The following is a 55,248-nucleotide window of genomic DNA, read 5'->3' on the forward strand; positions in this document are numbered from 1 at the left end:
CCTACCCACCGAGTAGTACGGATGCAACGCCGACAGCGGATCCTGGAAGATCATCGCCATGTCCCGGCCCCGCAGCCGCCGCACCTCCTCCTCCGGCAGGCCGACCAACTGACGGCCGCCCACGGAGATCTCCCCGCTGATCGTGGCCCGCTTCGCGTTGTGCAAACCCAGGATCGCCAGCGACGTCACGCTCTTACCCGAACCCGACTCCCCCACAATGCCGAGGGTGCGACCCCGCTCCACCGAGAACGACACCCCATCGACAGCACGGACCACGCCGTCCTCGGTGTCGAACCGCACCCGCAGGTCCTTGACCCGCAGGTAGGGATCCTCGCCGGAGCGCTGCTCCGGCACCGCTGGGCGGTCCGGTTCCCCGGACGGCGCCGACTCCGACCTGCCCACGACCGCCTCCCCCTCAGTGACGAAGAGAACTTACAGCAAAGTTCTGGAGGCGAAAATAAGCTACAAAACGTGGGATGTCAGCGGCCTGAGCGTAACGAGTGGGTTTCGGGCTTGACCAGCCCCTCAGCAGGAGATTCACGTCCGCAACTCGATGTCTTCGTGCCGTGAGCGCACCGCAGGTGCGACGATGGATGCGCCAGCCACGTGAAGATTCCCGCCGGCATGAGGTGGAGGTGACCATGACCGCGGCGGTGTTCGACCACAACGGCCCGTGGACCGAAGAGGAGTACCTCGCCCTCGGCGAGACGCAGCAGCGCGTCGAACTCTTCGACGGGAGCCTTCACGTGACGCCAGCCCCCACGCCGCGGCATCAGCGGATCTCACGCAAGCTCGGCAACATTCTCGAGGCGGCCGCCGAAGCCGTAGGGCTGGAACTGCTGGAGGCGGTGAACGTGCGGCTCCGGCCCGGCCGCATCCCCATCCCCGACCTCGTCGTCACCGAGCCGGTTGACCTCGATGAGCTCATCATCGAGGCGGATGCGGTGCGGCTGGTCTGCGAGATCATCTCGCCGAGCAATGCGGCCACCGACAAGGTGCTCAAGATGCACTACTATGCCGCCGCCGGCATCGAGTGGTACCTACTGGTCGAGCAGGAGACTGGCAGCTTGCGCCTTTACCGTCGCCGGGGCGGCCACTACACCGAACAGTCCGTTGCCAAGCGGGGCGAGGTGCTGGAGCTGAGCGCCCCCGTGCGGGCGACGATCCGGCCCGAGGATCTCGTCTCCTGACGGATGTCGGTGCGCTCGCCTAGGGTCGGGCGCATGAGCGAGTTCGACGCGGCGAGCGCCGCCGTCCAGGCCGCCCTCGACGCGGGAGCCCGATACGCGGACGCCCGGGTGATGCACCGCCGCTACGAGTCGATGTCGGCCCGCAACGGCGACATCGAGGAGCTGACCCAGGACGAGAGCATCGGGCTGGGTGTCCGGGCGCTGGTCGGGTCGAGTTGGGGCTTCCACGCCGTACCCGATCTGTCGGACGCCGCGGCCCGCGATGCCGGGCGGCGCGCCGCGGCGATCGCCGCCGCGAGCGCGCGGGTCCCCGGCCCGCCGATCGACCTGGTCCCCGTCGCGGCCACCGTGGCGAGCTGGGCCTCCGGGTGCGAGGTGGACCCGCTCGGTGTCGCCCTCTCCGACAAGGGCGACCTGCTGGTCCGCGCCACGGAGACGATGCGCGCGCACGGCGCCGACCTGGCCGAGGGGCTCTACCAGATCTGGGACACCGCCAAGTGGTTCGTCTCCAGCGAGGGGCACCGGATCGACCAGCGCATCCGGGAGTGCGGCGGTGGCATCTCGGCGACCTCGATCGGCGACGGCGAGACCCAGCGGCGGTCCTATCCGAGTTACCGCGGGCAGTACGGCACCACCGGCTGGGAGCTGGTCACCTCGCTCGACCTGCCCGGGCACGCCGCCCGGATCGCCGAGGAGTCCCGGGAACTGCTCACCGCCCCCGAATGCCCGGCCGACGAGACCGACCTGATCCTCGGCGGCGAGCAGCTCGCCCTGCAGATCCACGAGTCGGTCGGCCACGCCATCGAATTGGACCGGATCCTCGGCTGGGAGGCCGCCTTCGCCGGGACGTCCTGGCTCGACCTGACCCGGCTCGGCGCGCTGCGCTACGGCTCCGAGCTGATGAACATCACCATCGACCCGACCATCCCCGGTGCGCTGGGCAGCTTCGGCTTCGACGACGAGGGCTCCCCGGCGGTCAAGCGGGACGCGGTCCGCGCCGGGCGCTGGGTGGGGGTGCTCGCCGGCCGCGACTCGGCCGCCGTCGCCGGTCTCGGCTACGGCGGCAGCGTACGGGCGGACGGCTGGGCGCGGCTGCCGATGGTGCGGATGACCAACGTGGGCCTCGAACCGGGCCCGCACACCCTCGACGAGATCATCGCGGCCACCGACGACGGGGTGCTGATGGACATCAACCGCTCCTGGTCGATCGACGACAAGCGACTGAACTTCCAGTTCGGTTGCGAGGTCGGCTGGGAGGTCAAGAAGGGCCGGCGGGGGCGGATGCTGCGCAACCCCACCTACACCGGGATCGGGCCGGTCTTCTGGCGCTCGATGGACATGCTCTCCTCGGAGATCGTCCCGTGGGGCACGCCGAACTGCGGCAAGGGCCAGCCCGGCCAGGTCGGGCACACCGGCCACCCGGCCGCACCGGCCCGCTTCCGAAACGTCCGGGTGGGGGTACGGGCATGACCGAGCTGGACATCGCCGGGCACGTGGTGGAGCTGGTCCGCCAGCTCGCCGGGCCGGACGCGCAGGCCGAGGTCACGGTGACCCGCGCCGACCTGGCGTTGACCCGGTTCGCGAACTCGTTCATCCACCAGAACGTCGCCGAGTCGGGCACGGCGGTGCGGCTGCGGCTACGCGTCGACGGGCGGACGGCCGCCGGCAGCGGCAGCCTGGTCGACACCGACGGGCTGACCGCCCTGGTCGAGCGGACCCTGGCGGCCGCCCGGCTCTGCCCACCCGACCCGGCCTGGCCCGGGCTGGCCCCGCCGTCGCCGGTCCCGACGGGCGCGGTCTTCGACGAGGCCACCGCGTTCGCGGAGCCCGATGAGCGAGCCGCCCGGGTACGCGCCTTCGTGGACGCGGTCGGCGGGCTGGAGGCGGCCGGCTACTGCCGGACGGCGTACCGGTCGGGGGCGTTCGCCAACTCGGCCGGCCACTCCGCGGCGGGTCGGATGGCGGAGGCGGCGATGGACGGCATCGCGCGTACCGGCGGAGCGGACGGGGTGGCCCGGCGCTGCGCCGACCGGCTCGCCGAGCTCGACGGCGCCGCGCTCGGCGGCCGGGCGGCGGCGAAGGCGCGGGCCGCGGCGGATCCGGTCGAGCTGCCCCCGGGGCGCTACGAGGTCGTGCTCGAACCGGCCGCCGTCGCCGACCTGCTGCAGAATCTCTCCTGGTTCGGCTTCAACGGCAAGCGGTACGCCGAGCGGCAGTCCTTCGCCGAACTGGGCGTTGCCCAGTTCGACCCGGCCGTGACCCTGGTGGACGATCCGCTGCACGGCTCGGCCCTGCCGTATGACCTGGAGGGCACCCCGCGACACGCACTGACCCTGGTCGACGCGGGCACCACCAGGGCGGTGACCCACGACCGGCGCAGCGGCGCCGAGGCGGGGGTGGCGTCCACCGGACACGGGATTCCTGGCGCCGCCACCTTCGGCCCGATTCCGACCAACCTCCGCCTGCTTCCCGCCGCCGCCCGCACGGCCGGTGGTGACAGCCCGGCCCCGGTCGGCGGACCGGCCGAGGGGATTGCGGCGGGCGGCCCGACCGCTGGCACCCCGGCGGGCGCGGTGGCCGATGCGGACACCGCGGCGCTGGTCGCCGGGGTGGAGCGCGGGCTGCTGGTCAGCGACTTCTGGTACACCCGGGTGCTGGACCCGAAACGCCTGGTCATCACCGGGTTGACCCGGAACGGGGTGTGGCTGGTCGAGGACGGGGTGCCGACCCGGGCGGTCCGCGACTTCCGCTTCACCGAGTCGTACCCCCGGGCCCTGGGGCCGGGCCGGGTGCTCGGCCTGGGCCGGCTGCCGCTCCGCCAGCCGGACCGGACGGACGGCGTCTGGTGGGAGGCGCCACCGCTACGGCTGGCGTCGTGGAACTTCACCGGCGGCGCGTCCGGGTGACCGGCGCCGCACGCCGGCACCCGACCCTGCCTCCTGCGGCGGACAGCCGCGCTACCCGCTACGGACTTGATGACGTGGACGACTCACCGTCTCCCTGATTCATTCTCGTCATCAAGTTCGTAGCGTCCGGAGAGACTTGCCGGGGCCGGTGACGGTATGCCGGAGGCAGCCGCTGGCCCGGTCCACGACAGCCGCTCGGATATTGATCATGGCTCGGGTCTTTCCAACCTGCGGGACACACGGGACACTGCGTTGCGCGGCCGGGCCGCGAAGATCGGCGTAACGTGTGTCATTTAGCTGCGCCGGTTCGCCGGCGCGGTCGTTGGTGTGCGCAAGACGTGGCAGTGGACGCGGTCTCGCCCGGTCCGCTGGCCGGTACGGAAGGTGATCCGCCGCCCCCGCGAGGGCGCCGTCAGGGAGACGACTCGAATGACATCAACGGCAACGAGGCCGCGAGGGGCGCGGGCACGCGCCGCGATCGCGGCGAAGACGTTGCGAACCGACCGCTGGTGGCTTGCGCCACTGATCACCGTCGTCGGGCTCAGCGCCTGGGTCATCTACGCGACGGTCCGGGTCTTCATGCACAAGTGGTACTGGGTCGACGAGTTCCACTACCTGACGCCGTTCTACTCCCCCTGCGTGACCGACCGGTGCGTCGAGGGCTCCGCCCACGTCGGCACCTTCCTGCCCGGCTGGTGGATCATCCCGGACGCGGCGCTGACCCTGCCGTTCCTGCTGCTGTTCCGGCTGACCTGCTACTACTACCGCAAGGCCTACTACCGGTCGTTCTGGTTCACGCCGCCGGCCTGCGCGGTCCCGGACGGGCACCAGGCGTACGGCGGGGAGACCCGATTCCCGCTGCTCGGGCAGAACCTGCACCGCTACTTCTTCTACGCCGCCGCCATCATCTCGATCATCAACACGTACGACGCGATCTACGCCTTCCACTCCCCCAAGGGCTTCGGCTTCGGGCTCGGCAACCTGGTCCTGATCGGCAACGTGGTGATGCTCTGGGCGTACACGATCTCCTGCCACTCCTGCCGGCACATCATCGGCGGCCGGCTCAAGCACTTCTCCAAGCACCCCTTGCGATACAAGGGCTGGACGTTCGTCTCGTGGCTCAACGTCCGGCACATGCAGCTCGCCTGGATCACCCTCGGCACGCTGGCGCTCACCGACTTCTACGTCATGGCGGTGGCGGCCGGCTGGTTCAACGACCTGCGGTTCATCAACTAGAGGCCCGGACATGACTGAGACACGAATCGAACGACACCACTACGACGTCGTCGTGATCGGCGCCGGCGGCGCCGGCCTGCGCGCGGCGATCGAGGCCCGGCTGACCGGCAAGAAGACCGCGATCATCTCGAAGTCGCTCTTCGGCAAGGCGCACACCGTGATGGCCGAGGGCGGCGCCGCCGCCGCGATGGGGAACGTGAACCCGCGCGACAACTGGCAGGTGCACTTCCGCGACACCATGCGCGGCGGCAAGTTCCTCAACAACTTCCGGATGGCCGAGCTGCACGCGAAGGAGTCGCCGCAGCGGATCTGGGAGCTGGAGACGTACGGTGCGCTCTTCGACCGGACGAAGGACGGGAAGATCTCCCAGCGCAACTTCGGCGGTCACGAGTACCCGCGGCTGGCGCACGTCGGCGACCGGACCGGCCTGGAGCTGATCCGGACCCTCCAGCAGAAGATCGTCTCCCTCCAGCAGGAGGACAAGCGGGAGTTCGGCGACTACGAGGCCCGGATCAAGGTCTTCGCCGAGACCACCATCACCGAGCTGCTGCTCGACGGCGACCGGGTCGCCGGCGCGTTCGGCTACTACCGGGAGTCCGGCGAGTTCATCCTCTTCGAGGCGCCGGCCGTGGTGCTGGCCACCGGCGGCGTGGGCCGCTCCTACAAGGTCACCTCGAACTCCTGGGAGTACACCGGGGACGGTCACGCGCTGGCGCTGCGCGCCGGGGCGACGCTGATCAACATGGAGTTCCTCCAGTTCCACCCGACCGGCATGGTCTGGCCGCCCTCGGTGAAGGGCATCCTGGTCACCGAGTCGGTCCGCGGCGACGGCGGGGTGCTGAAGAACTCCGAGGGCAAGCGGTTCATGTTCGACTACGTGCCGGACGTGTTCCGCAAGCAGTACGCCGACAACGAGGCGGAGGCGGACCGCTGGTACAAGGACCCGGACAACAACCGGCGTCCGCCCGAACTGCTTCCCCGCGACGAGGTGGCCCGCGCCATCAACAGCGAGGTCAAGGCCGGTCGGGGCACCCCGGCCGGCGGGGTCTACCTGGACATCGCCTCCCGGCTGCCGGCCGAGGAGATCCGCCGCCGCCTGCCGTCGATGTACCACCAGTTCAAGGAGCTGGCCGACGTCGACATCACCAAGGAGCCGATGGAGGTCGGCCCGACCTGCCACTACGTGATGGGCGGCGTCGAGGTGGACCCGGACTCCGGCGCGGCGGCGGGCAGCGTACGCGGGCTCTTCGCCGCCGGTGAGGTGTCCGGCGGCATGCACGGCTCCAACCGGCTCGGCGGCAACTCCCTCTCGGACCTGCTGGTCTTCGGCAAGCGGGCGGGCGGCCACGCCGCCTCGTACACCGATCAGCTGGCCGCGCGCCCCAAGGTCGCGGTCGCCGCCGTGGAGGCCGCGGTGGAGACGGCGCTGGCGCCGCTGCAGCGGGACACCGGGGAGAGCCCGTACGTCCTGCAGCAGGACCTCCAGGCGGTGATGGGGGAACTGGTCGGAATCATCCGGCGCGAGGGTGAGCTGGCCGACGCCCTGGGCAAGCTGGCGGCGCTGCGGGAGCGGGTGGCCAAGGTGAGCGCGGCCGGCGGCCGGCGCTACAACCCGGGCTGGCACCTGGCGCTGGACCTGCGCAACATGCTGGTGGTGTCGGAATGCACGGCGAAGGCCGCCCTGGAGCGGGCGGAGTCGCGCGGCGGGCACACCCGGGAGGACTTCCCGGCGATGGACCCGGCGTGGCGGCGGGTGAACCTGGTCTGCTCGCTGGACGGCGACGCGGTCCGGTTGGAGCGCAAGCCGCTGCCGAAGATGCGCCCGGAGCTGATCACCTTGTTCGACCGGGCGGAGCTGGCCAAGTACCTGACCGACGAGGAACTCGCCGAGTTCGACGCCCTCACCGAGGAGGCGGGCAAGTAATGGGGACCAAGCGACAGTTCCGCATCTGGCGGGGCGACGAGAGCGGCGGCGACCTCCAGGACTACGCCGTCGAGGTCAACGAGGGCGAGGTCGTCCTCGACGTGATCCACCGGCTGCAGGCCACCGACGCGCCGGACCTGGCGTGCCGGTGGAACTGCAAGGCCGGCAAGTGCGGCTCCTGCTCGATGGAGATCAACGGCAAGCCGCGGCTGAGCTGCATGACCCGGATGTCGACGTTCGAGGAAAACGAGACCGTTTCGGTCACGCCGCTGCGGACGTTCCCGATCATCCGGGATCTGGTCACCGACGTCTCGTTCAACTACGAGAAGGCCCGGGAGACCCCGGCGTTCGCGCCGCCGGCCGACCTGGCTCCCGGCGAGTACCGGATGCAGCAGGTCGACGTCGAGCGCTCGCAGGAGTTCCGCAAGTGCATCGAGTGCTACCTGTGCCAGAACGTCTGCCACGTCATCCGTGACCACGAGGAGAACAAGCAGGCGTTCTCCGGTCCCCGGTTCTTCATCCGGGCCGCCGAGCTGGACATGCACCCGCTCGACGCGAAGACCGACCGCAGGGAGTACGCGCAGTCCGAGATGGGACTCGGCTTCTGCAACATCACCAAGTGCTGCACCGAGGTCTGCCCCGAGCACATCAAGATCACGGACAACGGGATCATCCCCATGAAGGAGCGGGTCGTAGACCGCAGGTACGATCCCCTGGTGTGGCTTGGTAGCAAGATCTTCCGGAGGGGTCAGGTGCCTCAGACCAGCGTGACCAGCGAGCACCACAGCGGCGGCGCGGGCTCCGCGCAGAGCGGGGTGCACTCGCACGCCGGCGGCTCGCACGATGCGCGATCCGAGGCGCAGGCGCAGCAGGGCGTCAACTGGCACCGCCAGGTGCCGCACCCGACCACGCCCCCGCTCGACGCCAACGGCAAGCTGCCGCTGACCGAGCTGACCTTCGACAAGGCCGCCGCGCCGTCGCCGTTCGGTGACGACGTCACCTTCCCGCTGCCGCCGGAGCACCTCAACTTCGCGCACCCGCAGCAGGACCAGCCGAAGCACTGAGCAGCACGACAACGAAGACGGGGGCCGCGGCACACGCCGCCGGCCCCCGTCCCGTTTCCGCCCCCGCGTCCCCTTCCCCCGCTCAGGGGTTGGTGAGCAGGGGGCGCAGGGCGGCGACGATCGGCGCGTCGGCGGGGAGCCAGGCGACGGTGTCGAGTTCGGCGGCCGAGAGCCAGCGCAGCTCGGAGTGCTCCAGGGCCTTCGGCTGGTCGCCATGGAGGAGGCGGGCCACGTACACCCGGAGGACGGAACGGCCATGGGCCATCCGGACGTCCCGGCCGACCCGCGCGCCAAGCTCCACGCGTACGCCGAGTTCCTCGGCGCACTCGCGGACCAGCGCGGTCGTCTCGTCCTCCCCCGGCTCGACCTTGCCGCCGGGGAACTCCCAGCGGCCGGCCACCTCCGGAGGCGCGGACCGTTCGCAGGCCAGGACCCTGCCGTCCGCGATGATGGCCGCCCCGACGACCACCTTCGGCTCCCGCCCGCCCTGCCCGTTGCCGCTAACCCGTTCGGTCCGCACGGGCGTCCAGGGTGCCAGATCAATCGGCGGTTTGGGTAGCTGAGCATCGCCGTCAGGTCAGCAGAACACGGAAGTGTGGGCGTGGACACACGATCTGTGCGACGACAGACTAGAGGGCGTCGACTGGGACACGGGATGGCGACGATTTGGCCACAAGCCAGCAACGACGCCTGGGAGGTGCGGTGATGCGCGTGCTGTTCAGCGGCCGGGCGAAGCACGACTACCTCAGCGACGCGCTCGCCCTGCTGTCCGGGTGGACCCGGGAGGGTGAGGAGATCCGCCGGACGCTCGTCCTGGACGACACCCAGCACGCCGCGTTGACCGAGCGGGTCAAGGTGGTCGCCGACGCGCTGCGCCTGCGGCCCGAGATCAGCCGCCGCGCCGACCGTACGCAGATCCGGGTGGGCCACGGCGACAGCGAGCCGCTGACGGAGGGTGAGGTGCTGCTGGCGGCCCGCATCGAGGACGCCGTCCGTGCGGTCACCGCACCCTGAGCCGGCTGGCACGCGCCACCTACCGTCGGGGACATGACCACCCCGACGTACGACCGTAAGGAACAGTTCCAGCAGATCCAGAGCGGGCTCCTGGCCGGCGAGCAGATCATCGCCGTGTACGACGCGGTCGGCGCCGGCACCGGATTCATCGGCCTCACCGACCGCCGCGTGATCATTCAGGACCGGTCCTTCATCGGCAAGCGGTACGCCATCACCAGCATCCCGTACTCGAAGATCACCAGCGTCAGCGTGGTGAGCAATAAGTCATGGGGCGGCTCCTTCTTCTCCACCGGGGCGATCGCCATCCACGTCGGCGCGCACACCTACGAGGTCGAGTTCCGGGGCGCACAGAAGAGCCACCACGTGCACAACGTGATCCTCCACCACATCTCCTGACCCCTATCCTGATCCGTCATGGACCGACGGCTGGCGGCTCTCTACGACGTGGAGAACCCGTGGGGGCGCGACGACGAGTTCTTCCTCGGCGTGGTCGGCGCGGCTCCGGCGGCCCGCGTGCTCGACCTGGGCTGCGGGACCGGGCGACTCACCCTGGCGCTGGCCGCCGCCGGCCACACCGTCACCGGGATGGAGCCGCAGGCGGCGTCGCTGGCCGCGGCCCGCGTCAAGCCGGGCGCCGACCGGGTCACCTGGATCGAGGGCAGCTCCGCCGACCTGCCCGGCGCCGCGTACGAGGTGGCCCTGATGACCAGCCACGTGGCGCAGGAGATCCGGAGCGACGACGAGTGGGCGGGCACCCTCGCCGACCTGCGTCGGGCCGTGGTGGACGGCGGGGCGCTGGCGTTCGACTCGCGCGACCCGGCGGCCCGCCGCTGGGAGCGCTGGACCCCGAGCGCTTCCCGCCGCCGGCTCGCCCTGCCCGATGGCACGGTGGTGGACGCCTGGACCGAGCTGACCGAGGTCAGCGACGGCCTGGTCAGCTACGTCCACCACTACCGGTGGCCGGACGGCGCGGAGCTGAGCAGCCCGGGCACGCTGCGCTTCCGGGCCGAGGCGGAGCTGCGCGAGTCCCTCGCCGGCGCCGGCTTCACCGTCGAGCGGGTGTACGGCGGTTGGGCCGGCGAGCCGGTCGGCGCGAGCGACGACGGGGAACTGATCGTGGTCGCTCGGGCGGCCTGATCTCAGGCACTGTCCGGACATGCGCGCTGCCCCTGCGGACTCCGACGGCGTCAGCGGCGGTAGGTCAGCTCGAAGTCGAGCGTCCAGTCGACCCCGTCCGCCGACTTCTCCCAGCTCGCGTCGATGGTGTCGCCGTCGGCGCTCAACGTCCCGGTGAACCGCTGGTGGAAGCCGGCCGCGTCGCGCCACATCCGCCAGACGCCGTCGGCGAACGTCATCCGGTAGACCCGGTGCACGCCGCGCGCATCGGCGTACAGCACGGAAAACTGCTCGTCGGCGTCGTCGAGGCCGACCAGTTGGGTGGTGGGGAACGGCGCGTTGTCCCGCCACGCCTGCGGCGCCGTGTCCGGCACCGGCTCGGCGTCGGTGAACATCCGCAGGTACTGGCCGCCCTCCACCCAGGTGACGTCCGTCCACCCGGTGCCGAGTCCCTCGACCTTCGGCCGCACCGTCCACCGTCCGACGAGCACGTCCAGCCGTGCGAGCGCGGGATGGCGTTCCCTCATCTCGGACCTCCTCCTGCCAGCGTCGGACTCACGCTAAGGCCCGGGCCCGACATCGGGGTGCCCGGCACAGGAACCTGCCTGGGATACTCGTCCGCATGCGGGGGCGGTTCGGGGTCGTCAAACGGTGGTGGAACGTCCGCCGGGTCCGTTGGGCACTGCTCGCGGTCGGTGTCGTTGCGGTGCTGGCGACCGGCGGCAGCGTGGCCAGCGTGGCGTGGCTCCGCGGTGGCGCCGAGGGGCACATCTTCACCGAGGCCGACGTGCCGGAGGCGCCGATCGCCCTGGTCCTGGGCACCAAGGTGGAGGCGGACGGCAGCCCGTCGGCCTTCCTCACCGCCCGGCTGGAGCTCGCCGAGCGGCTGTTCACCGCCGGCAAGGTCCGGGCGATCCTGGTGTCCGGCGACAACATGAACGCCGACTACAACGAGCCTGAGGCGATGCGGCGCTGGCTGGTCGATCGGGGCGTGCCGACGGGCAAGGTGGTGCTGGACTTCGCCGGCTTCGACACGTACGACTCGTGCGCGCGGGCCAAGCGGATCTTCGGGGTGGACCGGATGACGGTGGTGACGCAGTCCTTCCACCTGCCCCGCGCCGTGGCGCTGTGCCGGCACTTCGGCATCGAGGCCAACGGTGTCGGCGACGACACCGTCCGGCCGTACTCCAAGTGGCGGATCGGCTCCGTTCGCGAGTACGGCGCCTCGGTGAAGGCGGCGGTGGACGTGCTCTCCGGCCGCGACCCCGTCCATCTCGGCCGCCGCGAGACCGGCGTCGACGACGCCCTCCGCGCCGGCTGACGGCGCTCAGCCTGACGGCCAGCCGCTCAACGCGGCAACTTCCCCGGAACTGCTGCCTCCCCCGGCCGAGTGCGTCCGGGGTGGGCTTCGCCACGTTCGGAGCGGCGGACACCCGGGCTCCGGTCACCTTGTCTTGTGCCCCGTGTCCGCCCCGCTTGGGATGGTGCAGGCCGCCGACAACGCGGCCAGCACACCAGCCGGATCATGCACGATGCGATGCCCGTCAATGATGACTCGGCGGGTGCCTGAGTCGACCGGGTCGGCGTCGGCCCAGCTCACCGGCACGACTCCCAGCTCGACCTCGAGCCCGGACGGACGTCGTACCCGGACCTCCCGCAGCGGCCCCCAGTCGGCCAACCGGACGACCTCACCACCGAGCAGACCCGCCCAGACGCCCGCCTCGGCGTGACCCGAATTGTCCGTCAGGACCACGATGTCGACGTCGGAATCCATCCGCGCGGCCCCGCGTGCCCAGGAGCCCACGACCACCACCCCGGCGACGTCCGCGCGCTCAGCCGCCCACCCCGTCACCAGATCAACCATCGAACTTACTTCCCGGGACCGCTCCTCCGTCACCATGCTGTGGAGTCTGGCACGCACCTCAAAGCCGCTGTGTGGATCTAGGCTGCCGATATGGACGGTCAGCCGGCGAAGACGACGTTCGACTTCGAGCGGTACGGGCGTCGCGTCCGGCTCGGTCCCTGCTTCGTCTGCGCCTTCGTGCGCGGTGACCCCGACTACCGGCACCACGTCGTCTACGAGGACGACGACACCATCGCCTTCCTCGCCCGCAACCCGACGCTGCTCGGCTACTGCCTCGTCGCGCCGAAGCAGCACATCGAGAGCTGGGTGCAGGACATGCGGCAGGACGAGTTCCAGCGTTTCCAGGGCGTCGTGCACGCGGTCGCCACGGCGCTCGCGGCGACCCTGCCGACCGAGCGGATGTACTCGATGAGCCTCGGCAGCCGGCAGGGCAACGCCCACCTCCACTGGCACCTCGCGCCGTTACCGCCCGGCGTGCCCTATCACCAGCAGCAGTTCCACGCACTCATGGCCGAGAACGGCGTTCTCGCGGTCGATGACGGCACCCAGTCAGCCCTGGCCCGGAAGATCCGCACCCACCTTCAGGTCTGAGGACCACGGACCAGGGTTGCCCGACTGGACGATCAGCTCCCGGTCCGCGGCGGATGCGGGCAGTACGTTGACCGTATGTATTCGACGCGCGTCTCTCAGCATGTCAAGGCCTCGCGCCCCGCCGTCTACGGGGCGCTGGTGGATGGCGATGCGATCGCCAGGTGGCGGGTCCCGTCCGGCATGAGGGGCCAGGTCCACCAGTTCGAAGCCCACGAAGGTGGCGCATTCCGCGTCTCGCTCACCTACGAGACGACGGGAGGCACCGGCAAGTCGACGTCCCGCACCGACACCTACCACGGCCGGTTCCTCAAGCTCGTGCCGAACGAGCAGGTGGTCGAGGTGTTCGAGTTCGAGACCGCGGATCCCGCGTTCGGCGGCACCATGACGATGACCACCACGCTCACCGACGCGGACGGCGGCACCGACGTCCTTGTCGTACACGAAGGGATCCCCGACAGCATCCCCGCTGCCGACAACGAGACCGGTACCCGCATGGCGCTGGCAAACCTCGCCCGGCTCGTCGAGTCCGGCGAGCCCTCCCGGTGACCGCGCGAAGTGTCTGTTGACCGCTCGGCATCGCCGTCGGTACGGTCATGACGCCATCTGCGGCGTCGCGAGGGAAACCGGTGGGAATCCGGTGCGGTCGCGCCACTGTGAGCGGCCTTCGTTTCGGTGATGGGGACGAGGCCGCGAGTCAGGACGCTCCTTCGTCGCAGTCCTTTCGTAGGGGACGCGTCATCCCCAGAGGAGGTCGACTCATCATGTCCAGTGCCACTCCGGCTCGCCCGCTGACTTCTCCGGCCGTCTCCCCCCGGATGGTGTGGGCGGTGCTGGCCATCGTCGCCGTCCTGCTGCTCCTGGCCTACCTCGTGGCGTTCGACCAGGGCGCCGTTTCTCGCAGTGGCATGTACCTGCACGAACTGATGCACGATGGCCGGCACCTGCTCGGCGTCCCGTGCCACTGAACGCCGGCGCGATGCCCACCTTCGCCTCCGTACTGCTGCGTGGTCTTCTTGCCGGGTTGATCGCCGGCCTGCTCGCCGGGGCCTTCGCCTATCTTGCCGGTGAACCCCGCGTCGAGGCTGCGATCGCTATCGAGGAACAGGCCGTTCACGCTGATCCGGCGGCCGGCGACGATCACCACGCCGACGAGTTGGTCAGCCGCGACGGCCAACGCGGCGGACTGTTCCTCGCCACCGGGTTGTTCGGCGTCGCCATGGGCGGCCTGTTGTCCACCGCGTACGCGCTGCTGCGGCGTCGGCTGCGAATCCGCCACGACGCCCACGCCGCTCTCGCTCTGGCCGGTGCGGCGCTGCTCGGTGCGGTCATCGTGCCGTTCGGCAAGTATCCGGCCAATCCGCCCGCGGTCGGTGACCCCGACACGATCAACCAGCGCACCGGCGGCTACCTGGCCATGGTGATCCTCGGTCTGGCCGCCGTGTGGGCCGGCGCTCTCGCCTACCGGTCCATCCGCGCCGGGGCACCACAGTGGTCACGCTGCGCCGTCGCCGTCGCCAGCTTTCTGGCCACCGTCGTCGTCGGCTACCTGGCGCTGCCGTCCTTCCAGGAGGTGCCTGCGGACTTCCCGGCGGGCCTGCTGTGGGACTTCCGTCTCGCCTCCCTCGGCACCCAACTGGTGCTGTGGGCCGGCATCGGGCTTGCCTTCGCCGCCCTGCTGCACCGTGGACCCGAGCGGCCCACCGGTAGCGAACCGTCAGCTGAGGCGATCGTTCCTGCCCGATCGTGACCACGGCCAGGCTTCAGCTGGTCGCCCACGCGCCCACCCGCGCCCTACGACTGGCGACCTTCGGTGGCGGAAACGTGGACCTGGACGAGGGTGGCCGACGGGCCGCCCTCGCCCTGGCCAACCAGGCCCCCGCGGGCGAGAGCTGCTGCCTGAGCAGTCCGGCCGAAGCGGCCGTGCAGACCGCGACGGCATGGGGATTGCGACCGACCATCGAACCCGCCGTCGCCGACTGCGACTACGGAGACTGGACCGGCCGTACCCTCGACGAGGTCGCCGCGGCAAACCCCGACGGCCTGCAGCGATGGCTCACCGACCCGGACGCCGCACCGCACGGCGGAGAAAGCCTCACCGCGCTCGTCGACCGCGTCGGCCGCTGGCTTCACGCGCAGGCCGTGCGGTCCGCGCGGATCACCGCCATCACGCACGCGGCAGTGATCCGAGCCGCGCTGGTCAACGTCCTGCGAGCGCCGTCTGCGGCCTTCTGGCAACTCGACGTCGCACCGCTGTCGGTCCTGCACCTACGAGCAGGCAACCGGGGCTGGCGAGTTCACCTGGAGCCGCCCGGACCAATGGATGCCGTCAGACGTTGAAGCGGAACATAGAGCCGCTGTCCCGCCACCAGCGTGGACGGCCGGCGACACCTGCTCACACGGCGTCTCGGGCTGCCATCGTTAGTGGCTGGTTGACGACGTTTGACAGTGTCTTGTGCCCCCTGTGTGCCCCACACTGCCAGGATCCGGCGAAGGAAGGGCAGCCTCGCCCCGGCGCTGCTCAACGGTTCCCCTGAGATACGCGATCGTCTCTCGACCGGGGCACCGGATCGGCTGGCGCGTCCTTATGCTGCGGCAGTGCACGCGCAGGCTCCAATCATCGGTTCATCCCGGACGGCTCTGGTCGGGCTTGTGCTCGCCGCCCTGACAATCACTGCCTGCGAGTCGCCGTCCCCGGCACCGGGCACCGGGTCCACCGCCACCGCCGGCTCAAAATGGCAGGATGTTTCAGGCACACCGGCTCCGGCCCATACGTCCGGCCCCGCCACCCTCTGCACCTGGGCTGGTCAGGCCGGCCAGTACGACCCCACCTACTGCCAGCGAGTAGTGGACGACGAGCTGAGCCGCAGCAAACTCAGCTCAAGGCAGCGAGCTGAGGCGGAGACCGCAGCCGAGGCCGTCCGCGCGGCGCTGGACCGGATGAGGTTTGACTGTGCCCGGCCGGTCACCGAGGAGTGCGTGGCGGAGCAGGCCCGCCGGCGGATGTTTCCGACCACGGACAGCCCGGAGCAGATGGCCGACCAGATCCGGCAGGCGCTTACCGCCGCCGGCTTCACCGACATAGTCGTACGACCAGCCGGGCCAGCGGATCCGGCACCCCGGCACGCCATCGTCTACGCCGTACCCGCAGGCGCCGGTTGCGTGGTGGGCTGGGGCGGGCAGCAGCAAGTGCTCGGTGCCTTGCCGGGCGGCCAGTGCCTCGCCTGAACAGCCGTTCAACGACGAGATGGCGCGCCCCTCGATCGGATACGCCCTCGGGCCTTGGTGGGAACGGCGGGATTCGAACCGACGACCCCTTGACCCCCAGGCAACCATCAGGGCTCGCTGACCTGCGCGGTCATCTGCATGTGCCTGCGGCAACCGTCCGGGATCGTCCGTGGACGTCCGCCGCCGCTCGTACCCGTCGTCACCCAGATAGTCACTCAGCCGAGGCACGGCAATAGGCCGACAGGTGTGACAGAACAAGCCATCGGGCGTCAATGTTGATATCCACCGGGCCATTGTTTGCCCTCAACGAGAGCGCCTCGCCCATGCGTTCGACATTGATGTCAAGCACAGCACGGGTCGTCCAACCGACTATGGCCAGGTGCAGCACATCCACCAGTGTGAGTTGGACTTGAACGACGTTGAAGCCCTGATCCGCCCACTTCTTCGGTGGCGACTTGGGGAACTGGGGAAGGTCGAAGCGCAACGTAGCGCGTGGCCCGTCGCGATGCAGGACGAGCTCATGGGATGTCAACCGACGTCAGCGCCGGCAGGTCCTCACCGTAAATCGCCCGGATGCCGTGCGACTCACTCAAGAGATCAACCCAGCCAGACATCCTGGTACCTCCCGTTGCCCGTCAGAACGAGGCCAATCCTGCCATCCCGTCCGCCGCCTACCCGCCCTCCTGGGGAGCGGGCTGCCGCCCGGCCCGCCACGTCAAGCGGGCCTTGACGCGCGGACAGCCCCTACCGGGACGGGCTGAGTCGGCTTTCGTGTCACGGACCGTGCCCCCGGCGGACACCGCCACAGTGGCGCATTTGACCTGACCTCGACCGGTACGGACCCGGCTCCCGGGGTCGGAGCTGGCCATCGGCGGCCACCCTCCCCCTCCCAGGCGAGCAGTTGACCTGACCGTGATGCGGCTGCGGAGCCGGCTCCTGGACGACCGGCATGCCCTCGGCGGACACCGCCCCCATGCTCGGGGCTTGCCGCGCGGACTCGACGGCGCGTCACCTGCGCCGCGCTGCTCAAGCGCGGCGCGGCCGGCTGCCGGCGACGGATCTCACCACTCTCCTCCGCTATCCCGTCTGCGGCGGCCCCTGGGCTTCCCGCTCTCCGCGCCAGCCGCCGGGCGTGTTGCGTGGCCGGAGTCGGAGCGCCAGCGGAGCGACGGACGCGCGCCCAGGCGGCGGCGCGTGCGGCCCGTTCAGGGCCGCCTTGAAGACGTACAGAAACTTTGAACGCATCGCCGGCAGCCAGCTTGTCCGACTCCGGTTGATGGTTGACACCGTGGCCTCGAATGATGCTTTACATGATCGCGGCGACCGCGCGACTCGCGGCAGAAGCGGATGTCGGCAGGACCACGATCTGCTCGTGCACGTGCGGCATGATGGGCGCTCATGGGCACCATCGACCCGTACACGACTATCGCGGAACCAACCTTCGTGGCACGGTTCCTTCTCAATCCCAGCACGGACACAGAGGAGTCCGTAGCCAATGTAGATGCCTTCGTCGATCTTCCTGACGGCTCCGGTTGGGCGTTGACCATCTTCACCGTCGAGGAGGTCCGCCGCCTGCTTACGAGATGGAAGGAGACCGGTGAAGTCGCGAACGGCAGTTACTTCTGGGCCGTTGACCAGCTGATCGTGCCGGAACCGGGCGTGCCAGCCATGACCACAGCGATCCGAGAACTCGTTCGCAGCGGGGAGATCGCAAGCGTCGGCGTCCGATGCGAGGGTCTGGACTGAAGCCCCCTGGAGTATGCACTAGGGATGATGGTTCAGGATGGGCGCCGCGCACGGGTGGCGGCAGATCCGGATACCGAATCGCGGGCAGTGGCCGTGGCATCAAGCGACGCAGAACTCGTTGCCCTCGGGGTCCTGCATGACGACTTGGTCGAGCACGTCGCCGTACCACTCCTCGCGGATCACCGTCGCGCCAGCGGCGACCAACTCGGGGACTTTCTGCCGGATCAGTCGGGCGCGCTCGACCATGTCCCAGGGGCCTGGACCGGCCACCCGGACATCGATATGCATGCGGTTCTTGCTGGACTTGCCCTCGACTTCATACTGGAATAATCGGACATCTTTCCCGAAGTGCATAGGGCAACCTCGACAAACCAAGAACCGAACCAGCTTCAAATTCCGGCCAACGTCAGCACGTGATCGAATCCGCGAAGCTGGGCTGGCGAACTCACCATCGGCAGTACCAGGGCCGGTATCCCGGCGGTCACGGAACCGCCGTCGCCGCTGGGATGGTCACCGACCATCAGCGTTCGATCTGGCTGTGCCGCCAGGGCGTCGAGTGCGGTGCGCCAGATCCGTACATCGGGTTTGACGAAGCCGACCTCGTAGGAAAGAACGAATGCATCGATGTAGCGGTCAAGCCCGTGCCTCGCAAAGCATTTGCGAATGTCCCAGCCGACGTTACTGACCACGCCAAGGCGAATATCGCGGGCACTCAGTGCGGCGAGAGTGGACGACGTGTCCGCGTACGGCTCGAGCGCTTCGGCGCGCGTTTCGTGCAGCGCTCGCGCAAACGGCAAGTCCACCCCACGGATTTGCTGCAGGACAGCCAGAATCGCCCGGTCCCACACCTGTGGGTCCAAGTCCCGGGCGATGTGAGCAGGGTCCGTAGCCGTCGTCCGCAACAACTCAGCGAAATCCGAGGCGATGCGCTGCGCCTCACCGACGGCCACCTCCCGGCCGACCAAGGCCGCCGCGCTGCCGATCCAGCGGTTGGGGTCTCTGGCGAACAGGGTCCAAGCGAAATCGAACAGGACGGTTGTCACGGGTTTCGAAGGCACCAGGTCACCCTAGATCAGCGGGACGATTGACGTGGATCATGATGCTCCTGACTGCGCTCGACGCAGAACAGGTTGCCCTCCGGGTCGGCCCTGGTCACCCAACCGGGGCCGTTGGGGCTTGCGATGATCCTCGTACTCGGGTCGCGCCCGAGCCCCTTCAGCCGCACGACCTCCTCATCGCGTGTCCCGTCGGTCGGCATGACATCGATATGCATTCGGCGACCGGTTCTTGGTTCAGCGGCTTTCCCCTCGGGCACCTTCAGGAAACTAATGGCGGGGCCCGGCCATCCGGGTCGACGATCGACGCGTTATCGGGCTCGTCGAAGCCAGATTCCTTGACACAGCCGAGGGCCAGCGCCCAGAAAGCGGCGATCCGCTGCGGATGGTCGGCATCGCATCCCAAGGTCCAAAAAGTCGCCATGACGCCAACGTACGGGGGCTGCGACCCGCTGTCATCGGCATGCCGTCCGCTCATCGGCATGTGAGGACGTACGACGCTCGTTCCAAGCGGGCTGTCACCACCGTCCGGGCGGTCGAGCCTAGCGGTGTCACCCACGTCCCGAGACTGATCTGTCACGCAGGTCCTGAGGCCCGACATCGCCGGGCCGGCCGCCGACTTGTCACGCCCTCCACGGCATCGCAGGTCTCGTTACCTGGTCGACGAGCTTTGCTGCTCTGTCTGGTGGCGTCTGCGAAGTGTCGATGGTGAGGTCCGCGGTCCTCGCAGCCGGGGTCTCGTCCCATGCCCTGAGTCGTTGCAGCGTGTCGCCGGTCGCTCGCCGGACTATTCGCTCTTGGGCAACGTCTCGCGGGCAGGTGAGAGCTACGACGGTCCAACGCGTTTCTGGGAAGGCTCGCCGTATAGCGTCAATCGCCTCCACCTGGCCGAGATGCACGACGGGGACGGCTTCGTCGAGCTGTTGGCGGAGCCCGGGGGCGTCCACGACGTACAACGCCCCATACCGCTGGTTTTCCCAGACCACGCTGCCGGATGCGCGCAGTGCCGCCAGTTGGGCCTCGCTGATCATTCGGTAGCCCTCGGTACGCCCTGGTCTGGCCTTCAGACGCCGAAACTGTTGGTAGCGGCTGTCGAGTTGGTGCAGGGCCGCCGTGATGGTGTCCTTGCCTGAGGCTGGCGGACCGTAGAGGATCACGCCCTGCATCAGTCCAGCTCCAGTCCCATCAGCGACTTGACCAGCACTTCGGCCTGTTCCTGCAACGGCTTGGCCGAGACGCAGTTGTTGATGACTGTGTGCTGCGCCGGCGGCCGAAAGCCCGTGTCGATGCGGCTGAGGTAGGCCGGCCAGTCAGCGAGCTTTGCCGCGTCTCGTGCAGCTCCACGCCTGCGGAGGTAGAGGTTCATCGTGTCCGCGTCGCAGTACACCCAGACGAGGCTCAATGAGGCGCCCATGCCTGTGAACCGCGCTCGCGTCCGATCCAGCCATTGCCGGTCCTGGAACTCGGCAATGAAAGGGGCGGTCACGATGACGCTGTTGCCGCACTGCACGTTCTCTTCTGCCGCAGCGCTGAGCGCTTCGTACTCCCGGGGTCGCACGAGCTTCAGGTAGGCGTCTGACTCCCGGTCATGGGGAGACTGGCCCAGGATCTCCAAGGCCGCTTCCACGATGGGTCGTGTCAGCGTGTCCTTGTCGAGCATCGGCCAACCGGTGGCACGCGCGAGCATCCGGCCTGGCGCGGTGGCGCGACGACTCCCGCCGCCAGCGTAAGCGCTCGTTCACGCGCAAGTCCGACGCTGACCGCTTCCTTTCCCAGGTCGAGGCCGACATCGTTCGCGGCCAGTACGTCGACCCGTCCGACAAGACGACCGTCGTCGAGTACGCCCGCCAGTGGGCCGCCAGCCGCGCTCACCGCCCCACCACCGCCCGTCGGGTCTCCAGCCTGATCGAAACGCACATCGCCGCTACTCCACTGGGCTCCCGACGCCTAGCGGCCATCGTGCCCTCCGAGGTGCAGGCGTGGGCCGCTGACCGTGCAAAGGTCCTGTCCCCGTCGACCGTGCGCAACCTCGTCGGGCTGCTGCGTTCGATCTACGCGGCGGCCGTGCGGATCGGCTCGTGGGCCGCTCCCCCGTGGTCCGGGTCAGCCTGCCGTCAGCCCACCGGGAGCGCATCGTTCCGCTCACCGTCGACCAGGTGCGCGCGCTCGCCGACGCGATCCCCGCCCGCAACCGCGCCATGGTCGTCACCCAGGCCGGGTTGGGTCTGCGCCTCGGCGAGCTGCTCGCGCTGCGCGTCCAGGACGTCGACTTCGCCTCGCGGCTGGTGCGGATCGAGTGGCAGTTCGCACCGCAGTCCAAGGTGCGGACGGAACCCAAGACGCCCCGATCGCGCCGGACGGTGCCGCTTCCCCAGGTCGTCGCCGACGCTGTCCGCGCACACATGACGCAGTTCTCGCCGGCTGATGACGGCACCATCTTCACTACCCGCTTCGCCGGCCCCTACCGGCATGACTACTACGGCACGCTCATTTTCGGCGCGGCCGTGCGGAAAGCGGGCCTGCCGCGAAGCATCACGACCCACGACCTGCGCCACCACTACGCCTCGGTCCTGCTGATGCAGGGCGAGTCGGTCATCACCGTCGCCGAACGCTTGGGGCACGAGAACGCGACCCTGGTCCTGTCGACGTACGGACACCTGATGCCGGACTCGGAGGAGCGCACCCGCCGGGCCGTCGATGAGGCGTGGGACTGTGCCCCCGGTGTGCCCCAGAGCGAGAGGACACCCTCCTGACCTGCGGAAACGGGCCGGATTCAGACGTTGAAGCGGAACTCCACGACGTCGCCGTCCTGCATGACGTACTCCTTGCCCTCGATCCGGACCTTGCCGGCGGCCTTCGCCGCCGCCATCGATCCGGCCGCGACCAGGTCGCCGTAGGAGACCACCTCGGCCTTGATGAAGCCGCGCTGGAAGTCGCTGTGGATGACCCCCGCGGCCTCCGGCGCGGTCGCGCCGACCGGGACGGTCCAGGCCCGCGCCTCCTTGGGGCCGGCCGTCAGGTACGTCTGGAGCCCGAGCGTCCGGAAGCCGACCCGGACGAGCTGGTCCAGGCCCGGCTCGGACTGCCCGATCGACTCCAGCAGCTCGCGGGCCTCCTCCTCGGGCAGGTCCACCAGCTCGGACTCGATCTTGGCGTCCATGAAGACCGCCTCGGCCGGGGCGACCAGGGCGCGCAGTTCGTCGAGGAACTCGGCGTTGCCCAGCTCGGCCTCGTCGACGTTGAAGACGTAGAGGAACGGCTTGGTGGTGAGCAGGTGCAGCTCGCGCAGGTGCTCCAGCTCGATCTTGGCGGCGGCCGCGCCCGCGTACAGGGTGACGCCGCTGTCCAGGAGGTCGACGGCCTTCTTAGCGGCCTCGACGGCGGCGGCCCGGTCCTTGCGGAGCTTGGCCTCCTTCTCCAGTCGGGGCAGCGCCTTCTCCAGGGTCTGCAGGTCGGCCAGGATCAGCTCGGTGTTGATCGTCTCGATGTCGTCGGCCGGGGAGACCTTGCCGTCGACGTGCACCACGTTCGGGTCGGAGAAGGCGCGCACCACCTGGCAGATCGCCGTGGCGTCGCGGATGTTCGCGAGGAACGCGTTGCCCCGGCCCTGGCCCTTGGAGGCACCCCGCACCAGGCCGGCGATGTCGACGAACGAGACCGGCGCCGGCAGCACTTTCTGCGACGAGAAGATCTCGGCGAGCTTGGTCAGCCGCTCGTCGGGCAGCCCGACCACGCCGACGTTCGGCTCGATGGTGGCGAAGGGGTAGTTCGCCGCGAGCACGTCGTTCTTGGTCAGCGCGTTGAACAGGGTGCTCTTGCCGACGTTGGGCAGGCCCACGATGCCGATGGTGAGACTCACGACGAGCCAGCTTACGCGGTTCGCCGCCCGTCCCGGACAGGCAGGCCCGCCGCCGAGCGAAAAGGGGCTCTGAGCGCGGCGGGGCCTGCCCAGCAGGCGGGGCTCAGGAGGGCTGAGCGGTCAGCAGCCGGGGCTCGATCCGGGTCTCCCGGACACTGCCGTCCGCTTCCCGGGTCACCTGGTACGCGGCGACGCCCTCCTTGTCCGCCACCGCCTCGGCCAGCCGGGTGCCCCGGTAGACCAGCCCGACCCCGTCGTCGGTGCAGTGGCTGGTCGGCAGCGTGCCGTCGCCGACCAGCTTGTGCATGAGCGGCCGGCGCTGCCCCTCGCTGTCGTAGTGCACCCCGTTGCCGTACGGGAGCCAGCCCAGGCCGTCGGTGAAGGGCCGCAGGGTCGGGCCGTAGCTGTCGGTGGCCCCGCCGAGGTGCCAGCAGATCGACCCGGCGGAGACGCCGCCCAGCACCACCCCGGCCTGCCAGCACTCGTGCAGGATGTCCTGGAGGCCGTGCACCCGCCAGACCGCGCAGAGGTTGGCGACGCTGCCGCCGCCGACCCAGATGAGGTCCTGGGCGAGCAGGTGGGCCCGGATGTCCTCGACGTTGGGCATCGGGAACAGGGCCAGGTGGGAGGGGCGGAACCGGGTGCCGGCGAACGCGCCGTAGAACACGCTGAACGAGGTGGGCTGGTCGCCGACGGCCTGGTTCAGGTAGCAGATCCGCGGCGCGGGGCCGGCCTCCGCCAGCTCGGCCATCAGCTCGAAGATCGGCCCGGGCTGCGCATCCCAGGGGCCGCGGCGGCGGCTGCTGAAGCCTGTGCTGGTGGCGACGATGGTCGGTTCGGCAGCCGGCATGAAGTCCTCCCGGTCGGTGGTGTGGCGATCTCCGATCATCCTGCGCCACCGGCCCCGGGCACCTGCAGCCCGCCCGGGTCAGCGACCCGTCTCGGCGGCGGCCAGCAGCGCGCGGAGCAGGTCGGCGAGGCGTTCCTGGTCGGCGGGCGGGAGGGCGTCCAGGAGGTGCCGCTGCACCTCCAGGCCGGCGTCGGCGGCCTCCTCAACGAGGCGACGGCCGGTGTCGGTGAGGGTGACCCGCAGGCCCCGCCGGTCCTCCGGGTCGGGTGATCGGCGGATCAGCCCGGCCCGCTCCAGCCGGTCGAGCCGCCCGGTCATCCCCCCGGAGGTCAGCATCAGCGAGGCGCTCAGGGCCTTCGGTGCCAGGGTGTACGGGTCGCCGGCCCGTCGCAGCGCGGCGAGTACGTCGAACTCGCCCCGGCTGATCCCCCAGCCCGCGTACACCTTCTCCTGACCGTCGCCGACCAGGCGGGCCAGCCGGTAGATGCGACCGAAGACCGCCATCGGCTCAGGCCGCATGCCGGCCCGCTCCCGGCGCCACTGCTCGACGATGACGTCCACGTCGTCCGCTGCCACGGAGGGATTGTGCCGCACCTCGCACTTCCTTCTTCACTCGACACTGATTAGCTTAGCTCTAAGCTACTTAGCAGCGAGGGAAGAGGTCGCAATGCACCGCCGCTGGACCGACGTCGCGCTCACCGCCGTCGCCCCGACCACGTGGGGCACCACCTACCTGGTCACCGCCGAGCTGCTGCCGGCCGACCGGCCGCTCTGGTCCGGCGCGTACCGGGCCCTGCCGGCCGGGCTGCTGCTGCTCGCCCTGACCCGCCACCGACCGCACGGCGCCTGGTGGTGGCGGGCCGCCCTGCTCGGCGCGCTGAACATCGGCGCCTTCTTCCCGCTGCTCTTCGTCGCCGCGTACCGGCTGCCCGGGGGCACCGCAGCGGTGCTGGGCGCGACCCAGCCCCTGCTGGTCGTCGCGCTCACGGTGGCCGCCCTCGGCACGCGGCCCGGCCGGCCGGCGCTGCTCGCCGCGCTGGCCGCGCCGCTGGGCGTCGCACTGGTGGTGCTGCGGCCCGGCGCCGGCCTGGACCTGCTCGGCGTGGCGGCCGGGCTCGCCGGCACCGCCGCGATGGCCACCGGGCTGGTGCTCACCCGCCGCTGGGGGCGGCCGGCCGGCGTCGGCACCCTCACCGCGACGAGCTGGCAGCTGGTCGCCGGCGGCCTGCTGATCCTGCCGGTCGCCGCCGCCGTCGAGGGCGCGCCGCCCGCGCCGGACCGGCCCGCCCTCCTCGGGTACGCCTGGCTCGGGCTGGTCGGCACCGCCCTGGCGTACGCGCTCTGGTTCCGCGGCGCGGCACGACTGCCCGTCACCCGGGTGTCGGTGCTGGGCGCGCTGAGCCCGCTGACCGCCGCCGCCCTCGGCTGGCTGGTGCTCGGGCAGGCACTCAGCCCGCTCCAGCTGGTCGGCTTCGCGGTGGCGGTCGCCGCGATGGTGCTCGGTCAGCTGCCGGGCCGGCCCCGCCCGGGCGAACCGTCGAACCGGCTCACGCCCGCCGCGCCCGGCTCCGGGTCCGCTGCGGAGACTGCGCCCACGTCCCCGGGGGCCGACCGGCCCGCGTCCGTCGCGGAGGCGAGCCGGCCCGCGCTCAGCCGGCGAGCAGACGGGGCCAGTCCGGCGCCTCGCCGCCCCGATCCGGCAGCGCCCCCGGCGGCAACTCGGCCGCGGCGGCGAGCGGCAGCGTGAACCGGTGCGCGGCGGCCGGGCCGGCCGCGTACGACTGGTCGAGCAGCCAGCGCACCTCGTCGACCGTCCAGCCCAGCCCGGCCCGGCCGGCGATCTCCCGGACCAGCCGCAGGCCCACCCGGGTGTCGTCGTCGTAGAAGCGCATGCACCAGTGGTGCGCCCACATGCCGAGCGCCCGCAGCCCCGCCGGGTCGAGCGATCCGACGAGCCGGCCGCAGGCGGTCTCGGCGAAGGCCCGCCCCGGGTCGTCCGCCCGGTCCCGTTCGATCGCGCCGTACGCGGCCGGCGCCACCACCCGCATCCGGTCGTAGAAGCCCTGCACCACCGCGCGATCCACCCGAATCCGCCCCGACCGCATCAGCGGGCACCTCGCCCGGCCACGCTCGCCATCTCCCCGCACCCTCTTCTTGAGTTGGTTGGCGGGACCGTACCGACCACTACCGACACTTTCGGCGCCGAAAACCGTTGCCGCGTCAGGGATAGCTGGACTGAGCTGGGGCGTCTGCATCACTGACAGACAAGCGCGGGAGGGTGCGTGGACGAGGACGACCGAGCCCGGCTGGCCGAGTGCGTGGCCAACCGTACGTCGGCATGATGCGGGTCGTCTCGTCGCCCAGCGGGCCCGGCCCGACCACCACCCTCGCCCCCTCACCCAGCGCTCCCACCCCGTCACCCAGCCCGCACCCCCCAACCTCTCCGCCACACCCCCGACGGCCACCCCCTGCCCGCCGCGCTCGCCGGCTGACGCACAGCCCTAGTTCGGCTCGGTCGATCATGAGGTTGACGGCGAAGTGGATCTCCCGGACCGCCGCCAACCTCATGATCGACAGGGCAGGCGCGGAAAGGGCGTGCCGGCTGTGGTCAGGCGGGCTGGCGGGGAGGGGGCCGGAGCGGGGGTACGGCCATGTCCGAATCCCGCCAGCCGGAGGCTGGACCTGCGAGGCAGGATCAATGGCGTGGAGTTGGACTTCGAACGGTGCTACCGGGCCGTCGACAGCCGTGACCAGCGCTTCGACGGCTGGTTCTACACCGGCGTGACGTCGACCGGGATCTACTGCCGGCCGTCCTGCCCGGCGATGACGCCGAAACGGCAGAACGTCCGGTTCTTCCCGTCCGCCGCCGCGGCGCAGGGCGCCGGCCTGCGGGCCTGCCGTCGCTGCCGCCCCGACGCCGCCCCCGGGTCACCGCAGTGGGACGTCCGGGCCGACGTGGTGGGGCGGGCGATGCGGCTGATCGCGGACGGGGTGGTCGACCGGGACGGCATACCGGGGCTGGCCGCCCGGCTCGGCTACACCGAGCGGCACCTGCACCGGATGCTCCGCGCCGAACTCGGCGCCGGGCCGCTCGCGCTGGCCCGGGCGCAGCGCGCCCAGACCGCCCGGATCCTCATCGAGACCACCGGGCTCGGCCTGGCCGAGGTCGCGTTCGCCGCCGGCTTCGGCAGCGTCCGGCAGTTCAACGACACGGTCCGGGAGGTGTACGGGGCGACGCCGTCCGAGCTGCGGGTCAGCCGAGCGGGACGGCCGGCAGCGGGTGGGGCGGGCACGATCACGCTGCGGCTGGCGTACCGTCCGCCGTTGCACGCGGCGGCGCTGCTGGACTTCCTCGCGCTGCGGGCGCTGCCCGGGGTGGAGGAGGTACGCGACGGGACGTACCACCGGGGGCTGCGGCTGCCGCACGGAGCCGGCACGGTCGCGCTGACCCCGGCCGACGGCCACGTGGCCGCGACGCTGCGCCTGGCCGACATGCGTGACCTGGCCCCGGCGGTGGCCCGCTGCCGCCGGCTGCTCGACCTGGACGCCGACCCGGTCGCGGTCGACAGCACCCTGGCCGAGGACCCCGCCCTCGCCCCGGCGGTCCGGGCGGAACCGGGCGTCCGCCTCCCGCACGCCGTCGACGGCTTCGAGATGGCCGTCCGTGCCATCACCACCCAGCAGATCTCCCTCCAGTCCGCCCGCACCACCCTCACCCACCTCCTCACCGCGACCGCCAGCTCGGTTGATCATGAGGTTGACGGCGAAGTGGATCTCCCGGACCGCCGCCAACCTCATGATCAGCTAAGGCTGCGGGCGTTTCCGGGGGCGGAGGAGGTGTTGGCGGTGGGGGACGAGGGGTTTCGGATGCCGGGGGCGCGGCGGGAGACGATCCGGGCGGTGGCGCGGGCCGTGGCGGACGGGTCGCTGGACCTGGCGCCGGGCGGGGACCGGGAGGAAGCCGTACGGCGGCTGACCGCCCTGCCCGGGATCGGCCCGTGGACGGCCGGCTACGTGGCGATGCGCGCCCTCGGCGACCCCGACGTCCTCCTCCCCACCGACCTGGGCGTACGCCGGGGCGCCGCCGCGCTCGGCCTGCCCGACGACCCGAAGAACCTCGACGCGTACGCGGACCGCTGGCGCCCCTGGCGGTCGTATGCGGTGATCCGACTCTGGAGAGCAGCATGACCACACTGGACAGCACCGTCATCGACACCCCCGTCGGCCCGCTGAGCGTCCTCACCGGACCCGACGGGGCGGTACGCGCGGCCGGGTTCACCGCCGAGCCGGCCGGCCTGGTCCCGCTGATGCACCCGAGCCTGCGCGGTGAGCTGCGGGACCGCACCGAACTGGGCCTGGTGACCACCGCCGTACGCGCCTATCTGGACGGTGACCTGACCTCGATCGACCCGGTCCCGGTGGCGCAGCACACCGACGGCATCTTCCTGGCGCACGCCTGGCAGGTGCTGCGCGACGTGAAGCCGGGTGAGCCGGTGACCTACACGGGATTCGCCGAGCTGGCCGGGCGGCCGGCCGCGGTCCGCGCCGCCGCGGCGGCCTGCGCCCGCAACGCGGCCGCCCTCTTCGTCCCCTGCCACCGGGTGCTGCGCACCGACGGCACGCTCGGCGGCTATCGCTGGGGGCTGGACGTGAAGAAGTGGCTTCTCGGGCATGAGGGACGGGTGACGGCTAGCTGACAGCGCTACCGTCGCACCCTGCCGCTACCGTCGCGTAGTGCCTGCGCACAGCGACGGCAACCCTTCGGCGCCTCACCCCCCGCTGCGCAACCTCTGGCGGCTTCGTCCCTACCTGCGGCCATACGCGGCCGAGTTCGCCTGGCTGCTGCTCGCCGCCGTGGCCGCCACGGCGGCGAGCCTGGCCGTGCCACTGGTCGTGCAGCGGGTGGTGGACGGGCCGGTGGCCCGGCACGACCCGGCCGGGCTGTTCCGGCTCAGCGCCCTCGCCCTGCTGCTCGGCGTGGCCGAGGCGGTGCTGATCTTCATCCGGCGGTGGACCCAGTCGTCGTCCTCGGTCGGCATGGAGGCGGCGATCCGCGCCGATGTCTACGCCCACCTGCAACGGCTCCCGGCCGGCTGCCACGACCGCTGGCAGTCCGGCCAACTCCTCTGCCGGATCACCAGCGACCTGTCGGTGATCCGCCGGTTCCTCTCCTTCGGCCTGCTCTTCCTGGTCCTCAACCTGGTCACCTACGCCGCCGTGGTGGTGCTGCTGATCCGGCTGCACCCGTGGCTCGGCCTGCTGGTGGCGGCCAGCGCGGTGCCGCTGTTCCTGATCAGCCGCCGGTTCGCCCGGCACTACCACGCGGCGTCCCGGCGGATGCAGGACCAGCAGGGCGACGTGGCCACGCTGGTCGAGGAGACCGCGCAGGGCCTGCGCACCATGCGGGCGTACGGGCGGGGGCCGGAGCTGGCCGCCCGGTTCGCCGGCGGCGCCCGGCGGCTGCACGACATCGGGATCGGCAAGGCGCGGCTGCTGGCGCGTACCGCGGCGCTGTTCGACCTGGTCCCCAACCTGACCCTCGGGGTGGTGCTGGTGGCCGGGGCGGCGGCCGCCGCCCGGGGCGTGCTCACCATCGGCGAACTGGTCGCCTTCGTCAGCCTCCAGCTCATGCTGGTCTGGCCGGTGCAGTCGCTCGGCTGGATCATCGCGAACGGGCAGGAGGCGGCGACCGCCGCCGACCGGGTCCAGGAGGTGCTGGACACCCCGCCGGCCATCGTGGACGCCCCACACGCCCGGGCGCTGGACCGCGCCGACGCCCGCGGCCGGCTGCGCTTCGAGCGGGTGACCTTCCGCTACCCCGGTACGGCCGCGCCGGTGCTGCGCGAGGTCGACCTGACCGTCGAACCGGGCGAGACGCTGGCCCTGGTCGGGGCCACCGGGTGCGGCAAGAGCACGCTGCTGTCGCTGGTCCCCCGGCTGCACGACGTGACCGGCGGCCGGATCACCCTCGATGGGCACGACCTGCGGGACCTGCGGCTCGGCTCGCTGCGCCGGCTGGTCGGGATGGCGTTCGAGGAGCCGACCCTGTTCTCCATGTCGGTGTGGGAGAACCTCACCCTGGGCCGGCCGGACGCCGGCGAGGACGAGGTCCGGGCCGCGCTCGCGCTGGCCCAGGCGGAGTTCGCGTACGAGCTGCCGTGGGGGTTGGCCACCCGGGTCGGCGAGCAGGGATTGTCCCTCTCCGGCGGGCAACGGCAACGGCTGGCGCTGGCCCGGGCGGTGCTCGGCCGACCCGCGCTGCTCGTCCTCGACGATCCGCTCTCCGCCCTCGACGTGCACACCGAGGCGCTGGTCGAGGCGGCGCTGCGCCGGGTCCTGCGGGACACCACCGCCCTGCTGGTGGTGCACCGCCCCTCCACGTTGGCGCTCGCCGACCGGGTCGCCCTGCTCGCCGGCGGGCGGATTGTCGCCGTCGGTACCCACTCCGAACTGCTGGCCGGCGTGCCGGCGTACCGGGCGGTGCTCTCCGCCGCGCCGGAGCGGCGGCCGGACGGTGTCGGCCTGGTGCACTCGTGAGCGGGGCGGACGGTCCGCTCCGCGCACCCCGTCCGCGCCGCGGTGGCGGTTCCGCCCCGCGCCGAGGTCGGGACGGCGGCCCCGCCCCGGGCCGACCACGGGACGACGGCCTCGACCTGTCCCGGTGGCGCGGGCGGGCCACCGACCCGGACGCCGACCGCAGCCGGGCCGAGGTCGCCACCCCGGAGGCGGTGGCCCGGCTCCGGGCCCGCAGCCGGGCGCTGCTGCACGGGCTGCTGCGCCCGCACCGGCGTCGGCTCGGCTGGGCCGTGGCGCTGCTGCTGCTCCAGAACGCTGCCGCGATGGCCGGCCCCTACCTGGTGATGCTGGGCATCGACCGGGGCATCGGGCCGCTGCGGGCCGGCGACGCCGGCCCGCTGGTCGCCGTCGCCGCCGCCTTCGTCGTCGCCACCGGCACCGAGTACGCGGCCCGGCGCGGCTTCCTCACCCTCGCCGCCCGGATCGGCCAGGCCGTCCTGCTCGACCTCCGCCAGCGGGTGTACGGCCACTTCCTCCGCCTCGACGTCGGCTTCCACGAGCGCTACACCTCCGGCCGGATGGTGTCCCGGCTGACCAGCGACCTGGACTCGATCGCCGAACTGGTCGACGGCGGGATCGACAAGCTGGTGATGGCCGCGCTGTCGGTGCTGTCGGTGGCGGGCATCCTGCTCTGGCTGGACCTGCCGCTGGCCGCGGCCACCCTGCTCGCCTTCCCGTTCCTGTTCTGGCTGTCCCGCTGGTTCGCCCGCGCCTCCGCCGGAGCGTACCGGCGGACCCGGGAGGCGGTGGCGCTGGTCATCGTGCACTTCGTCGAGTCGCTACGCGGCATCCGGGCCGTGCAGGCGTACCGGCGGGAGCCGCGCAACCAGCGCATCTTCGCCGCGGTGAACGACGACTACCGGCAGGCCAGCCTGGACGCGTTCCGGCTGATCGCGGTCTACTCGCCGGGCATCCGGATGATCGGCAACCTGACCGTGGCGGTGGTGCTCGGCTACGGCGGCTGGCGGGTGCTGGGCGGCCGCACCGAGGTCGGCGTGCTCGCCGCGTTCCTGCTCTACCTGCGCCGGTTCTTCGAGCCGATGGAGGAGCTCAGCCAGTTCTACAACGCGTTGCAGTCGGCCACCGCCGCGCTGGAGAAGCTGGCCGGGGTGCTCGACGAGCGGCCGGCGGTGGCCGAGCCGGAGCGGCCGGTGCCACTGCCCGCCGGCGGCGGCCGGGGTGCCGTGGTCTTCCGGTCGGTCTCCTTCGGCTACCGCGCGGAGGCGCCGATCCTCGCCGGGCTGGAGCTGGCCGTGCCGGCCGGACAGACGGTCGCGCTGATCGGGCCGACCGGCGCGGGCAAGTCCACCATCGCCAAGCTGGTCGCCCGGTTCCACGACCCGGACACGGGCGCGGTCAGCCTCGACGGGGTCGACCTGCGGGACCTGGCGGACGCCGAGCTGCGCCGGGCGGTCGTGCTGGTGACCCAGGAGAACCACCTGTTCAGCGGCTCGGTGGCGGAGAACATCCGGTTCGGCCGCCCGGACGCCGACGACGCGGCCGTGGAAGCCGCCGCCCGGGCCATCGGCGCGCACGACTTCATCGCCGCGCTCCCCGACGGGTACGCCACCGACGTGCACCGGCGCGGCGGCCGGCTCTCCGCCGGGCAGCGGCAGCTCGTCGCGTTCGCCCGCGCGTTCCTGGCCGGTCCGCGGGTGCTGATCCTGGACGAGGCGACCTCGTCGCTGGACGTGCCGACCGAGCGCCTGGTGCAGCGGGCGCTCGGCAGCATCCTGCAGGACCGCACCGCGCTGGTGATCGCGCACCGGCTGTCCACCGTGGAGATCGCGGACCGGGTGCTGGTGCTCGACGGCGGACGGATCGTGGAGGACGGCCGCCCAGCCGAGCTCGCCGCCGCCGGCGGCCGGTACGCCGCCCTGCACCGCCAGTGGCGCGACTCGCTGATCTGACCCCACCCCCACACGGGGTCACGGGCGGCCGGCTCTGCCGATAGACTTCCGGACCGTCGATCGGCCGCATGCACCGGCCGCCGGGAGTGGCCCTGCCACGACAACCGTCACGCCGATCGGCTTCGCCGGACACGGGGAGGTTCACGGCGTGCGGATCCGCAGAAGTCTTGTCGTTGCCGGAGTGGCCATCGCCTGCACGGTCGGGGCGACCGGCGTGGTGCTGGCCCGGGGCGGCGACGCCGACCCGGCACCGGTGGCCGGCACGGCCGCCGCCCCGCCGAGTGCCGACGCCGCGACCAGCGAGCCGGCGCCGGGCGCCCAGGCCGGCATGGGCAGCCGGGCGACCGGCGGCGCCACCCGGGACGGGGCCCCCGTGGCCACCGCCGCCCGACCGGCTCGCGCGGTGGCCGAGGCCGCCCCCGCGTCCGTCGCCTACCTGCGCGAGCGCTACCGCGTCTCCGCCACCGAGGCGGCCCGCCGACTCGCCCTGCAGGAGTTCTCCGCACCGCTCGCCGCGAAGCTGGCCGGCGACCACCCCGACACGTACGGCGGCATGTGGCTGGACCAGGCCGCCGGCGGCGTGCTCATGATCGGGGCCACCGACGCCGCCCCGGTGCGCGCGGCCGTCGCCGGCGCCCCGGACGCCGCGCACGTCCGGGTGGTCCAGGTACGTCACCCGCTGCGGCAGCTCACCGACGCGGCAGCCCGGCTCGCCGCCTCGCTCGGCCTGACGGCCGGCGAGGACGTCCTGGTCGACCAGGAGCGGAACGCGGTCGTGGTGCTCACCGGGGACGGGATCGCCGCCGACGACTCCCGGCTCGCCGGGGCGCTCGCCGGCGCCGGGGTGCCCGCGCAGGCCCGGCCCCGGCTGGCCGGCGCCGCCGTGCCGAAGGCGTGCGACCCGCGCTACTGCCCGCAGGCGCCGATGCGGGGCGGGATCCGGCTGGACGTGCCCCGCGACGACGGCACGGTCGGCGGCTGCACGGCCGGCTTCAACGTCCGCTCCCGCACCGGGAAGGCGTACCTCCTGACGGCCGGGCACTGCGTCGTCGGCGGGCGGCACACGCAGGTGGACCGGACCTGGCACCAGTTCCTCGGCCCGAAGATCCCGGTCTCGGTGGAGTCGACCGACCCGGTGCTGGCCGAGAACGCCTTCCCGTACGACTACGCGATCATGCCGTACCAGCCGGGGGCGCTGGACCGCTGGGCGTACCAGGGGGGCGCCACGAGCACCCCCAGTCTGGTCAACTACTGGTGCGTGGCCGACAACCCGCGCTGCACGACCAGCCGGGACGTGGCGATCACCGGATACGTGGCGTACAGCGCCATCCAGGTCGGCTGGGTCGTCTGCGCGACCGGTTCCGCCTACACGCCGAAGTCCGGCGAGGTCTACGTCGACTCCGGGGCGGGCGCCGGCTACCTGCCCGGCACCCGGTGCGGCGAGATCACCGGCAAGGGCAGCGGCGGCATCGACGTACGCATCTGCGCCCGGCCGGGGGACAGCGGCGGACCGCTCTTCACCGAGTCGGACGGCAAGGCGCTGGGCATCCTCTCCAACGGCGACCCGGGCCAGGGTCCCTGCAGCAACCCGAACGAGCACAACTCGTATGCGCCGGTCTCCACCATCCTGGACCGGGCCAACGCGCGGCTCGGCGGTCGGCCCTACTTCCAGCTCGCCACCAGCGGCCCGCTGCTCGGCCCGATCGCCCGCTGACCGCCGGGGCGCCCGGCACCGCCGGCGGCGCTACTCGCCGTGGGCTAACCACCAGGCCTGGCCGGTTTCGGGCAGGGTGTCGATCGCTGAGCTGACCGGCTGGCCGCCCGCTCAGCCCGGGGGCGAGGTCTCCTCCGCGTCCAGGTCCGCCGGGCCGGGTCGGGTCGGGTCGGGCGGCCGCCGACCGCGACGGACGGTGTGGCGAGGGCATAACTCGTGGCTGGTAGGTCACCGGCTGCCTACGATCGGCTGATGACGGATACGGCGAGGACGGGCCGCGCCGGCGTCCCCGAGCGTCCGACCCTGGACGGCATCGAGGAGACCTGGGCGCGCCGCTGGCAGGAGGAGGGCACGTACGCGTTCGACCGCTCGAACGCGGCTGTCCGGGGGCGCGGCGCGGCATCAGACGTGCCGAGCCCGGATGGTCGTAGCTCGGACGTGTACGCGATCGACACCCCGCCGCCGACCGTATCCGGCGAACTGCACATGGGACACGTCTTCTCCTACACGCACACCGACACCGTGGCCCGGTTCCAGCGGATGCGCGGCCGGACGGTCTTCTACCCGATGGGCTGGGACGACAACGGCCTGCCCACCGAGCGGCGGGTGCAGAACGTGTACGGGGTGCGCTGCGACCCGGCCCTGCCGTACGACCCGGAGTGGCAGCCGCCGGCCACGCCGGTGAGCGAGGCGGCCCGCAAGGACCCGGCCCCGATCTCCCGGCGCAACTTCATCGAGCTGTGCGAGCAGCTCACCACGGCGGACGAGCAGGTCTTCGAGGCGCTGTGGCGGCGGCTCGGGCTGTCGGTGGACTGGTCGCTGACCTACACCACGATCGGGCGGGTGGCCCGGGCGACCAGCCAGCGGGCGTTCCTGCGCAACCTGGCCCGGGGCGAGGCGTACCAGGCGGAGGCGCCGACGCTCTGGGACGTCGGGTTCGCCACCGCCGTGGCCCAGGCCGAGCTGGAGGACCGGGAGCGGCCCGGCGCGTACCACCGGCTGCGCTTCCACGGCCCGGACGGGCGCGACGTGCTGATCGACACCACCCGACCGGAACTGCTGCCGGCCTGCGTGGCGGTGGTCTGCCACCCGGACGACGAGCGGTACGCGGATCTGGTCGGCGCGTCGGTGCGTACCCCGGTCTTCGGGGTCGAGGTGCCGGTGCGCGCGCACCCGCTGGCGGACCCGGCCAAGGGCACGGGCATCGCGATGGTCTGCACGTTCGGCGACCTGACCGACGTGACCTGGTGGCGGGAGCTGCAGCTCGACACCCGGGTGGTGATCGGCCGGGACGGGCGGCTGCTGCCCGAGCCGCCGGCCGGGGTGCCGGCGGAGCCCTACGCGGCGCTGGCCGGGCAGACCGTCAACGGTGCCCGGCGCACCGTGGTGCAACTGCTGGCCGACGCCGGTGACCTGGTGGGCGAGCCGCGCCCGATCACCCACCCGGTGAAGTTCTACGAGCGGGGCGACCGGCCACTGGAGATCGTCTCCACCCGGCAGTGGTACCTGCGCAACGGCGGGCGCGACCCGGAGCTGCGCGACGAGCTGCTGGCCCGCGGCCGGGAACTGCGCTGGGTGCCGGAGCACATGCGGCACCGCTACGAGCACTGGGTGGGCGGCCTGACCGGAGACTGGCTGGTCAGTCGGCAGCGCTTCTTCGGCGTGCCGGTGCCGGTCTGGTACCGGCTCGACGACGCTGGCGAGCCGGACTGGTCCCACCCTCTCATACCGGACGAGTCGATGCTCCCGGTCGACCCGTCCGGCGAGCCGCCACCCGGCTACGAGGAGGCGCAGCGCGGGCTGCCGGGCGGCTTCGTCGGCGACCCGGACGTGCTGGACACCTGGGCCACCTCGTCGCTGACCCCGCAGATCGTCGGTGGTTGGGAGACCGACCCGGACCTGTTCCGCCGGGTCTTCCCGATGGACCTGCGGCCGCAGGGGCAGGAGATCATCCGGACCTGGCTCTTCGCCACCGCGGTCCGGTCCCACCTGGAGCACGGCGTGCTGCCGTGGCGCGACGCGGTGCTCTCCGGCTGGATCCTCGACCCGGACCGCAGGAAGATGTCCAAGTCCAAGGGGAACGTGGTCACCCCGATGGACCTGCTGGTGCAGCACGGCTCCGACGCGGTGCGATACTGGGCCGCCAGCGGCAAGCCGGGGATGGACCTGGCCTTCGACCCGGCGCAGATCAAGGTCGGGCGGCGGCTCGCCACCAAGCTGCTCAACGCGTCCCGGTTCGCGCTCGGGCTGGGCGCCGCCGACGCGTTGCGCGCGCCGGCGATCGAGCCGTTGGACACCGCCATGCTCGCCGAACTGTCCGGCGTGGTCGCCGCCGCGACCGCCGCCTTCGACGGGTACGACCACACCGCCGCGCTGATGGCGACCGAGGCGTTCTTCTGGCGGTTCTGCGACGACTACATCGAGCTGGTGAAGGAGCGCGCCTACGGCTCCGGGCCGGGGGCGGACTCGGCGCGGGCCGCGCTGGCCACCGCGCTCTCGGTGCAGTTGCGGCTGTTCGCCCCGGTGCTGCCCTTCGTCACCGAGGAGGTCTGGTCCTGGTGGCGGTACGGCTCGGTGCACCGCGCGCCGTGGCCCACGACCTACGAGGTGGGTCGGGCCACCCAGGGACCGGGTGACCCGCAGCTGCTGCGGCTGGCCGCGGACGCGCTGGGCCAGGTGCGCCGGGCCAAGTCGGAACGGAAGCTGTCAATGAAGGCGGACGTGCCGCTGGCCGAGGTGCTCGGCCCGGCCGCCCAGCTCGACCAGCTCACCCTGATCGCCGACGACCTCCGGGCGGCGGGCCGGATCGCCAAGCTCGACCTGCTCCCCGACCGCACCCCCGAACTCGTCGTCGCCTGCGCCTTCTGACTCTGGGCTTACTCCAAGATCCACGCAACTTCGGGGAAGGTGCCGCCTCCGCACGCCGGGAGGCAGCACTTTCCCCGAAGTTGCCGCCCCGGGGAGGGTGGGGCGGCGGTGCGCGGTCAGCTCGTCTCGCCAGCCACGCTGAACGAGCGAAGGCGGTCGATGGCCAGGATGGTGGAGCCGATCGCCACCAGGGCGGTCAGCACCGCGGCCACCGGCACGGAGACGGTGGTGCCGAGCAGTTCGGTGGGGGCGATCCGGTCGGCGATGGCGATCACCCACTGCTGGATGGAGAGCACCTTGGTGCCGTCCACGAATCGGCCGAGCAGCCCCTCCCAGATCAGCACGTAGACCAGCCCGAGCAGCACCGGCCGCCGGGTCAGCAGGCTGAGCACCAGGAACAGCGCCGAGTACGCCAGCGCGCCCAGCGCCGACGCGGCGGCGAGCGCCAGGCCGAGGCGTACCGAATCGGCGAGCACGCCCGCGACGTAGAGCGGGACGGCGACGGTGGCCGCGCTGACCCCGGTCGCCACCGCGAGCTTGGGCAGCACGATCTGCCAGCGCGGCAGCGGCTTGGTGAGGATGTGCACCACCGTGCCGTCGTCGATCTCGGCACCGAGCACCCCGGTGCCGACGATCAGCGCGACCACCGGCAGCACCACGGCCAGCCCGAGGCCGACCAGCACCGGGGGCCCCCACTGGCCCGGGTCGACCCCGAGCGAACGGGAGACGATCGCGAGCACCAGCAGCAGCGCGGGCAGCGGGAGCAGCAGCAGGAACCGGCGCCGGCCGAACAGCCCGCGCGCGGTGATCCAGGAAACGGTCGACATGAGTCAGCTCCCCACCAGGTAGGAGAAGACGCTCTCCAGCGATTCGTCCTCGGGCGTCAGGGACCGGACCCGGATGCCCCGGGTCAGCGCGATCTTCGGCAGCGCCCGGGTGAAGGCGCCGTAGTCGCCGGCCCGGACGGTGAGCCCGTCCCGGCCCAGCTCCACCCCGGTGACCGACGACTCGGCGATCAGCGCGACCGCCAGAGCGCGGTCGTCCGTGGAGCGGACCGCGAAGACGTGCGGCCGGTTGGTCATCAGCCGCCGGATGGTCCGGTAGTCGCCGGAGGCGGCCAGCCGGCCGGCCACCATCACCTGGACGGTGCCGGAGACCTGCTCGACCTCCTCCAGGATGTGCGAGCTGAACAGGATGGTCCGTCCGGCGTCGCCGAGGCGGTGCAGCAGGGCCATCATGTGCAGCCGCTGCCGCGGGTCCATCCCGTTGAACGGCTCGTCGAGCAGCAGCACCTGCGGGTCGTGGACCAGCGCGGCGGCCACCCGGGTGCGCTGCCGCATGCCCTTGGAGTAGGTGCCGATCCGCCGGTCCTGCGCGTCCGCCATCTCGACCAGATCGATCGCCCGGCGGGCCGCGCCCTCCGGGTCGGGCAGCCGGTGCAGCTTCGCGCTGGCCAGCACGAACTCGTACGCGGACAGGAAGGCGTGCACCGCCTCCCGCTCGCTGACCAGGCCGAGCCGCCGGTAGACGTCCGGGTTGCGCCAGGTCGGCTCCCCGTCGAGGGTGACCGCGCCCCGGGACGGGGCGAGGAAGCCGGCCATCATGTGCAGCAGGGTGGTCTTCCCGGCGCCGTTCGGCCCGAGCAGCCCGGTCACCCCGGGCCCGAGCCGCATGGTGACGTCGTTGACCGCCACCACGTTGCCGTACCAGCGGGAGACCCCGGCCAGGTCGAGGGTGGACGCGGGGGTGGTCGGCGCCGCCGCCTGCGGGCCGGCGCTGATCGTGGTCATCGGGCGGCCACCTTCCGGTATCGGAGCAGGAGCAGGGCGACGCAGCCGGCCACCAGCACCCCGGCGGCGACCAGGTAGACCGGGCCGAAGCCGCCGATCATCTGGTCCGCCGCCGCGCCGGGCGCCAGCAGGTCGCCGAGGGTGTAGAGGCCGACGCCCTGCACGAGGGTGGACGGCGAGGCGAGCATCGCCAGCTCGTTGACCGTCCGGGACGGCATGATCGACAGGGTGCCGACGATCGGGGTGGTGATCAGGAACGCGGCCACGATGCCGCCGGCCGCGAACGCCCGCTTGCCGGTGAGCGAGGCGATGAGCAGCCCGACCGAGGCGAAGACCACCGCCCACAGGGCCGCGTAGAGCAGGCCGGGCAGGAGGTCGAGCAGTTCGTCCCAGACCCCGTGCATGCCGTTGTCGGTGGTGAACGCGGCGCCGAGGAACATCACCAGCTGCGGTGCGCCGAGCAGCAGCCAGAGCGCGCTGACCAGCGCGCCGAGCTTGGCCAGCGCGTAGTCGCCGCGGGGCAGCGGCCGGGAGAAGTAGAGCGGCAGCACGCCGCTGCGCAGGTCGCGGGAGACCAACTCCGGCCCGACCACCGCGACGAAGAAGATGACCAGCCAGCTCATCGCGTCGGCGAACTGGGCGTACGTCATGACGACCTGGCCGGTCTGGGTGCGTACCGCGGTCAGCCCGGCCGCGACCACCACCACTATGCCGACCACCAGCCACGGGAAGATCTTCGCCTTGGCGGACCGGCCGAGGCCGAACGCGGTCCGCAGGCCGTGCAGGTAGAGCGCGCCGAAGACGTGCCGGCGGCCCAGCCGCGGACCGGTGTAGCGCTGGTAGCCGATGTCGTGGATGACGCCGGTCGGCTCAGACATGGCTGGGCTCCCTCGTGGCGAAGAGTTCGGCCACCCGGTGCCGCCGCTGGTCCAGCCGGTGCAGCGGCAGGTCCAGCTCGGCGACCGCGCCGAGGATCAGGTCGTAGGTGGCGTCGTCGGCGAGCGGGACGAGCAGCAGCCGCCCCTCCCGGGACACCGGCAGCTGGAGCGCGGCGAGCCGGGCGGCCAACTCCTCCGTGCCCTCGCTGACCTCGACGGCGAGCACGTCGGTGGCGGAGGTCATCGCGGCCACCCGGTCGGCGCGCAGCAGCCGCCCGCCGTCGATGGCGACGAGGGTGTCGCAGATCCGCTCGACCTCGCCGAGCAGGTGCGAGCAGACCACCACGGAGATGCCGAACTCGGTGCCGATCCGGTGGATCAGGGCGAGCATGGCGTCCCGGCCGGCCGGGTCGAGGCCGTTGGTGGGCTCGTCGAGCAGGAGCAGATCGGGGTCGTGCACCAGGGCCTGGGCGAGCTTCACCCGCTGCTTCATGCCGGTGGAGTAGCCACCGACGGCCCGATGGCGCTCCTCGTGCAGGCCGACGTGGCGCAGCGCCTCGGAGGCCCGCTCCCGGGCGACCGTCCGCGGCAGGCCGCTGATCCGACCCAGGTGGGTGACCAGTTCGGCGGCGGACAGGTCGGGCGGGAGGGCGTCGTGTTCGGGCATGTAGCCGACCCGGGCGCGGACCGCGGCCGGGTCGGTGGTGGGGTCGAGGCCGAGCACGGAGACCCGACCACTGGTCGGGGCGAGCAGGCCCAGGAGGATCTTGATCAGGGTGGACTTGCCGGCGCCGTTGGCGCCGACCAGCCCGATGATCCCCGGCTCGACCGACACCGTGAGGTCGGCCAGCGCGGTGACCCGACCTCCGTACGTCTTGGTCAGCGACTCGGTCGCGAGCAATGTCACGATGACCAGCGTAAGAAGTGGACGCCGCCCCGGGTATCGGGAAACGCTCGGGGATGCCCCTGATTTCCGTACGGTCGGTAAGGGTTTCGTAAGCGCGGCGACCGGTGACCGCGGGCGCCGGGCGCGGAAGACTCAGCACATGCCGAGCCGACTGCTTCGCACCCCGCTGACCTGGGTCGTGGTCGCCGTCCTCGCGGTCGGCGCCGCGGCCGGGCTGTACTGGTTCCGGCCCTGGGCGCTGGTCACCGACACCGAGGTGCACGAACGGCTCACCGCGGTCGAGGAGATCACCCCGGCCCCGACCACGTCCGCGTCCACCGCGAGTCCCGCCACCGCCACCCGGGCGGCGCCGACCCTGGTGAGCCGGGGCGAGTTCGTCAGCCATGAGCACGACACCCGGGGCAGTGCCCGGATCGTCCGGACCGCCGGGGATCGGTACCGGCTGGAACTGGCCGGGCTGGACACCTCGAACGGTCCGGATCTTCAGGTCTGGCTGACCGACCAGCCGGTTCGTACCGGGCCGTCCGGGTGGCGCGTCTTCGACGACGGGCGCCACGTCGCGCTCGGCCCGCTCAAGGGGAACCGGGGAGACCAGGCGTACGAGATCCCCGCCGGAACCGATCTCACCGGGCTGACCAGCGTCGCCATCTGGTGCCAGCGGTTCGCCGTGTCGTTCGGCGCGGCCCCGCTCACCCCCGCCGGCTGAGCCGATCGGCGACCGCCGCGCCAACGGGCGGTGGCCGGGAGGTGGAGTGGCGCTCTCGACCGATCGCCGGTGGGCTGAGAAACTGTGTGCCGGCCGGTGAGTTGGGGGTTCGATGAGCAACGGGTGGGTGCTGCCCGAGGACGTGTTGCGGGACGCGCCGGCGTACGCGCCTCGCCCCGGTGAGCTGGCCGATCTGGAGTTGCTGCTGACCGGGGCGTACGCCCCGCTGACCGGCTTCATGGCCCGCGCCGACCTGGCCTCGCTGAGCCGGCGCGGCCGGCTCGCCGACGGCACGCCGTGGCCGGTGCCGGTGACCCTCCAGGTGCCAGCGACGCTCGCCGACGGGCTGGAGCTGGACGACCCGCTGCGCCGGGCACTGGTGCTCACCGACGGTGAGGGTGCCCCGGTGGCGGCGATGGACGTGACCGACGTCTGGCCGGTCCGCGACGGCATGGCGGGCGTGGGTGGCGCGGTGCGCCGGCTCGGCGACGGCGGTCACGGGCCGTTCCAGCGGCTGCGGCGCAGCCCCGACGAGGTCCGCGGACTGCTGCCGCCGGGGCGGGTGCTCGGCGTCTTCGCCGACCGTCCGCTGCACCGGCCGCAGCTCGCGCAGATCGCGCACGCCGCCCGCACCCTGGGCGCGCACCTGCTGGTGATGATCCCGGTGGGTGAGGCGGCGACCGGCGGGCTGCCGTCCGAGGCGCTGGTGCGCAGCGTGTTCGCCGCCCGGGACCGAATGCCCCCGGCCACCCTGCTGGCGGTGCCACTGGCGCGGCGGCGCGACGAGATCAGTGACGCCCTGCTCCGGGCCCGGGTCGCCGCCGCGTACGGGGTGACCCACCTGCTCTCCACCGAGGGGATGCTCTCCGGGGCCGGGCTGCGCGTGCTCGTGCCCCGGGAACTGGCGTACGACAACCGGGACGGGCAGTGGCGCTGGCGGGAGGACATCCCGCCGCGCAACCGGCGGCTGGCGCTCAGCCAGGAGGAGATCGACGACCTGCTGGACCGGGGCTTCCCGCTGCCCGAGTGGCACACCCCGCCGGCGGTGGCCAAGGAGCTGGCGCGAGCCCGTCCGGCGCGCCGGCACCGGGGCCTGGTGATCTTCCTCACCGGCCTCTCCGGCTCCGGGAAGTCGACCATCGCCCGGGGCCTGGCCGACCTGTTGCGCGAGGGCGGCGACCGGAGCATCACGTTGCTCGACGGGGACGTGGTGCGCCGGGAGCTCTCCGCCGGGCTGGGCTTCACCAGGGCCGACCGGGACGCCAACGTCCGGCGGATCGGCTGGGTGGCCGCCGAGATCGCCCGGCACCGGGGGGTCGGCATCTGCTGCCCGATCGCCCCGTACGCGGCCGCCCGGGCCACCGCCCGGGAGATGGCGCAGGCGGCCGGGGCCGGCTTCCTGCTGGTCCACGTCGCGACCCCGCTGGAGGTCTGCGAGCAGCGCGACCGCAAGGGCCTGTATGCCCGCGCCCGTGCCGGCCTGATCACCGGGATGACCGGCATCGACGACCCGTACGAGGAGCCCACCGATGCCGACCTGGCGGTGGACACCACGGACATGACGGTCGAGGAGGCGGTCCAGCGGGTGATGGAGCACCTGACCGAGACCGGCTGGGTGGAGCCCCGCCTCCAGCCGGCCTGACCCGGGCTCCCGCGCCCGCCTGACCAGCGCCCGGCGCGCCGGCATGGCGGCGGGCCGAGCAGTTCGGGCCGCCGCCCGTCCGGTCGCGGGAGGGCGGCGGTCGGCGGCCGCGCACCCCTTTCTTCCGCTGTTTCCCCCTGCGCGCTAGTGTTCATTCTTGTTGGAACACGTTCGACAACGTGAGCACGGGGTCGGGAGGCGGAGGTGAGGTCGGGTGCTGGCACGGCAGCGGCAGGCGGCCATCCTGGAACGGGTCCGTGCCGCCGGAGGCGTCCGCGTGACCGAGCTGGCCGGCGAGTTCGGCGTCTCCGACATGACCATCCGGCGCGACCTGGAGACCCTGCACGAGCAGGGCCTGTTGGCCAAGGTGCACGGCGGGGCGACCCTCGCCGGCTCGACCGACGAGCCGGGCTTCCGGGCCAAGTCGGTCCGCCAGTCGGCGGAGAAGGCGGCGATCGCCGCCCGCGCCGCGAAGCTGGTCCGGCCCGGCGCCGCGGTCGCCCTCTCCGCCGGTACGACCACCGCCGAGCTGGCCCGCCGCCTGGTCGACGTGCCCGGGCTGACCGTGGTGACCAACTCGCTGCCGGTGGCCGAGATCCTGCACGTCGCCGGCCGGCCGGACCAGACCGTGGTGCTCACCGGCGGGGTGCGTACCCCCTCCGACGCGCTGGTCGGCCCGCTGGCCGTGGCGGCGCTCGGGGCGCTCCACCTGGACCTGCTCTTCCTCGGCGTGCACGGGATCAGCGAGCGGGCCGGGTTCACCACGCCCAACCTGATGGAGGCGGACACCAACCGGTCGCTGGTGGCCGCCGCCGACCGGCTGGTGGTGCTCGCCGACCACACCAAGTGGGGCACGGTCGGCATCTCCTCGATCGTCGGGCTGGACGCCGCCGACGTGCTGGTCACCGACGAACGGCTGGCGCCGGAGGCGCGCCGGGTACTCGAGGAACGGGTCGGCGAACTGCTGATCGTCCGCGCCACGGGAGGGACGAAGTGAAGCGTACGCGGATCGAGCTGGCCGACGGCCGCGAGCTGATCTACTTCGACGAGCGGGACGACGCGGTCCGGGACCAGCCGGACCGACGGGACCTGCCCCCGCCGCCGCAGGCGTCGCAGCTCCGGTACGACCCGCTGACCGACGAGTGGGTGGCGGTGGCGGTGCACCGGCAGACCCGCACCTTCCTTCCCCCGGCCGACCAGTGCCCGCTCTGCCCGTCCCGCGGCGACCGGCTCAGCGAAATCCCCGCCCCCGACTACGACGTGGCGGTCTTCGAGAACCGGTTCCCGTCGCTGAGCCAGCGGGTCGCCGCGGAGCCCGCCGAGATCACCCCGTTCACCCCGGTACGTCGCGGGCGCGGCCGGTGCGAGGTGGTCTGCTTCACCGACGACCACCACGCCTCGTTCGCCAGTCTCTCGCCCCGCCGGGTGCGGACCGTGCTCGACGCGCTCGCCGACCGGACCACCGCCCTCGGCGAGCTGCCCGGCGTGGCGCAGGTCTTCCCGTTCGAGAACCGGGGCGTGGAGATCGGCGTGACCCTGCACCACCCGCACGGGCAGATCTACGCGTACCCCTTCGTGACGCCCCGGACCCGCGCCATGCTCGCCGCCGCCCGCCGGCACGCCGAGCGCACCGGCGGCAACCTGTACGCGGACGTGCTCGCCGCGGAACGCGCCGCCGGGGACCGGGTGGTGGCGCGCAACGCGCACTGGACGGCGTACGTGCCGGCGGCCGCCCGCTGGCCGTTCGAGGTGCACCTGGCCCCGCACCGGCCGGTGCCGGACATCCCCGCGCTGGACGACGCCGAGCGGGATGCGTTCGGCCCGCTCTACCTGGACGTGCTGCGCCGCTTCGACGGGCTGTTCGACGTGCCGATGCCGTACATCGCGGCCTGGCACCAGGCCCCGCTGCACGTCGACCGCGAGCTGGGGCACCTGCACCTGCAGCTGTTCAGCATCCGGCGGGCCGGGGACAAGCTGAAGTACCTGGCCGGCTCGGAGTCGGCGATGGGCGTCTTCATCAACGACATCGCCCCGGAGCGGGCCGCCGAGCTGCTGCGGGCCGCCTGAAAGGAAGGTCCCTGGGTAGCGACGGCCGCCTGCCGACACTCGGGGCAGAGCGGGTGCCACAACAGGGCGCGGGGGGCCCGGGACAGGGCCCCCCGCAAGGGAAGGGACGGCTGGCTGTGCGCGACAGCCGGGAAGGCTGGCTGATCGGCACTCTGCCGCGAGGCGACCGCGGTCAACCTTCCTGGATGGGACTGGCATCCCGTCCACCCAGCTCAACGAGGCGCGCCACCTCTTGGTGACGCCGGCACCGGACGACGGAGCCCGCCGGCGGGTGCCGGCGGGCTCGATCGGTGACGGGTACGGGAATCAGGCGGCGAGCTTGCGGGCCAGGTTCTCGTCGAGCGCGTTCATGAACTCGTCGGTGGTCAGCCACGGGGCGTCCCGCGAGATGAGCAACGCCAGGTCCTTGGTCATCTGGCCACCCTCGACGGTGTCGACGATGACCTGCTCCAGGGTGTTGGCGAACTCGGTGACCGCCGGGGTGCCGTCCAGCTTGCCCCGGTGGGCCAGGCCCCGGGTCCAGGCGTAGATCGACGCGATCGGGTTGGTCGAGGTCTTCTCGCCCTTCTGCCACTGCCGGTAATGCCGGGTGACGGTGCCGTGCGCGGCCTCGGCCTCGACGGTGCGGCCGTCCGGGGTCATCAGCACGGAGGTCATCAGGCCGAGCGAGCCGAAGCCCTGGGCCACGGTGTCGGACTGCACGTCACCGTCGTAGTTCTTGCAGGCCCAGACGAAGCCGCCCTCCCACTTGAGCGCGGCGGCGACCATGTCGTCGATCAGCCGGTGCTCGTAGCTGATGCCGGCCTTCTCGAACTCCGCCTTGAACTCGTTCTCGAACACCTCGGCGAAGATGTCCTTGAACCGGCCGTCGTACGCCTTGAGGATGGTGTTCTTGGTGGACAGGTAGACCGGGTAGCCGCGGTCCAGGCCGTAGCGCATCGAGGCGCGGGCGAAGTCCCGGATCGACTCGTCGAAGTTGTACATGCCCATGGCGACGCCGCCGCCGGGGAACTTGGCGACCTCCATCTCCATCGGCGCACCACCGTCGGCCGGGGTGTAGGTGATGGTCACCGTGCCCGGGCCGGGGACGACGAAGTCGGTGGCCTTGTACTGGTCGCCGTGCGCGTGCCGGCCGATGATGATCGGCTTGGTCCAGCCCGGGACGAGCCGCGGCACGTTCGACATGATGATCGGCTCACGGAAGACGACGCCGCCGAGGATGTTGCGGATGGTGCCGTTCGGCGACCGCCACATCTTCTTCAGCCCGAACTCCGCCACCCGAGCCTCGTCCGGCGTGATGGTGGCGCACTTGACGCCGACGCCGTGCTCCTTGATCGCGTTGGCGGCGTCGACGGTGACCTGGTCGTCGGTCTCGTCGCGGTACTGGATCGACAGGTCGTAGTAGTGCAGGTCGACGTCGAGGTACGGCAGGATCAGCTGCTCCCGGATCTGCTTCCAGATGATCCGGGTCATCTCGTCGCCGTCGATTTCCACGACCGGGTTGTTTACCTTGATCTTCGCCATCGGCCGGCGCTCCTCTCGGGGGACACGTGCTCAAGCAGTACGAGCGTACTGGAAACTGACCGGGGCTTCTCAGCCGGCCTCACCCGATGGAATCGGGGTCACCCGGGACGGGTCGGGATGGCATCCTTCCCGGATGCCGCTGACGCACACGATCGGGTCTATCACGGTCACCGCACTGGTCGACGGGGCGGGGCCGTTCTTCCAGCCCCGCGAGGAGGCTTTCCCGGACGCCACCGCGGACCAGTGGCGCGCGGCCGACCGCCGGGACCCGGACACGGTCACCCCGGACGGCCGCTGGTGGCTGCCGTTCCGGTGCTTCGCCCTGCGTACCGGGGACGGGCCGGTCACCCTGGTCGACGCCGGGATCGGCCCGGCCGACTCCCTGGCCGCGAGCTGGGCGCCGGTCCCGGGCCGGATGCCGGCGGAACTGGCCGCCGCCGGCATCGACCCGGCGGACGTCCGGACCGTGGTGCTCACCCACCTGCACAGCGACCACGTCGGCTGGGCGGTGCTCGGCACGCCGTACTTCCGCAACGCGGACTACCTGCTGCAACAGGCCGAGCTGGCGGCGCTGGACCGGTTCCACCCCGAGTTGCCGGCCCGACTCCTGGGGCCGTTGCGCGCCGCCGGCCAGCTCCGGCTGGTCGACGGCGACACCGACCTCACCTCCGGGGTACGCGTGCTGAGCACGCCCGGGCACACCCCGGGCCACCAGTCGGTGCTGGTCGACTCGGGCGACGAGCGCCTGCTGGTCACCGGCGACCTGCTGGTGCACACCGTGCAGCTGGTCGACCCCACCCTGGCGTACGTCCACGAGGAGGACCCCGCGGCGGCACGCGGGGTCCGTACGGCTCTGCTGCGCGAACTGGCCGGGCACGGCCGGACGGTGCTGGCGACGCCTCACCTGGGCGCGGGGGGGGGGGGCGGGGGGGGGCGCCGGGGGGGGGGGGGGGGGCCGGGCCGGGCCGCCCCCCCCCCCCGGGGGGCCCCGCCCCCCCCCCCGGGGCCCAGACCGGTGGGGCCCGGGGGGGGGGGCCCCCGGCGCCCGCCCCGCGGCGGGGGGGGGCGCGCCCCCCCCCCCGGCGCCCCCCCCCCCCCCGGGCCGCCCCCCCCCCCCCCCCCCGCCGCTACGCCGGATCAGCCCGCCTCGCCCGGGGCGTGCACCCACTGCACCAGCTGGATGATCACCCCGTTGGGGTCGGTGACCTGGAAGAAGCGCTCCCCCCACGGCTCGGTCTGGATCGGGGTCGTGACCGGCACGCCGGCGGCCTGGATCCGGGCGTACTCGGCGTCGATGTCGTCCACCACGAAGGCGACGATCAGGCCCTGAGCCCGCTGCTGCTTCAGGCGATCCGGCTGGATGCTGGCCAGCCCGGCCCGCAGGAAGATCAGGTTGAAGCCGACCCCCTCGCGGGCCAGCGAGACGAACCCGTCGGCCGCCATTTCCTGCTGGAAACCGAAGTGCTGCTGGACGAAGGCGGCCGAGGCCGCCACGTCGTCGACGTTGAGCGAGATGGCCGATGCGGTGATCTGCACGTGGTCTCCCTGATGTCCGGGGGGTTACTCCGTACATTGTACAACGTACTGCGTACGGGGTTTTTGCCTGAGAGGATCGGGAGGTGCCAAACCACCGCAGCGGAGCCGGCGACCCGGCCCGCACCCTGCGACTGCTCTGGCGGCAACCCGACGAGAGTCCGCGTCGGGGTCCGCGCCAGGGTTACTCGCTGGACGACATCGTCACGGCCGCGATCGAGCTGGCGGACACCGACGGGCTGGACGCGGTGACCATGCGGGCGGTCGCCCAGGCCGTCGGCGTCGCGCCGATGACCCTCTACACGTATGTGCCCGGCAAGGCTGAGTTGCTCGACCTGATGTTGGACGCGAGCTACGCCCGGATGCCCCGGCCGGACCGCTCCGGCGAGCCGTGGCGGGCCCGGGTGACGGCGCTCGCCGAGGACAACCGCAGGCTGTTCGCCGCCCACCCCTGGGCCGCCGAGGTCGCCACCGGCCGGCCGCCGCTCGGCCCGGGGCTGATGGCCAAGTACGAATACGAGCTGCGCGCCTTTGACGGCACCGGCCTGCCCGACGTGCAGCGGGACGCGGCGTTGACGTACGTCCTCGACTTCGTCCGGGCCGCGGCCCGCTCGGCGGCCGAGGCACGGCTCGCGAGCCGGGAGAGCGCGTGGAGCGATGAGCAGTGGTGGGCGGCGAACGGCCCGCTGCTCGCCCGGGTGCTCGATGAGCAGCGGTACCCGACCGCGGTCCAGGTCGGCGCCGCCGCGGGGGCCGCGCAAGGGGCCGCGTACAGCCCGGAGCAGGCGTACAACTTCGGCCTGGCCCGGGTCCTCGACGGCCTGGGCGTCCTGATCGACGGTGGAAGCGGCGGCGCGGGCCGGGCCGACTGATCCCCGGCCCGGACGCGAAAGCGCCCCGCGACCGGCGGTCGCGGGGCGCTTCGGGCAGCCGGGATCACATGTTGGCGACGTCGGACTGCTTGGCGCGGACCGCCTCGGCGGCCTCCTTCAGGCTGGCCAGCTCGTCGGCGTCCAGGTCGGTCTCGACGACCCGCCGGACGCCGTCGCGGCCGATCTCGGCCTCGACGCCCAGGTAGACGCCGGAGATGCCGTACTGGCCGTCGACCCAGGCGCAGACCGGCATGACCTCGCCGGAGTCCTCCGCGACCGCCTTCGCCATCCGGGCGGCGGCGGCGGACGGGGCGTAGTACGCCGAGCCGGTCTTCAGCAGCGCGACCACCTCGGCGCCACCGTTGCGGGTCTTGACGACCAGGTCCTCGATCTGCTCGGCCGGCATGACGTCACGCAGCGGCTTGCCGTCCACCGTGCTCTTCGACGGGACCGGCACCATGGTGTCGCCGTGCGAGCCGAGGGTCAGGGTCTTCACCGACTTCACCGGTACGCTCAGCGCCTCGGCCACGAAGTTGGTGAACCGGGCGCTGTCCAGCATGCCGGCCTGGCCGAGTACGCGGTTCTTCGGGAACTGGGTGGCCTTCTGGGCCAGCGCGGTCATCTCGTCGAGCGGGTTGGAGACGACGATGACGACGGCGTTCGGGGCGTACTTGGCGACGTTCTCGGCGACCTGGCGGACGATCTTGGCGTTGGTCTCCAGCAGGTCCATCCGGCTCATGCCCGGCTTGCGGGGCAGGCCGGCGGTGATGACGACGACATCGGAGCCCTCGATGGCCTCGTAGCCCTCGCCGTTCGGACCGGTGGTGACGCCGACGACCTTGGTCTCGAAGCCCTCGACCGGACGCGACTGGTTCATGTCCAGCGCGATGCCCGCCGGCTTCCCCTCGATGATGTCCGTGATCACCACGGTGTCGAAGATGTCGTACTCGGCCAGGCGCTGCGCGGTGGTGGAGCCGTAGAAGCCGGCCCCGACGACAGTGACCTTCTTACCCATGGTCGTCCCACTCCCTGATACCAGTCGGTTTTCCGGACCGTATCAGCCATCCTGTCACCGATCCGGCCAGGGGCGGACGGTTATGACGTGCTTGGGATGGTCAGGCACCACGCTCGGCGCGTTCCACCACGTTGGTCAGCAGCATGGCCCGGGTCATCGGGCCGACGCCGCCGGGCATCGGGACCAGCTTGCCGGCGACCTCGGCCACCTCCGGGTCCACGTCGCCGGTGTAGCGGCCCTTGCCGTCCGGGCCGATCACCCGGGTGATGCCGACGTCGACGACGGTGGCGCCCGGCGTGATCATGTCGGCGGTGAGCAGGCCCGGCACGCCGGCCGCGACGATGACGATGTCGGCGGCCCGGGTCTGCTCGGCCAGGTCGAGCGTGCCGGTGTGGCAGAGGGTCACGGTGGCGTTCTCGCTGCGCCGGGTGAGCAGCAGGCCGAGCGGGCGGCCGACGGTGTTGCCCCGGCCGATCAGCGCCACCTTGGCGCCGACCAGCGCGACGTCGTGCCGGCGGAGCAGTTCGACGATGCCGCGCGGGGTGCAGGGCAGCGGGGCGTCATAGCCGAGCACCAGCCGGCCCAGGTTGACCGGGTGCAGGCCGTCGGCGTCCTTCTCGGGGTCGATCATCTCCAGCGCCCGCTGGGTGTCCAGCTGGGCCGGCAGCGGCAGCTGGACGATGTAGCCGTGGCAGGCCGGGTCGGCGTTCAACTCGGCGAGGACGGCGTCGAGCTGCTCCTGGGTGGCGTCGGCGGGCAACTCCCGGCGGATCGAGGCGATGCCTACCTCGGCGCAGTCGCGGTGCTTGCCGTTCACGTACGCCTCGGAGCCGGGATCGGTGCCGACCAGGACGGTGCCGAGCCCCGGGACGACGCCCCGATCGGCCAGCGCCTTGACCCGTGTCCGCAGCTCGTCCTTGATCTCCGCCGCGGTCGCCTTGCCGTCCAGGATGATCGCCGTCACGTCTGGATCGTCTCACGCCGCGCGCCCGGCCGGCCCGCGACGGCCAACGGTGCCGATCCGCTACGCGGGCTTCGTCACCCAGAGTTACGGATTGTGGATTTCGCCACACGTCGGGGCGGACAGCCGATGCTCAACCAGGGTGGAACAGACGGCGGGCCGGTAAGCCCGCGAGGATGTCGAGACCTCGTTCCGGGGCCGCCGGGACGGCCTCGACAGCCCCTCTGAGCGGCTCCTTCATCATTCTCCCCAGCGCGGGTGGACAAAGGCCCCGACCCGCGCCCGGTACCGCTTCGCCGCGCTCTCGATGCCGAAGCCACCACCCGACATACCATTGCCGACCGTTGCGCAGCGTTACCCGGCGCCGGGTGTCGGCGACGGCCGGACCAGCGCGCGCCACTTCGCGCAGGAGGTCCGTGATGACAGCGCCCGCCAACACCAAGGTCCGCGGCGAGACGATCCTCTCCGTCAACAACCTGGTCAAGCACTTCCCGATCACCCAGGGTGTGCTGTTCAAGAAGAAGGTCGGCGCCGTCAAGGCGGTCGACGGGGTCAGCTTCGAGCTGCGCCGCGGCGAGACGCTCGGCGTGGTCGGCGAGTCCGGCTGCGGCAAGTCCACCCTGGCCCGGCTGCTCATGCGGCTGGAGACCCCGACCGCCGGCCGGGCCAGCCTGGAGGGGAAGGACCTGTTCAAGGCCTCCGGCGCGGAGCTGCGCCGGCTGCGCCGGAACATGCAGATGGTGATGCAGGACCCGTACACCTCGCTCAACCCGCGGATGACGGTCGGCGACATCATCGGCGAGCCGTTCGACATCCACCCGGACGCGGCCCCGAAGGGCAGCAAGCGGCGGCGGGTGCAGGAACTGCTGGACGTGGTCGGGCTCAACCCCGAGCACGTCAACCGCTACCCGCACCAGTTCTCCGGCGGCCAGCGGCAGCGCGTCGGCATCGCCCGGGCGCTCGCCCTACGGCCCGAGATCATCGTCTGCGACGAGCCGGTCTCCGCGCTCGACGTGTCGATCCAGGCCCAGGTGATCAACCTGCTGGAGCAGCTGCAGGACGAGTTCGGGCTGTCGTACATCTTCATCGCGCACGACCTGTCGGTGGTCCGGCACATCTCGGACCGGGTCGCGGTGATGTATCTCGGCAAGATCGTGGAGACCGGCACCGAGCAGGAGATCTACGAGCGGGCCACCCACCCGTACACCCAGGCGCTGCTCTCGGCGGTGCCGGTGCCGGACCCGGAGGCACGGGCGACCCGGAGCATCATCCGACTCACCGGCGACGTGCCGAGCCCGGCCGACCCGCCGTCCGGCTGCCGGTTCCGCACCCGGTGCTGGAAGGCGCAGGACATCTGCGCCACCCGGGAGCCGCACGCGGTGCTCCGCGCCGCGGACCCGCACCCCTCGGCCTGCCACTTCGCCGAGGTACGCCCCGCCGCCTGACCGGGCTGGCCGCGACGCAGGCCCCGCCCCCGGAGGAAGAGGGGGCGGGGCCTGCGCGGTCGCGGCCTACGGGCCGGCCGGCCCCCAGGGACCGGCCGACCCGTCCGTGGTCAGAGCTGGGCGAGGGGGAACGCCCAGATGCCACGGCCGTGGGTCGCGACGTAGACCGAGTTGTCGACCGCGTTGTACTCGACGTCCATGCCCACGGTCAGCGGCAGGCCGGAGCCGAGCCGCTGCCAGTTGGTGGCGCCGGGTGCGCGGTAGAGGGTGGCCAGGTCGGTGGCCAGCACCAGGGCGCCGTTGGACAGCTCCTTGATCGAGCTGGCCGGCACGTCCGGCAGGTTCGTCGAGACGTCCTTCCAGGTCGCGCCCGCGTCGGTGGTCTCGTAGACGTGGCCGAAGCCGGCGCCCGGTCCCTCGGTGAACCGGCGGGAGAACCCGTTGATCGCGAGGAAGGCGTGCGCGGCGTTCGCCGGGTCGATCCCGACGCCCTGCACGAACCGGTTCGGGAAGTCACCCGGCAGGGTGAGCTGGTGCCAGCTCGACGGGTCGCCGACCTTGCCGACCGCGACGCCCCGGGCGAACCCGGCGTTGTTGCACGGCCCGCACCAGCCGACGTACGCCATGCCGTTGGAGACGGCGACCGAGGTGGCGGTGTGCCCCGCGCCCAGGTCGAAGACGTTCGTCCAGCCCTTGCCGTTCTGGATGGCGTAGCCCTTGGTGTTCACCCAGACGTGCTGGCCACCGGCCACCCAGACGTTGGCGTCGTGGTCGTCCGGCGCGAACGGCGCGATGAACCGGGCCGGCTCGTCGCCCGGCCGCGAGGTGTACGGCCGGATGTCCCGCGAGGTGGAGGTGCTCGCCGTGCCGGGGCCGGGGTTCTCGTTGCAGTTCTCGGTCACCCGCATGGCCAGGTTGGTGTACTCCTGGACCTGCCGGCAGCCGTTGGCCGGGTCGGCCAGCGAGTCGCCACCGTCACCGCCGAAGTTGGACCCCATCACGGTGTCGCCGGGGCGGAGCACCGAGACGCCGTTGTCCTGCAGGCCGCCGGAGACGACCGTGCCGGCCTTGGCCGGGTCCTTGCCCACCGCCACCGCGTAGTACTGGAGGGCGTCGATGGTGCCGTCGTTGAGGCTCTCCCAGTCGGTCGCGTGCCCGGCCTTGTCGGTCTTGCCGTTGATCGGCCGCCGGTACACACCGCCGTCGTTGCCCACGTAGACGAAGCCGTTGCCGACCGCCACCGAGTGTTGGTCGGAGTGGGTCGTCTTGCTGCAGGTGTTCTGCGCGTCGTAGATGTTCCAGCAGGAGAAGTTGAAGTTCCAGTAGGGACCGACGGTCTTCCAGGTGGCGCCGGCGTCGGTCGTCTCGTAGACCTCCTCCAGCCCCGCCCAGAGGTGGTTCGGGTTGGCCGGGTCCGCCGCGACGAACTGGTTGTACCAGGCCTGGATGCCCGGGCCGTAGCCCTTGCCGCCGACGGCCTGCTTGAGCGCGGAGCCGGAGTTGCCCAGCTTCGACGAGTCGGCGATCTTGTTCCACGGGCCGGCCGGGTTGCCGGTGTTGGCGACGTAGATGCCGTCCAGGTAGCTGTTCACGTTGCCGGCCGGCTTGTTGAGCAGCCGGGGCGACTGGTTGATCGCGTACAGCCGGCCGCCGTCGGCGGAGAAGGCGAACGTCACGTAGCCGATGTCGTCGGCCGGCATGGCGCCGGTCGGGTTGACCTTCGTCCAGCCCCCGGCGGTGTAGTCGGCGGTCTCGTAGAAGCCGTTGTACGTGTCGCCGGAACGCCAGGCCGAGGCCACCACCACGTGCTTCGGGTTGCGCGGGTCGTTCGCCACGTCGTTGACGATGTTCTTGTACGCGGCGTTCGCGTTACCCGCGTTCGCCCCGCCCGGCAGGTAGCTCGGGTTCGGCGCGAACTCCAGCTTCCAGGCGCCCGAGGTGCTGCTCATCAGGTGCGAGAACAGGCCCCGGTTGGTGGCGACCCAGACCTTCCCGTCGAAGAACCGCAGCTTGTTGATGACCGTGCTCTCCAGCTCGGTCCCACCGACCCGGTCGGTCGGCTTGAACGCGCCGCTCTTCGGGTTGGCCAGCCGGTAGACGCCGGCGCCGACGTACGAGGTGCCGCCGGTGTTCGCCTCGCCGGTGGCGTACCAGAGCGAACCGTCGGCGGCGAGCACGAGGTCGCCGCTGGACAGCGTGGGCAGCGCGTCCGTGATCGGCGTCCAGCTCCCGCCGCCGGTCGAGGAGCGCCACACGCCGCCGTCCGCGCCGGCCGCGTAGACGTAGCCGCTGTTGTCCGCCGCGAGGCCGGTGATCCGGCCGGTGACCAGGCCGGCGCCGCCCGAGGAGTTGGACGCGTAGTCGCGGTAGCGCGGGTCGTCGCCGTCGTACTTGATGTTGGTGACCTCGCGCCAGGTGCCCTTGGTGGCGGCGAGCCCGTTGAGCTGGCTCAGCGCGTTGGAGTACGCGCCCGGCGAGACGATGCCCGGGGCGTAGCGGGCCTGGGCGAACTGCTCGGCGATGGTCCGGGCCTCGAAGGCCTCCTCGCCGGCCTCCTCGGACGACTCCCCGGCCGCCATCTCCGTGAACTCCCTGGGGTGCCAGGGCAGGTTGGCGCCGGGCTCGTCGGCCAGGCCGAGCTTCTCCTGCACCTCGTGGTTGGTGGCGACGACGCCACCGAGCGCGGCGGCCAGCACCAGCGCGCCCGCGATTGTCGCCGGCTTACGCCAGCGGGACTTGGACATCTGAATCCTCCGGGATTCAAGGGGCCCGGGCAGGTGGCCCGGGCTGGGAAAGCCGGGGCGGCGGATGGCCACCTGGGCAGGTTCGGGATCGGACGGATCGTCCGGATTCGACGGTCGTTCCGCCGCGCGCCGGCGCCGACCGGCGGGCGCGCGGGCGGGTCAGGCGACGGTCGGCGGGGCCCGGGCGAGCAGGGTGCCGCGCGGCGGCAGCGGTAGGGCCGGCGGCCGGTAGCGGGTCGGGGCGAGGCCCGGATGGGGCGAGCCGCCGACGGGCACGGGCGGGGCCGGGAGGAGATCGTCCGGTCCGTCGGTGGAGACGACGCCGGCGCGGTGGTCACCACACTGTCCACCGAGAAGTTCCGTCCGCAGGTCCGGCGGAGCCTCGGGAGGCGCGGGGCGCGCCACGACGGCTCGGGGATCGCCGGAGGGCGGGGCGGTACGGCCCGGCGTGGTGAC

56 protein-coding genes, 1 pseudogene and 1 riboswitch (1 of these 58 only partly in view) are annotated in these 55,248 nt (G+C 72.0%); of the genes and pseudogenes, 32 read left to right on the forward strand and 25 right to left on the reverse strand.

Annotated features, from left to right (window positions below):
- Window positions 1-402, reverse strand: a 402-nt coding sequence (locus tag ACFYM6_RS11520; protein WP_387274582.1) for an ATP-binding cassette domain-containing protein, incomplete at its 3' end; no start/stop codon positions are given.
- Between the two features lie 239 nt (window positions 403-641).
- Between ACFYM6_RS11520 and ACFYM6_RS11525 the strand changes: the two genes are divergently transcribed.
- From ACFYM6_RS11525 to ACFYM6_RS11550, 6 genes are all read left to right on the forward strand, one after another.
- Window positions 642-1,190: a Uma2 family endonuclease gene (locus tag ACFYM6_RS11525; RefSeq protein ID WP_387275075.1), complete on the forward strand. Its 549-nt coding sequence runs from the start codon at window positions 642-644 to the stop codon at window positions 1,188-1,190.
- 33 nt (window positions 1,191-1,223) lie between these two features.
- Window positions 1,224-2,660 (forward strand): TldD/PmbA family protein, encoded by a 1,437-nt coding sequence (locus ACFYM6_RS11530; protein ID WP_357446489.1) that lies wholly within the window; start codon window positions 1,224-1,226, stop codon window positions 2,658-2,660.
- Window positions 2,657-4,096: a TldD/PmbA family protein gene (locus ACFYM6_RS11535; RefSeq protein ID WP_387274584.1), complete on the forward strand. Its 1,440-nt coding sequence runs from the start codon at window positions 2,657-2,659 to the stop codon at window positions 4,094-4,096. Before ACFYM6_RS11530 ends, ACFYM6_RS11535 begins: the two co-directional genes overlap by 4 nt.
- A gap of 429 nt (window positions 4,097-4,525) precedes the next feature.
- Window positions 4,526-5,332 (forward strand): hypothetical protein, encoded by an 807-nt coding sequence (locus tag ACFYM6_RS11540; protein WP_387274586.1) that lies wholly within the window; start codon window positions 4,526-4,528, stop codon window positions 5,330-5,332.
- 10 nt (window positions 5,333-5,342) lie between these two features.
- Window positions 5,343-7,256, forward strand: a complete 1,914-nt coding sequence (locus ACFYM6_RS11545; protein WP_387274588.1) for a fumarate reductase/succinate dehydrogenase flavoprotein subunit — start codon at window positions 5,343-5,345, stop codon at window positions 7,254-7,256.
- Window positions 7,256-8,320, forward strand: a complete 1,065-nt coding sequence (locus ACFYM6_RS11550) for a succinate dehydrogenase/fumarate reductase iron-sulfur subunit (RefSeq protein WP_387274590.1) — start codon at window positions 7,256-7,258, stop codon at window positions 8,318-8,320. Before ACFYM6_RS11545 ends, ACFYM6_RS11550 begins: the two co-directional genes overlap by 1 nt.
- An 82-nt stretch (window positions 8,321-8,402) precedes the next feature.
- On the opposite strand, the gene ACFYM6_RS11555 is transcribed toward ACFYM6_RS11550, so the two are convergent.
- A complete protein-coding gene (locus ACFYM6_RS11555; protein WP_387274592.1) occupies window positions 8,403-8,840 on the reverse strand; it encodes a (deoxy)nucleoside triphosphate pyrophosphohydrolase in 438 nt (145 codons plus the stop codon).
- A 185-nt stretch (window positions 8,841-9,025) separates the two neighbouring features.
- Between ACFYM6_RS11555 and ACFYM6_RS11560 the strand changes: the two genes are divergently transcribed.
- Genes ACFYM6_RS11560 through ACFYM6_RS11570 form a run of 3 tightly spaced genes read left to right on the forward strand, consistent with a single transcriptional unit; the run spans window position 9,026 to window position 10,471 of the window.
- Entirely contained in the window at window positions 9,026-9,334 is a 309-nt protein-coding gene (locus tag ACFYM6_RS11560; protein WP_387274594.1) for a 4a-hydroxytetrahydrobiopterin dehydratase, read from the forward strand.
- Window positions 9,335-9,367: 33 nt separating this feature from the next.
- Window positions 9,368-9,730, forward strand: coding sequence for a PH domain-containing protein (locus tag ACFYM6_RS11565; RefSeq protein ID WP_387274596.1), 363 nt, complete (start codon window positions 9,368-9,370; stop codon window positions 9,728-9,730).
- Between the two features lie 18 nt (window positions 9,731-9,748).
- Window positions 9,749-10,471, forward strand: a complete 723-nt coding sequence (locus ACFYM6_RS11570) for a class I SAM-dependent methyltransferase (RefSeq protein WP_387274597.1) — start codon at window positions 9,749-9,751, stop codon at window positions 10,469-10,471.
- A gap of 50 nt (window positions 10,472-10,521) precedes the next feature.
- On the opposite strand, the gene ACFYM6_RS11575 is transcribed toward ACFYM6_RS11570, so the two are convergent.
- Window positions 10,522-10,977 carry a hypothetical protein gene (locus tag ACFYM6_RS11575; RefSeq protein ID WP_387274599.1) on the reverse strand — a complete coding sequence of 152 codons (456 nt, stop codon included), beginning with the start codon at window positions 10,975-10,977 and terminating at the stop codon, window positions 10,522-10,524.
- Window positions 10,978-11,072: 95 nt separating this feature from the next.
- On the opposite strand from ACFYM6_RS11575, the gene ACFYM6_RS11580 reads away from it, so the two are divergent.
- Window positions 11,073-11,771 carry a vancomycin high temperature exclusion protein gene (locus ACFYM6_RS11580; RefSeq protein WP_387274601.1) on the forward strand — a complete coding sequence of 233 codons (699 nt, stop codon included), beginning with the start codon at window positions 11,073-11,075 and terminating at the stop codon, window positions 11,769-11,771.
- A gap of 123 nt (window positions 11,772-11,894) precedes the next feature.
- Here ACFYM6_RS11580 and ACFYM6_RS11585 read toward each other — a convergent pair whose 3' ends face one another.
- A complete protein-coding gene (locus tag ACFYM6_RS11585; protein ID WP_387274603.1) occupies window positions 11,895-12,350 on the reverse strand; it encodes a nucleotidyltransferase domain-containing protein in 456 nt (151 codons plus the stop codon).
- Between the two features lie 54 nt (window positions 12,351-12,404).
- On the opposite strand from ACFYM6_RS11585, the gene ACFYM6_RS11590 reads away from it, so the two are divergent.
- The 6 genes from ACFYM6_RS11590 to ACFYM6_RS11615 all read left to right on the forward strand — a co-directional run bounded on the left by ACFYM6_RS11590 (window position 12,405) and on the right by ACFYM6_RS11615 (window position 16,130).
- Window positions 12,405-12,905 (forward strand): HIT family protein, encoded by a 501-nt coding sequence (locus ACFYM6_RS11590; protein WP_387274605.1) that lies wholly within the window; start codon window positions 12,405-12,407, stop codon window positions 12,903-12,905.
- A gap of 75 nt (window positions 12,906-12,980) precedes the next feature.
- Entirely contained in the window at window positions 12,981-13,451 is a 471-nt protein-coding gene (locus ACFYM6_RS11595) for an SRPBCC domain-containing protein (protein ID WP_387274607.1), read from the forward strand.
- Window positions 13,452-13,481: 30 nt separating this feature from the next.
- Window positions 13,482-13,633: riboswitch (cobalamin riboswitch) on the forward strand.
- Window positions 13,634-13,666: 33 nt separating this feature from the next.
- Window positions 13,667-13,870, forward strand: coding sequence for a CbtB-domain containing protein (locus tag ACFYM6_RS11600; RefSeq protein ID WP_083672575.1), 204 nt, complete (start codon window positions 13,667-13,669; stop codon window positions 13,868-13,870).
- Window positions 13,861-14,652 (forward strand): CbtA family protein, encoded by a 792-nt coding sequence (locus tag ACFYM6_RS11605; RefSeq protein ID WP_387274609.1) that lies wholly within the window; start codon window positions 13,861-13,863, stop codon window positions 14,650-14,652. Before ACFYM6_RS11600 ends, ACFYM6_RS11605 begins: the two co-directional genes overlap by 10 nt.
- The gene (locus ACFYM6_RS11610) at window positions 14,649-15,242 is read left to right on the forward strand and encodes a histidine phosphatase family protein (RefSeq protein ID WP_387274611.1); all 594 of its coding nucleotides are present in this window, start codon (window positions 14,649-14,651) and stop codon (window positions 15,240-15,242) included. Before ACFYM6_RS11605 ends, ACFYM6_RS11610 begins: the two co-directional genes overlap by 4 nt.
- 507 nt (window positions 15,243-15,749) lie before the next feature.
- On the forward strand, window positions 15,750-16,130 hold the full coding sequence (locus tag ACFYM6_RS11615; protein WP_387274613.1) for a hypothetical protein: 381 nt from the start codon (window positions 15,750-15,752) through the stop codon (window positions 16,128-16,130).
- 211 nt (window positions 16,131-16,341) lie between these two features.
- Here the strand turns inward: ACFYM6_RS11615 and ACFYM6_RS11620 are convergent, their stop codons facing one another.
- Entirely contained in the window at window positions 16,342-16,662 is a 321-nt protein-coding gene (locus tag ACFYM6_RS11620; protein WP_387274615.1) for an Imm50 family immunity protein, read from the reverse strand.
- Between the two features lie 866 nt (window positions 16,663-17,528).
- Here ACFYM6_RS11620 and ACFYM6_RS11625 point away from each other — a divergent pair.
- Window positions 17,529-17,876 carry a hypothetical protein gene (locus ACFYM6_RS11625; protein WP_387274617.1) on the forward strand — a complete coding sequence of 116 codons (348 nt, stop codon included), beginning with the start codon at window positions 17,529-17,531 and terminating at the stop codon, window positions 17,874-17,876.
- Window positions 17,877-17,975: 99 nt separating this feature from the next.
- Here the strand turns inward: ACFYM6_RS11625 and ACFYM6_RS11630 are convergent, their stop codons facing one another.
- The 6 genes from ACFYM6_RS11630 to ACFYM6_RS11655 all read right to left on the reverse strand — a co-directional run bounded on the left by ACFYM6_RS11630 (window position 17,976) and on the right by ACFYM6_RS11655 (window position 20,618).
- Window positions 17,976-18,230 carry a VOC family protein gene (locus ACFYM6_RS11630; RefSeq protein WP_387274619.1) on the reverse strand — a complete coding sequence of 85 codons (255 nt, stop codon included), beginning with the start codon at window positions 18,228-18,230 and terminating at the stop codon, window positions 17,976-17,978.
- 35 nt (window positions 18,231-18,265) lie between these two features.
- The gene (locus ACFYM6_RS11635; RefSeq protein ID WP_387274621.1) at window positions 18,266-18,934 is read right to left on the reverse strand and encodes an HAD family hydrolase; all 669 of its coding nucleotides are present in this window, start codon (window positions 18,932-18,934) and stop codon (window positions 18,266-18,268) included.
- 14 nt (window positions 18,935-18,948) lie between these two features.
- Window positions 18,949-19,191 (reverse strand): VOC family protein, encoded by a 243-nt coding sequence (locus tag ACFYM6_RS11640; RefSeq protein ID WP_387274623.1) that lies wholly within the window; start codon window positions 19,189-19,191, stop codon window positions 18,949-18,951.
- Window positions 19,192-19,193: 2 nt separating this feature from the next.
- Window positions 19,194-19,355, reverse strand: a complete 162-nt coding sequence (locus ACFYM6_RS11645) for a hypothetical protein (RefSeq protein WP_387274625.1) — start codon at window positions 19,353-19,355, stop codon at window positions 19,194-19,196.
- Between the two features lie 199 nt (window positions 19,356-19,554).
- Window positions 19,555-20,097: a kinase gene (locus tag ACFYM6_RS11650; protein WP_387274627.1), complete on the reverse strand. Its 543-nt coding sequence runs from the start codon at window positions 20,095-20,097 to the stop codon at window positions 19,555-19,557.
- A complete protein-coding gene (locus tag ACFYM6_RS11655; protein WP_387274629.1) occupies window positions 20,097-20,618 on the reverse strand; it encodes an AAA family ATPase in 522 nt (173 codons plus the stop codon). The genes ACFYM6_RS11650 and ACFYM6_RS11655 overlap by 1 nt, the downstream gene beginning before the upstream one ends.
- Before the next feature lie 469 nt (window positions 20,619-21,087).
- Between ACFYM6_RS11655 and ACFYM6_RS11660 the strand changes: the two genes are divergently transcribed.
- Window positions 21,088-21,684, forward strand: coding sequence for a site-specific integrase (locus tag ACFYM6_RS11660; RefSeq protein ID WP_387274631.1), 597 nt, complete (start codon window positions 21,088-21,090; stop codon window positions 21,682-21,684).
- 20 nt (window positions 21,685-21,704) lie between these two features.
- Here ACFYM6_RS11660 and ychF read toward each other — a convergent pair whose 3' ends face one another.
- From ychF to ACFYM6_RS11675, 3 genes are all read right to left on the reverse strand, one after another.
- Window positions 21,705-22,790 (reverse strand): redox-regulated ATPase YchF, encoded by a 1,086-nt coding sequence (ychF, locus tag ACFYM6_RS11665; RefSeq protein WP_387274633.1) that lies wholly within the window; start codon window positions 22,788-22,790, stop codon window positions 21,705-21,707.
- Window positions 22,791-22,893: 103 nt separating this feature from the next.
- The gene (locus ACFYM6_RS11670) at window positions 22,894-23,640 is read right to left on the reverse strand and encodes a Type 1 glutamine amidotransferase-like domain-containing protein (RefSeq protein WP_387275077.1); all 747 of its coding nucleotides are present in this window, start codon (window positions 23,638-23,640) and stop codon (window positions 22,894-22,896) included.
- Window positions 23,641-23,718: 78 nt separating this feature from the next.
- Window positions 23,719-24,216 carry a MarR family winged helix-turn-helix transcriptional regulator gene (locus ACFYM6_RS11675; protein WP_387274635.1) on the reverse strand — a complete coding sequence of 166 codons (498 nt, stop codon included), beginning with the start codon at window positions 24,214-24,216 and terminating at the stop codon, window positions 23,719-23,721.
- 91 nt (window positions 24,217-24,307) lie between these two features.
- Between ACFYM6_RS11675 and ACFYM6_RS11680 the strand changes: the two genes are divergently transcribed.
- Window positions 24,308-25,387 (forward strand): EamA family transporter, encoded by a 1,080-nt coding sequence (locus ACFYM6_RS11680; protein ID WP_387274637.1) that lies wholly within the window; start codon window positions 24,308-24,310, stop codon window positions 25,385-25,387.
- Here ACFYM6_RS11680 and ACFYM6_RS11685 read toward each other — a convergent pair.
- A complete protein-coding gene (locus tag ACFYM6_RS11685; protein WP_387274639.1) occupies window positions 25,290-25,745 on the reverse strand; it encodes a hypothetical protein in 456 nt (151 codons plus the stop codon). The two genes, ACFYM6_RS11680 and ACFYM6_RS11685, sit on opposite strands and share 98 nt — an antisense overlap.
- Before the next feature lie 598 nt (window positions 25,746-26,343).
- Here ACFYM6_RS11685 and ACFYM6_RS11690 point away from each other — a divergent pair.
- From ACFYM6_RS11690 to valS, 6 genes are all read left to right on the forward strand, one after another.
- Window positions 26,344-27,828 carry a DNA-3-methyladenine glycosylase 2 family protein gene (locus tag ACFYM6_RS11690; protein ID WP_387274641.1) on the forward strand — a complete coding sequence of 495 codons (1,485 nt, stop codon included), beginning with the start codon at window positions 26,344-26,346 and terminating at the stop codon, window positions 27,826-27,828.
- Window positions 27,825-28,337 (forward strand): methylated-DNA--[protein]-cysteine S-methyltransferase, encoded by a 513-nt coding sequence (locus ACFYM6_RS11695; RefSeq protein WP_387274643.1) that lies wholly within the window; start codon window positions 27,825-27,827, stop codon window positions 28,335-28,337. Before ACFYM6_RS11690 ends, ACFYM6_RS11695 begins: the two co-directional genes overlap by 4 nt.
- Before the next feature lie 37 nt (window positions 28,338-28,374).
- Window positions 28,375-30,177 carry an ABC transporter ATP-binding protein gene (locus ACFYM6_RS11700; protein ID WP_387274645.1) on the forward strand — a complete coding sequence of 601 codons (1,803 nt, stop codon included), beginning with the start codon at window positions 28,375-28,377 and terminating at the stop codon, window positions 30,175-30,177.
- Entirely contained in the window at window positions 30,174-32,126 is a 1,953-nt protein-coding gene (locus ACFYM6_RS11705; RefSeq protein ID WP_387274647.1) for an ABC transporter ATP-binding protein, read from the forward strand. Before ACFYM6_RS11700 ends, ACFYM6_RS11705 begins: the two co-directional genes overlap by 4 nt.
- Before the next feature lie 148 nt (window positions 32,127-32,274).
- Window positions 32,275-33,840, forward strand: coding sequence for a trypsin-like serine protease (locus ACFYM6_RS11710; RefSeq protein WP_387274649.1), 1,566 nt, complete (start codon window positions 32,275-32,277; stop codon window positions 33,838-33,840).
- A gap of 252 nt (window positions 33,841-34,092) precedes the next feature.
- On the forward strand, window positions 34,093-36,708 hold the full coding sequence (gene valS / locus ACFYM6_RS11715) for a valine--tRNA ligase (protein ID WP_387274651.1): 2,616 nt from the start codon (window positions 34,093-34,095) through the stop codon (window positions 36,706-36,708).
- A gap of 116 nt (window positions 36,709-36,824) precedes the next feature.
- On the opposite strand, the gene ACFYM6_RS11720 is transcribed toward valS, so the two are convergent.
- The 4 genes from ACFYM6_RS11720 to ACFYM6_RS11735 are packed head-to-tail and all read right to left on the reverse strand — an operon-like array spanning window position 36,825 to window position 40,283.
- The gene (locus ACFYM6_RS11720; RefSeq protein WP_387274653.1) at window positions 36,825-37,535 is read right to left on the reverse strand and encodes an ABC transporter permease; all 711 of its coding nucleotides are present in this window, start codon (window positions 37,533-37,535) and stop codon (window positions 36,825-36,827) included.
- 3 nt (window positions 37,536-37,538) lie between these two features.
- Window positions 37,539-38,498, reverse strand: coding sequence for an ABC transporter ATP-binding protein (locus ACFYM6_RS11725; RefSeq protein WP_387274655.1), 960 nt, complete (start codon window positions 38,496-38,498; stop codon window positions 37,539-37,541).
- Window positions 38,495-39,376 (reverse strand): ABC transporter permease, encoded by an 882-nt coding sequence (locus ACFYM6_RS11730; RefSeq protein WP_387274657.1) that lies wholly within the window; start codon window positions 39,374-39,376, stop codon window positions 38,495-38,497. The genes ACFYM6_RS11725 and ACFYM6_RS11730 overlap by 4 nt, the downstream gene beginning before the upstream one ends.
- Window positions 39,369-40,283 (reverse strand): ABC transporter ATP-binding protein, encoded by a 915-nt coding sequence (locus ACFYM6_RS11735; RefSeq protein ID WP_073834815.1) that lies wholly within the window; start codon window positions 40,281-40,283, stop codon window positions 39,369-39,371. Before ACFYM6_RS11735 ends, ACFYM6_RS11730 begins: the two co-directional genes overlap by 8 nt.
- A gap of 139 nt (window positions 40,284-40,422) precedes the next feature.
- On the opposite strand from ACFYM6_RS11735, the gene ACFYM6_RS11740 reads away from it, so the two are divergent.
- From ACFYM6_RS11740 to galT, 4 genes are all read left to right on the forward strand, one after another.
- On the forward strand, window positions 40,423-40,989 hold the full coding sequence (locus ACFYM6_RS11740; RefSeq protein WP_387274659.1) for a DM13 domain-containing protein: 567 nt from the start codon (window positions 40,423-40,425) through the stop codon (window positions 40,987-40,989).
- A gap of 112 nt (window positions 40,990-41,101) precedes the next feature.
- Window positions 41,102-42,631: an adenylyl-sulfate kinase gene (gene cysC, locus ACFYM6_RS11745; RefSeq protein WP_387274661.1), complete on the forward strand. Its 1,530-nt coding sequence runs from the start codon at window positions 41,102-41,104 to the stop codon at window positions 42,629-42,631.
- A 214-nt stretch (window positions 42,632-42,845) separates the two neighbouring features.
- Complete coding sequence (locus tag ACFYM6_RS11750) at window positions 42,846-43,628, forward strand: DeoR/GlpR family DNA-binding transcription regulator (protein ID WP_387274662.1); 783 nt, start codon at window positions 42,846-42,848, stop codon at window positions 43,626-43,628.
- Window positions 43,625-44,698 (forward strand): galactose-1-phosphate uridylyltransferase, encoded by a 1,074-nt coding sequence (gene galT, locus ACFYM6_RS11755; RefSeq protein ID WP_387274664.1) that lies wholly within the window; start codon window positions 43,625-43,627, stop codon window positions 44,696-44,698. The genes ACFYM6_RS11750 and galT overlap by 4 nt, the downstream gene beginning before the upstream one ends.
- Window positions 44,699-45,004: 306 nt before the next feature.
- Here galT and ACFYM6_RS11760 read toward each other — a convergent pair whose 3' ends face one another.
- On the reverse strand, window positions 45,005-46,222 hold the full coding sequence (locus ACFYM6_RS11760; protein WP_357446394.1) for an NADP-dependent isocitrate dehydrogenase: 1,218 nt from the start codon (window positions 46,220-46,222) through the stop codon (window positions 45,005-45,007).
- Window positions 46,223-46,355: 133 nt separating this feature from the next.
- On the opposite strand from ACFYM6_RS11760, the pseudogene ACFYM6_RS11765 reads away from it, so the two are divergent.
- Window positions 46,356-47,030, forward strand: a pseudogene (locus tag ACFYM6_RS11765) (MBL fold metallo-hydrolase); the annotation flags it as partial.
- A gap of 329 nt (window positions 47,031-47,359) precedes the next feature.
- On the opposite strand, the gene ACFYM6_RS11770 reads toward ACFYM6_RS11765, so the two are convergent.
- Window positions 47,360-47,758 carry a VOC family protein gene (locus ACFYM6_RS11770; protein ID WP_387274667.1) on the reverse strand — a complete coding sequence of 133 codons (399 nt, stop codon included), beginning with the start codon at window positions 47,756-47,758 and terminating at the stop codon, window positions 47,360-47,362.
- A gap of 83 nt (window positions 47,759-47,841) precedes the next feature.
- Between ACFYM6_RS11770 and ACFYM6_RS11775 the strand changes: the two genes are divergently transcribed.
- Window positions 47,842-48,627: a TetR/AcrR family transcriptional regulator gene (locus ACFYM6_RS11775; RefSeq protein ID WP_387274669.1), complete on the forward strand. Its 786-nt coding sequence runs from the start codon at window positions 47,842-47,844 to the stop codon at window positions 48,625-48,627.
- A gap of 64 nt (window positions 48,628-48,691) precedes the next feature.
- On the opposite strand, the gene mdh is transcribed toward ACFYM6_RS11775, so the two are convergent.
- Window positions 48,692-49,642, reverse strand: coding sequence for a malate dehydrogenase (mdh, locus tag ACFYM6_RS11780; protein WP_387274670.1), 951 nt, complete (start codon window positions 49,640-49,642; stop codon window positions 48,692-48,694).
- A gap of 100 nt (window positions 49,643-49,742) precedes the next feature.
- Window positions 49,743-50,606: a bifunctional methylenetetrahydrofolate dehydrogenase/methenyltetrahydrofolate cyclohydrolase gene (locus tag ACFYM6_RS11785; protein ID WP_387274672.1), complete on the reverse strand. Its 864-nt coding sequence runs from the start codon at window positions 50,604-50,606 to the stop codon at window positions 49,743-49,745.
- A 416-nt stretch (window positions 50,607-51,022) separates the two neighbouring features.
- On the opposite strand from ACFYM6_RS11785, the gene ACFYM6_RS11790 reads away from it, so the two are divergent.
- Window positions 51,023-52,048: an ABC transporter ATP-binding protein gene (locus ACFYM6_RS11790; RefSeq protein WP_387274674.1), complete on the forward strand. Its 1,026-nt coding sequence runs from the start codon at window positions 51,023-51,025 to the stop codon at window positions 52,046-52,048.
- A 110-nt stretch (window positions 52,049-52,158) separates the two neighbouring features.
- Here the strand turns inward: ACFYM6_RS11790 and ACFYM6_RS11795 are convergent, their stop codons facing one another.
- Window positions 52,159-54,792, reverse strand: coding sequence for a glycosyl hydrolase (locus tag ACFYM6_RS11795; RefSeq protein WP_387274676.1), 2,634 nt, complete (start codon window positions 54,790-54,792; stop codon window positions 52,159-52,161).
- 159 nt (window positions 54,793-54,951) lie between these two features.
- A protein-coding gene (locus ACFYM6_RS11800; protein ID WP_387274678.1) for a hypothetical protein crosses the window boundary here: on the reverse strand, window positions 54,952-55,248 show its 3' portion. The gene runs 237 nt beyond the window's last position; 297 of the gene's 534 nt are visible here — the last part of the coding sequence; the start codon falls outside the window, past its right edge; the stop codon is at window positions 54,952-54,954.

Origin of the sequence: Micromonospora sp. NPDC006431, from assembly GCF_042870725.1 — a bacterium.
Lineage (GTDB): Bacteria > Actinomycetota > Actinomycetes > Mycobacteriales > Micromonosporaceae > Micromonospora.

Excerpts from the sequence above, each read along its gene's own strand:
- ACFYM6_RS11645 (WP_387274625.1), bottom strand. The coding sequence starts at position 19,355 with ATGGCGACTTTTTGGACCTTGGGATGCGATGCCGACCATCCGCAGCGG.
- ACFYM6_RS11685 (WP_387274639.1), bottom strand. The coding sequence starts at position 25,745 with ATGCGGTCGGGGCGGATTCGGGTGGATCGCGCGGTGGTGCAGGGCTTC.
- ACFYM6_RS11565 (WP_387274596.1), top strand. The coding sequence starts at position 9,368 with ATGACCACCCCGACGTACGACCGTAAGGAACAGTTCCAGCAGATCCAG.
- ACFYM6_RS11650 (WP_387274627.1), bottom strand. The coding sequence starts at position 20,097 with ATGCAGGGCGTGATCCTCTACGGTCCGCCAGCCTCAGGCAAGGACACC.
- ACFYM6_RS11545 (WP_387274588.1), top strand. The coding sequence starts at position 5,343 with ATGACTGAGACACGAATCGAACGACACCACTACGACGTCGTCGTGATC.
- ACFYM6_RS11525 (WP_387275075.1), top strand. The coding sequence starts at position 642 with ATGACCGCGGCGGTGTTCGACCACAACGGCCCGTGGACCGAAGAGGAG.
- ACFYM6_RS11630 (WP_387274619.1), bottom strand. The coding sequence starts at position 18,230 with ATGCACTTCGGGAAAGATGTCCGATTATTCCAGTATGAAGTCGAGGGC.
- ACFYM6_RS11560 (WP_387274594.1), top strand. The coding sequence starts at position 9,026 with ATGCGCGTGCTGTTCAGCGGCCGGGCGAAGCACGACTACCTCAGCGAC.
- ACFYM6_RS11580 (WP_387274601.1), top strand. The coding sequence starts at position 11,073 with ATGCGGGGGCGGTTCGGGGTCGTCAAACGGTGGTGGAACGTCCGCCGG.
- ACFYM6_RS11595 (WP_387274607.1), top strand. The coding sequence starts at position 12,981 with ATGTATTCGACGCGCGTCTCTCAGCATGTCAAGGCCTCGCGCCCCGCC.
- ACFYM6_RS11530 (WP_357446489.1), top strand. The coding sequence starts at position 1,224 with ATGAGCGAGTTCGACGCGGCGAGCGCCGCCGTCCAGGCCGCCCTCGAC.
- ACFYM6_RS11570 (WP_387274597.1), top strand. The coding sequence starts at position 9,749 with ATGGACCGACGGCTGGCGGCTCTCTACGACGTGGAGAACCCGTGGGGG.
- mdh (WP_387274670.1), bottom strand. The coding sequence starts at position 49,642 with ATGGGTAAGAAGGTCACTGTCGTCGGGGCCGGCTTCTACGGCTCCACC.
- ACFYM6_RS11585 (WP_387274603.1), bottom strand. The coding sequence starts at position 12,350 with ATGGTGACGGAGGAGCGGTCCCGGGAAGTAAGTTCGATGGTTGATCTG.
- cysC (WP_387274661.1), top strand. The coding sequence starts at position 41,102 with ATGAGCAACGGGTGGGTGCTGCCCGAGGACGTGTTGCGGGACGCGCCG.
- ACFYM6_RS11535 (WP_387274584.1), top strand. The coding sequence starts at position 2,657 with ATGACCGAGCTGGACATCGCCGGGCACGTGGTGGAGCTGGTCCGCCAG.
- ACFYM6_RS11550 (WP_387274590.1), top strand. The coding sequence starts at position 7,256 with ATGGGGACCAAGCGACAGTTCCGCATCTGGCGGGGCGACGAGAGCGGC.
- ACFYM6_RS11655 (WP_387274629.1), bottom strand. The coding sequence starts at position 20,618 with ATGCTCGCGCGTGCCACCGGTTGGCCGATGCTCGACAAGGACACGCTG.
- ACFYM6_RS11740 (WP_387274659.1), top strand. The coding sequence starts at position 40,423 with ATGCCGAGCCGACTGCTTCGCACCCCGCTGACCTGGGTCGTGGTCGCC.
- ACFYM6_RS11760 (WP_357446394.1), bottom strand. The coding sequence starts at position 46,222 with ATGGCGAAGATCAAGGTAAACAACCCGGTCGTGGAAATCGACGGCGAC.
- ACFYM6_RS11695 (WP_387274643.1), top strand. The coding sequence starts at position 27,825 with ATGACCACACTGGACAGCACCGTCATCGACACCCCCGTCGGCCCGCTG.
- ACFYM6_RS11540 (WP_387274586.1), top strand. The coding sequence starts at position 4,526 with ATGACATCAACGGCAACGAGGCCGCGAGGGGCGCGGGCACGCGCCGCG.
- ACFYM6_RS11670 (WP_387275077.1), bottom strand. The coding sequence starts at position 23,640 with ATGCCGGCTGCCGAACCGACCATCGTCGCCACCAGCACAGGCTTCAGC.
- ACFYM6_RS11725 (WP_387274655.1), bottom strand. The coding sequence starts at position 38,498 with ATGACCACGATCAGCGCCGGCCCGCAGGCGGCGGCGCCGACCACCCCC.
- ACFYM6_RS11600 (WP_083672575.1), top strand. The coding sequence starts at position 13,667 with ATGTCCAGTGCCACTCCGGCTCGCCCGCTGACTTCTCCGGCCGTCTCC.
- ACFYM6_RS11625 (WP_387274617.1), top strand. The coding sequence starts at position 17,529 with ATGGGCACCATCGACCCGTACACGACTATCGCGGAACCAACCTTCGTG.
- ACFYM6_RS11680 (WP_387274637.1), top strand. The coding sequence starts at position 24,308 with ATGCACCGCCGCTGGACCGACGTCGCGCTCACCGCCGTCGCCCCGACC.
- ACFYM6_RS11795 (WP_387274676.1), bottom strand. The coding sequence starts at position 54,792 with ATGTCCAAGTCCCGCTGGCGTAAGCCGGCGACAATCGCGGGCGCGCTG.
- ACFYM6_RS11730 (WP_387274657.1), bottom strand. The coding sequence starts at position 39,376 with ATGTCTGAGCCGACCGGCGTCATCCACGACATCGGCTACCAGCGCTAC.
- ACFYM6_RS11720 (WP_387274653.1), bottom strand. The coding sequence starts at position 37,535 with ATGTCGACCGTTTCCTGGATCACCGCGCGCGGGCTGTTCGGCCGGCGC.
- ACFYM6_RS11790 (WP_387274674.1), top strand. The coding sequence starts at position 51,023 with ATGACAGCGCCCGCCAACACCAAGGTCCGCGGCGAGACGATCCTCTCC.
- ACFYM6_RS11575 (WP_387274599.1), bottom strand. The coding sequence starts at position 10,977 with ATGAGGGAACGCCATCCCGCGCTCGCACGGCTGGACGTGCTCGTCGGA.
- valS (WP_387274651.1), top strand. The coding sequence starts at position 34,093 with ATGACGGATACGGCGAGGACGGGCCGCGCCGGCGTCCCCGAGCGTCCG.
- ACFYM6_RS11590 (WP_387274605.1), top strand. The coding sequence starts at position 12,405 with ATGGACGGTCAGCCGGCGAAGACGACGTTCGACTTCGAGCGGTACGGG.